Source organism: Pseudoduganella guangdongensis (assembly GCF_009857475.1).
Classification (GTDB): Bacteria; Pseudomonadota; Gammaproteobacteria; order Burkholderiales; family Burkholderiaceae_D; genus Rugamonas; species Rugamonas guangdongensis.
The window spans coordinates 280,751-336,088 of record NZ_WWCJ01000002.1; the positions used below are offsets into that span (position 1 = coordinate 280,751).

At 63.8% G+C, this 55,338-nt stretch carries 57 protein-coding genes and 1 tRNA gene (2 of these 58 only partly in view); 26 read left to right on the forward strand and 32 right to left on the reverse strand.

The window, feature by feature from the left end:
* The 3 genes in view from pabB to GTP41_RS27035 are tightly spaced (each overlapping or abutting the next) and all read right to left on the reverse strand, a layout consistent with a single transcriptional unit that may run on beyond the window.
* Positions 1-1,636, reverse strand: partial view of an aminodeoxychorismate synthase component I gene (gene pabB, locus GTP41_RS03880; RefSeq protein ID WP_161024245.1) — the 5' portion only. It extends 203 nt beyond the left edge of the window; 1,636 of the gene's 1,839 nt are visible here — the first part of the coding sequence; it begins with the start codon at positions 1,634-1,636; its stop codon lies beyond the left edge, outside the window.
* Positions 1,633-2,208, reverse strand: a complete 576-nt coding sequence (slmA, locus tag GTP41_RS03885) for a nucleoid occlusion factor SlmA (protein WP_161024246.1) — start codon at positions 2,206-2,208, stop codon at positions 1,633-1,635. The genes pabB and slmA overlap by 4 nt, the downstream gene beginning before the upstream one ends.
* The gene (locus tag GTP41_RS27035; protein WP_371867266.1) at positions 2,180-2,890 is read right to left on the reverse strand and encodes a pyrimidine 5'-nucleotidase; all 711 of its coding nucleotides are present in this window, start codon (positions 2,888-2,890) and stop codon (positions 2,180-2,182) included. The genes slmA and GTP41_RS27035 overlap by 29 nt, the downstream gene beginning before the upstream one ends.
* Positions 2,891-2,908: 18 nt before the next feature.
* On the opposite strand from GTP41_RS27035, the gene GTP41_RS27040 reads away from it, so the two are divergent.
* Entirely contained in the window at positions 2,909-3,814 is a 906-nt protein-coding gene (locus GTP41_RS27040) for a TraB/GumN family protein (protein WP_202419600.1), read from the forward strand.
* A gap of 6 nt (positions 3,815-3,820) precedes the next feature.
* Here the strand turns inward: GTP41_RS27040 and GTP41_RS03895 are convergent.
* Positions 3,821-3,895 (reverse strand) — tRNA-Thr (locus GTP41_RS03895).
* Positions 3,896-3,935: 40 nt separating this feature from the next.
* Complete coding sequence (gene argB, locus GTP41_RS03900) at positions 3,936-4,829, reverse strand: acetylglutamate kinase (protein WP_161024360.1); 894 nt, start codon at positions 4,827-4,829, stop codon at positions 3,936-3,938.
* A gap of 153 nt (positions 4,830-4,982) precedes the next feature.
* On the opposite strand from argB, the gene GTP41_RS03905 reads away from it, so the two are divergent.
* The gene (locus tag GTP41_RS03905; protein WP_161024248.1) at positions 4,983-5,189 is read left to right on the forward strand and encodes a hypothetical protein; all 207 of its coding nucleotides are present in this window, start codon (positions 4,983-4,985) and stop codon (positions 5,187-5,189) included.
* Here GTP41_RS03905 and GTP41_RS03910 read toward each other — a convergent pair.
* Positions 5,186-6,118: an extracellular catalytic domain type 1 short-chain-length polyhydroxyalkanoate depolymerase gene (locus tag GTP41_RS03910; RefSeq protein ID WP_229502724.1), complete on the reverse strand. Its 933-nt coding sequence runs from the start codon at positions 6,116-6,118 to the stop codon at positions 5,186-5,188. The two genes, GTP41_RS03905 and GTP41_RS03910, sit on opposite strands and share 4 nt — an antisense overlap.
* A 130-nt stretch (positions 6,119-6,248) precedes the next feature.
* Between GTP41_RS03910 and GTP41_RS03915 the strand changes: the two genes are divergently transcribed.
* From GTP41_RS03915 to GTP41_RS03960, 10 genes are all read left to right on the forward strand, one after another.
* Positions 6,249-6,464 carry a DUF1289 domain-containing protein gene (locus GTP41_RS03915; protein ID WP_342115794.1) on the forward strand — a complete coding sequence of 72 codons (216 nt, stop codon included), beginning with the start codon at positions 6,249-6,251 and terminating at the stop codon, positions 6,462-6,464.
* A gap of 4 nt (positions 6,465-6,468) precedes the next feature.
* Positions 6,469-7,377, forward strand: a complete 909-nt coding sequence (locus GTP41_RS03920; RefSeq protein WP_161024251.1) for an MBL fold metallo-hydrolase — start codon at positions 6,469-6,471, stop codon at positions 7,375-7,377.
* A 27-nt stretch (positions 7,378-7,404) separates the two neighbouring features.
* The gene (locus GTP41_RS03925; RefSeq protein WP_161024252.1) at positions 7,405-9,009 is read left to right on the forward strand and encodes a magnesium transporter CorA family protein; all 1,605 of its coding nucleotides are present in this window, start codon (positions 7,405-7,407) and stop codon (positions 9,007-9,009) included.
* A gap of 84 nt (positions 9,010-9,093) precedes the next feature.
* Positions 9,094-10,053 (forward strand): NAD(P)H-dependent flavin oxidoreductase, encoded by a 960-nt coding sequence (locus tag GTP41_RS03930; RefSeq protein WP_161024253.1) that lies wholly within the window; start codon positions 9,094-9,096, stop codon positions 10,051-10,053.
* A 238-nt stretch (positions 10,054-10,291) separates the two neighbouring features.
* A complete protein-coding gene (locus GTP41_RS03935) occupies positions 10,292-11,557 on the forward strand; it encodes an ABC transporter substrate-binding protein (protein ID WP_161024254.1) in 1,266 nt (421 codons plus the stop codon).
* Between the two features lie 97 nt (positions 11,558-11,654).
* Entirely contained in the window at positions 11,655-14,231 is a 2,577-nt protein-coding gene (locus GTP41_RS03940; protein ID WP_229502725.1) for a TonB-dependent receptor, read from the forward strand.
* A 61-nt stretch (positions 14,232-14,292) separates the two neighbouring features.
* Positions 14,293-15,639, forward strand: coding sequence for a sugar MFS transporter (locus GTP41_RS03945; RefSeq protein WP_202419601.1), 1,347 nt, complete (start codon positions 14,293-14,295; stop codon positions 15,637-15,639).
* A gap of 32 nt (positions 15,640-15,671) precedes the next feature.
* Entirely contained in the window at positions 15,672-17,000 is a 1,329-nt protein-coding gene (locus tag GTP41_RS03950) for an ABC transporter substrate-binding protein (RefSeq protein ID WP_371867267.1), read from the forward strand.
* Entirely contained in the window at positions 16,972-17,685 is a 714-nt protein-coding gene (locus tag GTP41_RS03955; RefSeq protein WP_161024256.1) for a response regulator, read from the forward strand. Before GTP41_RS03950 ends, GTP41_RS03955 begins: the two co-directional genes overlap by 29 nt.
* Positions 17,678-19,111 carry an ATP-binding protein gene (locus GTP41_RS03960; protein WP_161024257.1) on the forward strand — a complete coding sequence of 478 codons (1,434 nt, stop codon included), beginning with the start codon at positions 17,678-17,680 and terminating at the stop codon, positions 19,109-19,111. Before GTP41_RS03955 ends, GTP41_RS03960 begins: the two co-directional genes overlap by 8 nt.
* On the opposite strand, the gene GTP41_RS03965 is transcribed toward GTP41_RS03960, so the two are convergent.
* From GTP41_RS03965 to GTP41_RS04005, 9 genes are all read right to left on the reverse strand, one after another.
* Positions 19,108-19,689, reverse strand: a complete 582-nt coding sequence (locus tag GTP41_RS03965) for a hypoxanthine-guanine phosphoribosyltransferase (protein WP_161024258.1) — start codon at positions 19,687-19,689, stop codon at positions 19,108-19,110. The two genes, GTP41_RS03960 and GTP41_RS03965, sit on opposite strands and share 4 nt — an antisense overlap.
* Before the next feature lie 95 nt (positions 19,690-19,784).
* Positions 19,785-21,041, reverse strand: coding sequence for a phenylacetate--CoA ligase family protein (locus GTP41_RS03970; protein ID WP_161024363.1), 1,257 nt, complete (start codon positions 21,039-21,041; stop codon positions 19,785-19,787).
* A complete protein-coding gene (locus GTP41_RS03975) occupies positions 21,041-21,394 on the reverse strand; it encodes an MmcQ/YjbR family DNA-binding protein (RefSeq protein WP_161024259.1) in 354 nt (117 codons plus the stop codon). Before GTP41_RS03975 ends, GTP41_RS03970 begins: the two co-directional genes overlap by 1 nt.
* 3 nt (positions 21,395-21,397) lie before the next feature.
* The gene (locus GTP41_RS03980; RefSeq protein ID WP_161024260.1) at positions 21,398-22,198 is read right to left on the reverse strand and encodes an ABC transporter ATP-binding protein; all 801 of its coding nucleotides are present in this window, start codon (positions 22,196-22,198) and stop codon (positions 21,398-21,400) included.
* Positions 22,199-22,205: 7 nt separating this feature from the next.
* Positions 22,206-23,510, reverse strand: a complete 1,305-nt coding sequence (locus tag GTP41_RS03985) for an ABC transporter substrate-binding protein (RefSeq protein ID WP_161024261.1) — start codon at positions 23,508-23,510, stop codon at positions 22,206-22,208.
* 28 nt (positions 23,511-23,538) lie between these two features.
* Positions 23,539-24,597, reverse strand: a complete 1,059-nt coding sequence (locus GTP41_RS03990) for a branched-chain amino acid ABC transporter permease (protein ID WP_161024262.1) — start codon at positions 24,595-24,597, stop codon at positions 23,539-23,541.
* 3 nt (positions 24,598-24,600) lie between these two features.
* Complete coding sequence (locus GTP41_RS03995) at positions 24,601-25,497, reverse strand: branched-chain amino acid ABC transporter permease (protein WP_202419614.1); 897 nt, start codon at positions 25,495-25,497, stop codon at positions 24,601-24,603.
* A gap of 5 nt (positions 25,498-25,502) precedes the next feature.
* The gene (locus tag GTP41_RS04000) at positions 25,503-26,315 is read right to left on the reverse strand and encodes an ABC transporter ATP-binding protein (protein ID WP_161024264.1); all 813 of its coding nucleotides are present in this window, start codon (positions 26,313-26,315) and stop codon (positions 25,503-25,505) included.
* Positions 26,316-26,329: 14 nt separating this feature from the next.
* Positions 26,330-28,252, reverse strand: a complete 1,923-nt coding sequence (locus tag GTP41_RS04005; RefSeq protein WP_161024265.1) for an AMP-dependent synthetase/ligase — start codon at positions 28,250-28,252, stop codon at positions 26,330-26,332.
* A gap of 135 nt (positions 28,253-28,387) precedes the next feature.
* Between GTP41_RS04005 and GTP41_RS04010 the strand changes: the two genes are divergently transcribed.
* Entirely contained in the window at positions 28,388-29,071 is a 684-nt protein-coding gene (locus tag GTP41_RS04010) for a Crp/Fnr family transcriptional regulator (protein WP_161024266.1), read from the forward strand.
* A 70-nt stretch (positions 29,072-29,141) separates the two neighbouring features.
* Positions 29,142-29,951, forward strand: a complete 810-nt coding sequence (locus tag GTP41_RS27770; protein WP_161024267.1) for a beta/gamma crystallin-related protein — start codon at positions 29,142-29,144, stop codon at positions 29,949-29,951.
* 6 nt (positions 29,952-29,957) lie between these two features.
* Here GTP41_RS27770 and GTP41_RS04020 read toward each other — a convergent pair whose 3' ends face one another.
* Positions 29,958-30,743 carry a nucleotidyltransferase domain-containing protein gene (locus GTP41_RS04020; protein ID WP_371867268.1) on the reverse strand — a complete coding sequence of 262 codons (786 nt, stop codon included), beginning with the start codon at positions 30,741-30,743 and terminating at the stop codon, positions 29,958-29,960.
* A gap of 137 nt (positions 30,744-30,880) precedes the next feature.
* On the opposite strand from GTP41_RS04020, the gene GTP41_RS04025 reads away from it, so the two are divergent.
* The 5 genes from GTP41_RS04025 to GTP41_RS04045 are packed head-to-tail and all read left to right on the forward strand — an operon-like array spanning position 30,881 to position 35,111.
* Positions 30,881-32,671, forward strand: coding sequence for an aminopeptidase P family protein (locus tag GTP41_RS04025; RefSeq protein WP_202419602.1), 1,791 nt, complete (start codon positions 30,881-30,883; stop codon positions 32,669-32,671).
* Positions 32,668-32,931 carry a hypothetical protein gene (locus GTP41_RS04030; RefSeq protein WP_161024270.1) on the forward strand — a complete coding sequence of 88 codons (264 nt, stop codon included), beginning with the start codon at positions 32,668-32,670 and terminating at the stop codon, positions 32,929-32,931. The genes GTP41_RS04025 and GTP41_RS04030 overlap by 4 nt, the downstream gene beginning before the upstream one ends.
* Before the next feature lie 12 nt (positions 32,932-32,943).
* Entirely contained in the window at positions 32,944-33,687 is a 744-nt protein-coding gene (locus GTP41_RS04035; protein WP_161024271.1) for an MgtC/SapB family protein, read from the forward strand.
* A gap of 9 nt (positions 33,688-33,696) precedes the next feature.
* Positions 33,697-34,281 carry a DUF924 family protein gene (locus GTP41_RS04040; RefSeq protein ID WP_202419603.1) on the forward strand — a complete coding sequence of 195 codons (585 nt, stop codon included), beginning with the start codon at positions 33,697-33,699 and terminating at the stop codon, positions 34,279-34,281.
* Positions 34,281-35,111 (forward strand): Rossmann-like and DUF2520 domain-containing protein, encoded by an 831-nt coding sequence (locus GTP41_RS04045; protein WP_161024272.1) that lies wholly within the window; start codon positions 34,281-34,283, stop codon positions 35,109-35,111. Before GTP41_RS04040 ends, GTP41_RS04045 begins: the two co-directional genes overlap by 1 nt.
* Positions 35,112-35,140: 29 nt before the next feature.
* On the opposite strand, the gene GTP41_RS04050 is transcribed toward GTP41_RS04045, so the two are convergent.
* From GTP41_RS04050 to GTP41_RS04060, 3 genes are all read right to left on the reverse strand, one after another.
* On the reverse strand, positions 35,141-35,683 hold the full coding sequence (locus GTP41_RS04050) for a TlpA family protein disulfide reductase (RefSeq protein WP_161024273.1): 543 nt from the start codon (positions 35,681-35,683) through the stop codon (positions 35,141-35,143).
* Positions 35,680-36,207 (reverse strand): carboxymuconolactone decarboxylase family protein, encoded by a 528-nt coding sequence (locus tag GTP41_RS04055; protein WP_161024274.1) that lies wholly within the window; start codon positions 36,205-36,207, stop codon positions 35,680-35,682. The genes GTP41_RS04050 and GTP41_RS04055 overlap by 4 nt, the downstream gene beginning before the upstream one ends.
* Positions 36,208-36,273: 66 nt before the next feature.
* Positions 36,274-36,897 (reverse strand): MarR family winged helix-turn-helix transcriptional regulator, encoded by a 624-nt coding sequence (locus GTP41_RS04060; protein ID WP_161024275.1) that lies wholly within the window; start codon positions 36,895-36,897, stop codon positions 36,274-36,276.
* Between the two features lie 228 nt (positions 36,898-37,125).
* Here GTP41_RS04060 and GTP41_RS04065 point away from each other — a divergent pair, with 228 nt between their 5' ends.
* On the forward strand, positions 37,126-37,488 hold the full coding sequence (locus GTP41_RS04065) for a hypothetical protein (protein WP_161024276.1): 363 nt from the start codon (positions 37,126-37,128) through the stop codon (positions 37,486-37,488).
* Here GTP41_RS04065 and GTP41_RS04070 read toward each other — a convergent pair.
* A complete protein-coding gene (locus GTP41_RS04070) occupies positions 37,479-38,060 on the reverse strand; it encodes a putative pterin-binding protein (protein ID WP_161024277.1) in 582 nt (193 codons plus the stop codon). The genes GTP41_RS04065 and GTP41_RS04070 overlap by 10 nt on opposite strands.
* Positions 38,061-38,078: 18 nt before the next feature.
* On the opposite strand from GTP41_RS04070, the gene GTP41_RS04075 reads away from it, so the two are divergent.
* Both GTP41_RS04075 and GTP41_RS04080 read left to right on the forward strand, forming a co-directional pair.
* The gene (locus GTP41_RS04075) at positions 38,079-38,672 is read left to right on the forward strand and encodes an alpha-ketoglutarate-dependent dioxygenase AlkB family protein (protein ID WP_161024278.1); all 594 of its coding nucleotides are present in this window, start codon (positions 38,079-38,081) and stop codon (positions 38,670-38,672) included.
* Positions 38,673-38,869: 197 nt separating this feature from the next.
* Positions 38,870-39,454, forward strand: a complete 585-nt coding sequence (locus tag GTP41_RS04080) for a porin family protein (protein ID WP_161024279.1) — start codon at positions 38,870-38,872, stop codon at positions 39,452-39,454.
* 101 nt (positions 39,455-39,555) lie between these two features.
* Here the strand turns inward: GTP41_RS04080 and GTP41_RS04085 are convergent, their stop codons facing one another.
* From GTP41_RS04085 to rarD, 5 genes are all read right to left on the reverse strand, one after another.
* Complete coding sequence (locus tag GTP41_RS04085; RefSeq protein WP_161024280.1) at positions 39,556-40,029, reverse strand: DUF6265 family protein; 474 nt, start codon at positions 40,027-40,029, stop codon at positions 39,556-39,558.
* Positions 40,030-40,111: 82 nt separating this feature from the next.
* Positions 40,112-41,779, reverse strand: a complete 1,668-nt coding sequence (ettA, locus tag GTP41_RS04090) for an energy-dependent translational throttle protein EttA (RefSeq protein WP_161024281.1) — start codon at positions 41,777-41,779, stop codon at positions 40,112-40,114.
* 138 nt (positions 41,780-41,917) lie between these two features.
* Positions 41,918-42,712 (reverse strand): PEP-CTERM sorting domain-containing protein, encoded by a 795-nt coding sequence (locus GTP41_RS04095; RefSeq protein WP_161024282.1) that lies wholly within the window; start codon positions 42,710-42,712, stop codon positions 41,918-41,920.
* Between the two features lie 153 nt (positions 42,713-42,865).
* Positions 42,866-43,663 (reverse strand): hypothetical protein, encoded by a 798-nt coding sequence (locus GTP41_RS04100; protein ID WP_161024283.1) that lies wholly within the window; start codon positions 43,661-43,663, stop codon positions 42,866-42,868.
* 146 nt (positions 43,664-43,809) lie between these two features.
* Positions 43,810-44,691 carry an EamA family transporter RarD gene (gene rarD, locus GTP41_RS04105; protein ID WP_161024284.1) on the reverse strand — a complete coding sequence of 294 codons (882 nt, stop codon included), beginning with the start codon at positions 44,689-44,691 and terminating at the stop codon, positions 43,810-43,812.
* 222 nt (positions 44,692-44,913) lie between these two features.
* Between rarD and GTP41_RS04110 the strand changes: the two genes are divergently transcribed.
* Both GTP41_RS04110 and GTP41_RS27320 read left to right on the forward strand, forming a co-directional pair.
* Positions 44,914-46,794, forward strand: a complete 1,881-nt coding sequence (locus GTP41_RS04110; protein ID WP_161024285.1) for a potassium transporter Kup — start codon at positions 44,914-44,916, stop codon at positions 46,792-46,794.
* Positions 46,795-46,889: 95 nt separating this feature from the next.
* Positions 46,890-48,104, forward strand: coding sequence for an FKBP-type peptidyl-prolyl cis-trans isomerase (locus GTP41_RS27320; protein ID WP_161024286.1), 1,215 nt, complete (start codon positions 46,890-46,892; stop codon positions 48,102-48,104).
* 45 nt (positions 48,105-48,149) lie between these two features.
* On the opposite strand, the gene GTP41_RS04120 is transcribed toward GTP41_RS27320, so the two are convergent.
* From GTP41_RS04120 to GTP41_RS04140, 5 genes are all read right to left on the reverse strand, one after another.
* Positions 48,150-48,602 carry a GNAT family N-acetyltransferase gene (locus tag GTP41_RS04120; protein ID WP_161024365.1) on the reverse strand — a complete coding sequence of 151 codons (453 nt, stop codon included), beginning with the start codon at positions 48,600-48,602 and terminating at the stop codon, positions 48,150-48,152.
* A gap of 164 nt (positions 48,603-48,766) precedes the next feature.
* A complete protein-coding gene (locus tag GTP41_RS04125; protein WP_161024287.1) occupies positions 48,767-49,057 on the reverse strand; it encodes a DUF4148 domain-containing protein in 291 nt (96 codons plus the stop codon).
* 52 nt (positions 49,058-49,109) lie between these two features.
* Positions 49,110-49,538: an organic hydroperoxide resistance protein gene (locus GTP41_RS04130; RefSeq protein WP_161024288.1), complete on the reverse strand. Its 429-nt coding sequence runs from the start codon at positions 49,536-49,538 to the stop codon at positions 49,110-49,112.
* Between the two features lie 146 nt (positions 49,539-49,684).
* Positions 49,685-50,200, reverse strand: a complete 516-nt coding sequence (locus tag GTP41_RS04135; protein WP_161024289.1) for a thioredoxin family protein — start codon at positions 50,198-50,200, stop codon at positions 49,685-49,687.
* A 2-nt stretch (positions 50,201-50,202) separates the two neighbouring features.
* Positions 50,203-50,901 (reverse strand): cytochrome c biogenesis CcdA family protein, encoded by a 699-nt coding sequence (locus tag GTP41_RS04140; RefSeq protein WP_161024290.1) that lies wholly within the window; start codon positions 50,899-50,901, stop codon positions 50,203-50,205.
* 153 nt (positions 50,902-51,054) lie between these two features.
* Between GTP41_RS04140 and GTP41_RS04145 the strand changes: the two genes are divergently transcribed.
* Entirely contained in the window at positions 51,055-51,795 is a 741-nt protein-coding gene (locus GTP41_RS04145; RefSeq protein ID WP_161024291.1) for a response regulator, read from the forward strand.
* Positions 51,792-53,099: an ATP-binding protein gene (locus GTP41_RS04150; RefSeq protein WP_161024292.1), complete on the forward strand. Its 1,308-nt coding sequence runs from the start codon at positions 51,792-51,794 to the stop codon at positions 53,097-53,099. Before GTP41_RS04145 ends, GTP41_RS04150 begins: the two co-directional genes overlap by 4 nt.
* Here the strand turns inward: GTP41_RS04150 and GTP41_RS04155 are convergent.
* Both GTP41_RS04155 and gshA read right to left on the reverse strand, forming a co-directional pair.
* Positions 53,096-54,094, reverse strand: a complete 999-nt coding sequence (locus GTP41_RS04155; protein WP_161024293.1) for a histone deacetylase family protein — start codon at positions 54,092-54,094, stop codon at positions 53,096-53,098. The two genes, GTP41_RS04150 and GTP41_RS04155, sit on opposite strands and share 4 nt — an antisense overlap.
* Before the next feature lie 3 nt (positions 54,095-54,097).
* Positions 54,098-55,338, reverse strand: the 3' portion of a protein-coding gene (gshA, locus tag GTP41_RS04160) for a glutamate--cysteine ligase (RefSeq protein ID WP_161024294.1). 352 nt of this gene lie beyond the right edge of the window; only the last 1,241 of its 1,593 coding nucleotides appear in the window; its start codon lies beyond the right edge, outside the window; the stop codon is at positions 54,098-54,100.

Genomic DNA, 55,338 nt, shown 5'->3' on the forward strand with positions numbered 1-55,338 from the left:
TGCTGCGCCCACCCTCCGTCAATTCCCCGCGCTCGTTGAAGAACAACTGGTCGAAGGCGCCCTGGGCGTCGGCCGCCTTCCATGCCGCGTCGTAGCGTTCGCGCAGGGTGGATTTATGGCGCAGGAACAGGTCGCGGCTGTCGGTGGCATCTTCGGCCAGCAGCACACGCACCGGCTCCTGCAGCGGTGCCAGCACGCCGCTTTGCACGGCAAAGGCGCCGGCGCTGTTCATGGCCAGGCGCAGGCGGTGCGGCTGGCCGGGCGGGAGGGCCTGGCAAGCCAGCGTGAGATAGGCGCGGGCCGCCGCCTCGTTCCAGGCGAAACCGAAATAGCGCGCCGAGGCGGCCAGGCGCTGCAAATGGCGTTCAAGGTGGCGCGGGCCGCTTTCGCGCGTGGCATGCATGGTTTCGAACAGTTCGAAATCGTTCGACAGGCCGGTGAGGAAGCGCGCTTTGAGCTGGCATTCGGCGAATTCGTCGTGCGCTTCGCTGTCGTGGACGATACCTGCGCCTACCCCCATCACACCCTGGCGCACGCCGTTATGCGGCGCTTGCAGGGTGAGGGTGCGGATCGGCACGTTCAGGCAGAAATCGCCATCCGGCGCGAACCAGCCGATGGCGCCGGTGTAGATGCCGCGTGCTTCCGGCTCCAGCTCGGCGATGATTTCCATGGTGCGCTTTTTCGGGGCGCCGGTGATCGAACCGCAGGGGTAGAGCGCGTCGAAGATCTCGCGCAACGTGGCGTCCGGGCGCAAGCGCGCCTGCACCGTGGAGGTCATCTGCAGCACGCTGCTGAAGCGCGTGACTTCGAACAGCTTGGGCACTTCGACGCTGCCGGTGGCGGCGATGCGGCCGATGTCGTTGCGCAGCAGGTCGACGATCATCAGGTTCTCGGCGCGGTTTTTCGGATCTGCGGCCAGGGCGGCGGCGCGGCGGGCGTTCTCGCCGTCGTCGGCGGCTGCGGACGCGGTGCCTTTCATCGGGCGCGCGGTGAGCAGTTCGCCTTCCTTGCGCACGAACAGCTCGGGCGACAGCGACAGCACGCCGCGCCCGTCCGCAAAGCCGATCAGGGCGCCGTACGGCACCGGCTGGCGCGCGCGCAGGCGCTGGTAAAGCGCGAACAGCGAGCCGAAAGCGTCGAAATGCAGGCGGTAGGTGTAGTTGACCTGGTAGGTATCGCCGGCGGCGATGTAGGCGCGGATGCGCTGGATCGCGTCCACGAACTGCGCTTCGCTGACGTTGGCGCGTATGTTGGCGACGCCGGCCAGGCTTGCGGCAGCGTCATTGCCGGGCGTGGCGTCGGCGGCGCGCGCGGCCAGCCAGTCGGCCACCTCGGCCTGCGTCAGCTCGTCGCAGCGCCCGAACAGCAGCACCTGCGCCAGCGGCGGGGCGCCGGCGTCGGGCGCGCGCGGCGGCACGCCGACGATATGGTGGCCCAGCTCATAGCTGAGGACCGGCACCGCGTGCAGGCCGCGCGCCAGCGCTGCCTGCATATCGGCCAGCACGCCGGGCCAGCCCGCGAAATCGCGGCAGGCGAGGGTGGCCTGGTGGCCGGTGTAGAGGCGGGAAGGGCGGCCAGCGCCGGTGGCTGGATCGACGCTCGCGTCGTCCAGCAAAGCAAAGGTCAAGCAGTTCAATTCAGCAGCAATGCAATCTGTACGGCGGCGTCTTGCGAGGGATTCGCTTTGAAGCCGCTCTTGGCGTATCGGTGCCAGCGCCCCAGCACGAAGCTGACCAGCAGGCCCGCGCGGGCCGCCACGTCTGCCTCATGGGCCTGGCCTTCGGCCGCTGCGGCACGCAGCGCCTGTTTCAGTGCCAGCTCCACGCGGTCGTAGAACTGGTTCATGCGCTGCTGCAGGCGCTCGTCCTCGTTGACCAGCGCATCGCCGATCAGCACCCGCGTCATGCCCGGGTTGCTGCTGGCGAAATGCAGCAGCATGCCCAGGATATCGCGCGCCTGGGCCATGCCGTCCGCCTGTTTGTCGGCGATCTGGTTGATCAGGCCGAAGACGGTGGATTCGATAAATTCGATCAGGCCCTCGAACATCTGGGCCTTGCTGGCGAAATGGCGGTACAGCGCCGCCTCGGATACATCCAGCTTGCGCGCCAACGCAGCCGTGGTGATCTTTTCCCCTTTTGGATGCTCCAGCATTTCTGCCAGTGCCTGGAGAATTTGCAGCTTACGCTGTCCGGGCGGTGTACTTGCCATAGTTTTTATGTTTTGACAGATGTTTGACAGATTTTACTTTGACATCGAGCCAGGCCGGTCTTTTCCCCGGCTTGAGCAAGTACTGCGTCACCCACACGGTGCACATGCCCAGCGCATGCGCCGAACGCAGGTTATCCAGCGTGTCTTCGACAAGGATACACCGGCGCGGGTCGAGCCGCTCCCGCCGCATCAGCCGCCGCAGCATCAGGCGCGAAGGCTTGGGGCGCAGCTGGCGGTGCACAACCATGGATTCAATCGTGATCTGGTCGCTGAAGGCGCGGCCAATTCCCATATGCCCCACCACTTTGCGCGCGTAGTCGCGCGGCGCGTTGGTCAGCAGGATCTTGCGGCCGGGCAGGCGGCGCAACAGCTGGCCCAGGCCGCGCTCGTGGCGAATCATGGCTTCCAGTCCCGGCAGCTCGTGCGTCTCGCGCAGGAAGTGGGCCGCATCCACGCCATGGTGGCGCACCAGTCCAAGCAGGGTGGCGCCGTAGCGCCGCCAATACAGCTCGCGCGCGGCACTGATTTGCTCCGGGCTGGCCGGGGCCTCACCGTTGGCCAGCACGCGCGCCATGTACGCGTTCATCTTCTCCACCATGGCGGGGAAGATGGCATGCGATGCATTGTGCAGGGTGTTATCCAGGTCGAACAGCCAGACCGGTGCCAAAGGTTTAATATTCACGTTCAACGAGGAGGAACTATGCGACGCATGATTATAGTGATGTTTTGCCTGCTGCTTGGAATAGGCACTGGCGCCAGCGCGGCGGAAGCGGCGGCGCCGGCGCGCGGCGCCCTGTACAAGCTGGAATACGCGGGCAACACGTCCTGGCTGTTCGGCACCATCCACGTCGGCAAGAAGGACTTCTATCCGCTTGAACCGCGCGTGACGCAGGCCCTGGAGCGCGCCACGGCGGTGGCGCTGGAGATCGACCCCACGGCCGACCCGGCCCGCTCCATGGGCGTCATGCGCGAGTTCGGCCTGTATGCGCCGGGCAGCGGCAGCGCCATGGGCGATATCCGCGCCGAATACCGTCCGCGCCTGGAACGCATGCTGAAAAAACACGGGCTGACGCCGGAGGCGGTCGCGCCGATGAAACCCTGGCTGGTGGTGATGATGCTGACCATCGGCGAATACCGCAGCCTGGGCTACGGCCCGGAGCAGGGCGTCGACCTGCAGCTGGCGCGCCTGGCGCACGGCCAGAAAAAGCGCGTGGTGGAACTGGAATCGATCGGCGGCCAGGCCGCGCTCTTCGGCCGCCTGACGGCGCAGGAGCAGGCGCGCTTCCTGGAAGACAGCCTGGACACGCTGGAAAACCCGAAACAGGGCGTGCAGCCGCGCGACCTGCTGGATGCCTGGGCGTCGGCCGATGCTGCCAGGTTCGACGCGCTGGCGCGCGAAGTGGAAGGCGACCAGACCTTTTCCGGCAAATTCATGCAGCGCGTGCTGCTGAACGAGCGCAATCCCGTGCTGGCCGACGGCATCGTGGCAATGATGAAACAGGAACAGCACAGCTTTGCCGCTATCGGCACACTGCATTTGGTCGGATCGGGGAATGTTGCGGAACTGCTGCGCCAGCGTGGCGTGAAAGTAGAGCGAATCTACTAAGGAGAATGGTGCCCTTGACGTGGATTGAACACGTGGCCTCTCCCTTACCAAGGGAGTGCTCTACCACTGAGCTACAAGGGCATCTACATATTCTTGGCGGCGTTTAAACACCGCCAAAAAATCAGTGAGACCGGATCATAGTGCCAAAAGCCTGTTCCGTCAAGACTTCCAGCAGCAAACTGTGTTCGATACGGCCATCGATGATGTGAACGGTGTTCACGCCCGACTTGGCGGCGTCCAGCGCGGACGAGATTTTTGGCAGCATACCGCCGGAAATCGTACCGTCTGCGAACATTTCGTCGATTTCGCGCGCCGACAGGTCGGTCACCAGCTTGCCGTTCTTGTCCTGCACGCCGGCGATATTGGTCATCATGATCAGCTTCTCAGCTTTCAGGATTTCCGCGATCTTGCCCGCCACGACGTCGGCGTTGATGTTGTACGCCTGGCCATCTTTGCCGAAGCCGATCGGCGAAATGATCGGGATAAAGGCGTCGTCCTGCAGCGCCTTCACCACCGCCGGATTGATCGCCTCGATCTCGCCGACAAAGCCGATGTCCAGGAACTCGCCTGGTTTTTCCTTGTCCGGCATGGCCATCTTACGGGCGCGGATCAGGCCACCGTCCTTGCCGGTCAGGCCCACGGCCTGGCCGCCGTAATGGTTAATCAGCATCACGATATCCTGCTGCACTTCGCCGCCCAGCACCCACTCCACCACTTCCATGGTTTCTTCGTCGGTGATGCGCATGCCCTGCACGAAGGTACCCTGCTTGCCGATTTTCTTGAGCGCGTTGTCAATCTGCGGACCGCCGCCGTGCACCACGACCGGGTTCATGCCCACCAGTTTCAACAGGATCAGGTCGCGCGCGAAGCCGTGCTTCAGGCGCTCTTCGGTCATGGCGTTGCCGCCATATTTGATGACAATGGTTTTGCCGTGGTAATTACGGATGTACGGCAGCGCCTCGGCCAGGATCTGTGCTTTGACTTGGGGCGTAACGCCGCTCAGGTCAGTGGACATATCCGGGTCGGAAGCTGGCAGGTTGGTCATGGCGGGGTCCCACAAAAATTTAGTTTAAGGTCGATGGTGCGCATTATAGGGCCAATCGAGTTGTAATTTCCTGTTTGATCCGTTAGGCTGGACTTGATCCTTACGCATGATTGCAATGATGATATGAGCACCTGTGAGCGTTGCGGCGCGCAATTCCACTGCGCCATGGCCGATGCGGCACCGGGCCAGGAACCGACCGGTGCCCCTGGCGAAACACCGTGCTGGTGCACCTTCCTGCCGCCGGCCGTGCCGGTGCCGGGCCAGGACGCCGTCGGCTGCTGGTGCCCGGACTGCCTGCGCGGCCATATCGCCGCCCTGAACACCCCTTAAACACTGCGCGCCGCGCTGAAGAAACGCATCATTTCGCGGCTGGCGTCCGGCCCGCGCGGGTCGGTATAGCTGCCTGCCGCGCTGCCGCCGGACCAGGCATGGCCGGCGCCATGGATCACCCAGTGCTCGCCCAACGGCGAGCCGTCGTCCAGCCAATGCGCCTTCAAGGTGAAGGCATGGCCGTCCGGCACCCGCCCCGCCAGGGTGGCTGGATTGGCGCGCTCCCCCTGCGGATGGCTGCGCAGGCCCTGCGCCAGGATTTCCTCGCCATTGGCCGGGTGCACGGTGTTGTCCCTATCGCCATGGAACACGATGATCGGCTGGCCCGCCGTTTGCGCCGCCCGCGCGCGGGCCGCGCCCAGGCGCATGGCATACAGGGCCGAGGGCAGGTCGCGCGCCGCCGCGAAAGGCAGGCCGGAGTGCACGCCGACCGCCGCAAACAGGTCGGGATACAGTGTGCCCGCGATGACCGCCATGGCGCCGCCGGCCGACAGTCCCGCGATATAGACCTGGCTTTGCCGCACCGGGAAATGGGCCATGATGTCGCGCGTCATGGCGGCGATGATGGCTGGCTCGCCCTGGCCGCGCTCCTGGTCCAGGGCGCTGAACCAGTTCCAACAGCGGGATGGGTTGGCCTCGGGCGACTGGGCCGGATAGAGCACCAGGCAGCCGCGCTCCTCCGCCACCGCATTCATTTGCGTGCCGGCGGCGAAATCGTCGGGGTCCTGGGTGCAGCCGTGCAGCATGACCAGCAAGGGCATGGGCTGGCCCGCATAGCCGGAAGGAACGTACAGCTTATAGGCGCGGCTGCCGGCGCCGCAATGAAAGACACCACTGCTGAATTGCGGCAGGCCGGCGCCGGGCCGGCGCAAGCGCTGGCGCGCCAGCAAGCCCAGGGCGCGGGAAAACCAATGGCGATCGAGCTTCATAAAGCACCTCGGCGGCTGGTTGGTCGGGTGTCTCCTCGCCTTCTTGTTGTGGCGCTGCCCCGTCAGTATAACAAGGTTGCCGAATTTGCCATTCAGCGGGCTTTTGCCGCACTGCGGTAGAATGGCGGCCATGAGTACTGAACTGCCGCCAGGCGCGCCGGAACTGGCGACGCCCGTGCCATCCCCCTGTGTAAGCCTGTGCAAAATGAACCGCGACACCGGCTTTTGCGAAGGCTGCATGCGCACCATCGACGAAATCGTCGCCTGGTCGCGCGCCGACGACGCTTACAAACGCGCCGTGTGGGCCGAGCTGCGCCGCCGCGAGCAACTGATCGACTTTGACTGACGCAATGAAGCTACACCCCTCCATCCACGTTTTCGAACGCGGCTGGCTCTCATCCAATAACGTGCTGCTGTTGGGCCGCCACGACGCGGCCATGATCGACAGCGGCTACGTCACGCACAAGCAGCAGACGCTGGAGCTGGTGCGCCACGCCCTGCGCGGGCGCCACCTGGACCGCCTGTACAACACGCACCTGCACTCCGACCACTGCGGCGGCAATGCCGCGCTGCAGGCGCATTTCGGCTGCGACACCTTCATCCCCGAAGCGGAAGCCGACAAGGTGCGGCGCTGGGACGAGGACGCGCTCAGCTTCAAGGCCACCGGCCAGCAATGTGAACGCTTCACCGTGGACGGCGTGGTCACGCCGGGTGAAACGCTGCTGCTGGGCGAGCTGGAATGGCAGGCGCTGGGCGCGCCCGGCCACCACGCGCACTCCGTGATCTATTACTGCCCGTCCGAAAAGGTGCTGATTTCCGCCGACGCCCTGTGGCAGAACGGCTTCGGCGTCATCTTCCCCGAGCTGGAAGACGACGGCGGCTTCGAGGAAGCCGGCGCTACGCTCGACCTGATCGCCAGCCTTGACGTAAAAGTCGTCATCCCCGGCCATGGCGCCGTGTTCGACGACGTGGAAGCGGCCCTGGCGCGCGCCCGGCGCCGCCTCGACTTCCTGTCGGCCGACCCCAAGCGCAACGCCGAATACGCGGTCAAGGTACTGCTCAAATTCCTCCTGCTCGAACGCCAGAGCATGCCCCTGGCCGCCACCGGCCCCCTGTTCGAAGCCATCCCCCTGATGGTCGAAATGGGCCGGCGCCACTTCGGCATGAGCGCCACCGAGCTCGCCGCCTGGGCCGTCAAGCAACTGGTCCGCGCCTGCAGCGCCCGCATCGAAAACGACATCCTGCTGAACGACGGCTGAGTTTCTGAGCTCGGCTATACTGCGGGCATGAGCGCCCAATCCCCGCATGTGAAGCATGTCCGGCAAGTCCTGCTATGGCCGTTGCGGCTGATGCCGCCGGAGGGGGCTGAGCGGGCCCATCCCCGGCCTTGGGAATTGTTGGCGGCGGATTCGCCCTGGCGCGAGGTGACGTCGGCGCAGGATGCCAGTGCGGCTTTCCAGGAGCGCTATTACACGGAATTCGTCAGCTTCCTGCCCTACGTGCAGCGCTTCCTGTTCGGGGCCGGCCAGCGGCGCATTTTCCGCCGCAAGGATATCGCCCAGGTGCGCGTGACCACCCAGCCGGGCGCGCCGCCCTGCGTGCTGGAGGTGCATAACCTCTGCCTGCATTTCTTCTTCGATGTCGATATCGTGCTGCTGGTGCTGGAAGTCGGGACCGGCGACCTGCCGTTCGATGCGGCCCAGGATCTGCTCTACCGCTTTGGCCGCGCCTACCCCGCCGGTTGGGATGACGAGGGCAACGCGCTGCATTGCATGCACGGCGTCGAGTGGCTGGATGTGGAAGGCCGCACGCTGGCGCGCTCGGACGCGCAGGAGCGCCAGGCTTTCATCGACCAGGTGGTGCGCCACCAGACGCCGCGTATCGCTTCCCATTGGCGCTACCTGCTGGAGCCGATGGCGCCCGATGCGCCAGGGGCGGCGGCGGCCCTGCGCTACCGCCAGGTGGAGTACTACCGCATGCCGATGATGGCTTACCTGGCCGTCGAGCGGCCGGGCGAGCTGCAAGCGCAGCACTTTGCTGCGCTGGGCACCATGGCCGGCACCTTGGCGGCGCCGGCCGCAGCTTCCGCCGCCAGCGCGGGCGAGCCGGCGCGCATGCAGGCGGATGGCGTCGACCGTCGCTTCTTCTACGACCGATTCTGGTGCAACGCCGGCGCGGCGCCTTATACGCGCTATATCTGCAGCGGCTATGCGCTGGTGGTGGTGGGCGATGCGGATTCGCAGTTCTTCTGCTGCAAGGAGCGCGGCGTGCTGTCGCAGTTCCGCCACCAGCACTTCCTGCTGTTCATGATCGCGCACCTGCAAAAAGCCTCGCTGCTGATGTTTTCCGACCGCCTGGCCGAGGCCTTGACCCAGCTGCAGGTGGCGGATGCGGACAGCGTGCGCGCCTTCAAGCGCCGTATCCGCTATGCGTTCGAAGCCTTCCTGCGCTTCACCCACCGCTATTGGTTCACCGAAGTGTCGGACCAGCAGCAGATCCGCGCCCTGTTCCGCATGTGCGGCCAGCACCTGGACCTGGAACGCGCTTACGCCGAGGTGAAGACGCGCGTGGCCGATATGAACGGCTACCTGGAGGCCGACAGCCTGCGGCGCCAGGCCAATACCGTGGTGCGGCTGACCGTGGTCACCATCTTCGGCATGATCGGCACCATCACCACCGGCTTCCTCGGCATGAACCTGCTGGGCGAGGCGGATGCGCCGATGTCGCGCCGCCTGTGGCTGTTCATCGTGGTGTTCGGCGTGACCACGACGCTCACCGTGTACACCATGGCCAAGTCCAAACGCCTGTCCGATTTCCTGGATGCGCTGTCGGACGAACGCCTGTCCGTCTGGACTAAGATCAAGTCGCTGGCGGCGGTCTGGAAGCCCTGAACCGGTTTAGAGCGCCGCCTCGGCATATGCGCGCCGGGGCTGGCCTATAATCGTTTGACCATCTCCTCATGCGAAGGCCGTGTCATGACCCTGCCAGCCGTATTGCAAAACCTGTCCCTCCCCGTTATCGCTTCCCCCATGTTCATCGCCAGCGGCCCCGCGCTGGTGGCGGCGCAGTGCAAAGCCGGCATTGTCGGCTCCTTCCCGGCGCTGAATGCGCGGCCCAAGGAGCTGCTCGATACCTGGCTGACCGATTTGCAGAACGAGCTGGCCGACTACCAGGCCGCCAACCCCGGTGCGCGCGTTGGCCCGATCGCGGTGAACCAGATCGTGCACCACTCGAATGAGCGGCTGGAGCATGACGTGGACGTGTGCGTGCGCCACAAAGTCCCGATCATCATTTCTTCGCTGCGCGCGCCGCCTGTGGAAATGTTGGATGCTATCCACAGCTACGGCGGCATCGTACTGCATGATGTGGTCAATATCCGCCATGCGCAGAAGGCGCTGGAGGCGGGCGTCGATGGCCTGATCCTGGTGGCCAGCGGCGCTGGCGGCCATGCCGGCACCTTGTCGCCATTCGCGCTGGTGGGCGAGGTGCGGCGCTTCTTCGACGGCCCGGTGGCGCTGTCCGGCTCCATCGCCACTGGCGATGCGGTCCTGGCGGCGCAGGCCATGGGGGCGGACTTTGCCTACATCGGCTCGCGCTTCCTGGCGGTGAAGGAATCCAATGTCACCGACGAGTACCGCGACGCCATCGTGGAATCTTCGGCCGCCGACGTGGTCTATACCAACCTGTTCACGGGCGTGCATGGCAATTACCTGAAGAAGTCCATCGTTTCCGCCGGCCTCGATCCGGATAACTTGCCCGAATCGGACAAGTCGAAGATGAGTTTCAACAGCGGCACGGCCAAGGCTTGGCGCGATATCTGGGGCGCGGGTCAGGGTGTCGGTTTGATGCACGACGTGCCGACCACCGCCGACATGGTGGCGCGTTTGAAGTCAGAATACAACGCTGCACGCGCGCGCCTGGGCCTTCCTGCGTAATAAATGCGCGCGTTTCGTAATGTTTTGTAAGCGCGCCTTGCGCGGCGCGCAACGCGATTCCGGGCCTTTGCCGCCGCTCTGTAAAGTTTTGTAAGCGCGGCGCCCTCCTTCATAAAAAATCCTCATAAGAATCAACGATTTGCGCTGCACCCTGTCCCGCAGGGCGCGCGCTGGCGTCACAATTTTCACGGTGCTAGCATCAATTTACTGATCGACAACACACCGTGGAGGCGTCATCGTGCCAACCCGCCGTTTCTTGCATGCCGCATTGTTCCTGGCTCTGTCCTGCGCCGGCATCGCGCGTGCCGGCACGCTGGTGCTGGAAAGCTGGCGGGTGGACGACAAGGCGCTGTGGGAAACCGTGCTGCTGCCGGCGTTCGAGCGCAAGCACCCCGGCATCACGGTGAAGTTTTCGCCCACCGCGCCCACGGAATACGACACCAGCCTGGCCGCGCGCCTGGGCAGCGGCACCGCCGGCGACGTGCTGGCCTGCCGCCCCTTTGATACCTCGCTGCTGCTGTACCGCCGGGGCTACCTGGAAAAACTGAACGGCAAAGCCGGCATGGAGAACTTCGCGCCCGGCTCCCTGGTGGCCTGGCAGACCGACGACGGCAAGGACATCTTCTGCATGCCGGTGGCCTCGGTGATCCACGGCTTCCTCTACAACAAGAAGATCTTCCGCAAACTGAACCTGCAGCCGCCTGCGACCGAGGCCGAGTTCTTCGCCGCGCTCGATACGGTGCGCAAGAGCCAGTACGCGCCGCTGGCGCTGGGCACGGCCGACGAATGGCTGTCGCACCAGACCGTGTTCACCAATATCGGTCCCAATTACTGGGGCGGCGAAAACGGACGGCGCGCGCTGATCGCGGGCAAAGCCAAATTCACCGATGCGCCCTTCGTGGCGGCCTTTGAATTCCAGGCGCGGCTGGCGGCCTACCTGCCCAAGGCGGCACCGCAGCAGACCTACCGCGATGCGCAGCAGCAGTTTGCGCAGGGCGGCACCGCGATCTACCCGGCTGGTTCCTGGGACATCTCGTATTTCAACCAGTTCCCTGAGCTGGAGCTGGGCGTCTTTGCGCCGCCGCTGCAGCATGCGGGCGACCGCTGCCAGATTTCCGACCACATGGACATTGGCATCGGCATCAACCGAAAGTCGCGCAACAAAGCCGACGCCTACAAGTTCCTGGCCTGGCTCGGCTCGCAGGAATTCGCCGACCTGTACACCAACCGCGTGACCGGCTTTTTCACCCTGTCGAACCACCTGATCGCGGTGCGCGATCCGCTGGCCAAGCAAATGGCCGCCTGGCGCAACAGCTGCGATTCGAACTTCCGCCTCAATGCGCTGATCATGAACCGCGGCTTGCCGAATATGGAAAGCGAGCTGTGGTCGGTGAACGCGCAAGTCCTGAACGGCAAACTGGGCGCGCGCGAGGCGGCGGCGCGCATCCAGAACGGTTTCTCGAAATGGTATCTGCCGCAGCAGGAAAGATCACACTCCCCCTAAAAGTGTGTTGGCCCCGGCATGGGGAGTACGCCGGGGATTTTTTTTGCATCGCTTTGAAAAAGATAAGGAAAAAGAAATGAGTGGAGCACGGCTTGGAATGAAGAGACTACCGCAGCTGATCGCGCTGATGTTCGGCACGCTGGTACTGCCGCATGGTCAGGCGGCGGATGACAATGATGCGCTGCAGACGGTGGAAGTGCGCGGCATCCGCGAGACGCTGAAGCGCAACCTGGCTGAAAAGCGCGATTCGCTGAACGTGGTGGACTCTGTCAGCGCGGAAGACCTGGGCAAGTTCCCGGACAAGAACGTGGCTGATTCCTTGCAGCGTGTGCCGGGCATTTCGGTGGACCGTACCTGGGGCGAGGGCCGCGATATTTTCGTGCGCGGCACCGACAAGAACCTGAATATGACGCAGTTGAACGGCCAGTCGGTGGCTTCCGCCTATTGGTGGAAGAACGATGCGCAGAGCCGTGGCTTTAACTACGATATCCTGCCGTCTGAATTGGTGGGCAGCCTGGATGTCTTCAAGAGCCCTTCGGCCGACCTGGACGAGGGCAGCATCGGCGGCCTGGTGATCGTGCGCACCCGCAAGCCGCTGCAGTTCAAAAAGCCCTTCACCGCGCAGGTTTCGGCGGAGGCGACTTATAGCGACCTGCCGAAGAAGACCGACCCGCAGTTCTCCGGCCTGGCGAACTGGATCAACGAGGCGAAAACCTTCGGCGTGCTGGTGGCCCTGAGCCGCCAGGAGCGCACCATGCGCCGCGACGGCCTGGAGAACTTCACCGACGCCACCAAGTACAACATCGTCGACCAGAACGGCGTGGTCACGCCGAATGTGTACGCCTCCTGGGGCGGCGGCACGCCGATCTTCCGCCAGGACCGCGAGCGCACCACCGGCAATGTCACGCTGCAGCTGCGCCCGACCCCGCAATCCGACATATCGCTGAATTACATGAATTCCGATATGAGCATGGACAACAGCAACCAGAACTACCTGTGGCAGATCGGCGGCCTGGCCGATGCCAAGAACAATATCCGCATCGACAACCCGCGCTTCATCTCCAACTCGGACGGCGGCAAGTCGGTGGTGGGCGGCACGGTGGGGCCTGTGACCGGCGTTTCCTTCGAGCCGATCTACCGCGAAGCCTATGTGAAGTCCAAGGTGCTGGACCTGGAAGGCAGCTATGACGGCGACAACTGGCGCCTGCACGCGCAGGCCGGCACCACGTCCGGCGCCGGCGGCAGCGAGCATGACCGAAACTTCTGGTTCACCGGGGATACCCGCGCCACCATCAATATCGCGCCGGATACCTACGAGGTGAAGTACCTCGATATGAGCCCGCTGGACGCCAGCAAACTGACCCTGCAAGGCGCGCGCGACTGGATCCGCCGCATGGAGAGCAAGGAGAAGTACGCCCAGGCCGACCTGACGCTGGACCTGGACAACTCCTTCATCAAGTCGGTTAAAACCGGCCTGAAATTCCGCGACAACAAGGTGCAGAACCGCCGCACCATCGGCACCGTGGGCCCGGGCAGCCCGGGCTGGATTTCCTACACCCTGGCCGACCTGTCCACCGGCCCGTCGCCCCACATCAGCCAGGAAGCCGCCACCGCCGGCTCGCTGACCCAGTTCGCGTGGGTCAACGATGCGCTGGCGTCGAGCAAAGGCTTCGCCATGTACGACAAGGGCATGGTCTACAAGGAAGCCAAGGGCGAGTACTACCGCATCAAAGAGAAGATCTCGGCCGCTTATGTGCGTGCCGACTTCGCCAGCGGCCAGTGGCGCGGCGACTTCGGCGCGCGCCTGGTGCGCACGCAGCAGACTTCCGAGGCCTACCAGGACCTGGACGGCAAGGGCAACTACGTGCTGGGCAGCGTGAAGCGCAGCTACTCCGACGTGCTGCCGAACGTAAACGTGGTGTACGACTTCCGCAAGGATCTGCTGCTGCGTGCCGCTGCCGCGCGCGTCATGGCGCGCAATACCTTCAGCGACCTGAGTGCCAGCACGGAGGTGAGCGGCACCACCAATGCTGCCAGCGCCGGCAATCCGCTGCTCAATCCTTACCACGCCAACCAGGTTGAAATCGGCGCGGAATGGTACTTTGCCGACGCCTCGCTGCTGTCGGCGACGGCTTTCGCGAAAAAGCTCGACACCTTCATCTACACCTCGACGGCGATGGAGAATGTGGCAGGCGTGCAGCGCCCGGTGACCCGTCCGCACAATGCCGACAACGGCGCCAAGGTGAACGGCATCGAGCTGCAATGGCAGCAAGCCTTCGGCAGCAGCGGCTTTGGCACGGTGGTCAACTTCACCTACACGGATGCCAAGGCCGGCACGCTGGCCGGCGGCCGCCGCCTGAACGTGGTGGGCAACTCGAAGAACCAGCTGAATGCCAGCGTGTTCTACGAGAAGGGCGGCTACAGCGCGCGCCTGTCGTACAACTACCGCTCGAAATCCTACGGTGGCCTGAACCAGGGCGGGCAGGACGTGAACAGCGCCTACGGCCAGTGGGACGCCACCGCCAACTGGGATATCACGCCGCAGTACAGCATCTATGCCAGCGCCGTGAACCTGAACAATGAGCTGATCCGCACCAACACCACGGACGGCTTGCCGGTCGGGGTGTACGAGAACGGCGCGCGTTACAGCGTCGGCCTGCGCGGCAAGTTCTGACCTGCCGCAACGCCTCCCTCCAGCCGGAGGGAGGCTTTCCTTTCTTAGCTCCTGGATTCACATGCAAAAAGAACAGACCTACGAGATGGACGGCATGGCCGCAGCGCCGGCCGTCGCGGGCGGCAGCGTAGTAGTTGCCATGACTTTCATCGGCCTGATGTTTTTCATCCTCGGCTGCGCCACGTGGCTGAACGGATCGCTGATCCCCTTCCTCAAGATCGCCTGTGAGCTCAACAACTTCCAGTCACTCTGGGTGACTTTTGCTTTCTACATCGCCTACACCTTGATGGCGCTGCCCTCCGCCGCCGTGCTGCGCCGCACCGGCTACCGCGCCGGCATGTCGATCGGCCTGGCTGTGATGGCGCTGGGCGCGCTGCTGTTCATTCCTGCCGCGCGCGCCACCTCCTACGCTATGTTCCTGTTCGCGCTATTCACCCTGGCCAGCGGCATGACCCTGATGCAGACGGCGATCAATCCCTACATCGTGTGCATCGGCGCGCGTGAAAGCGCGGCCATGCGCATCAGCATCATGGGCCTGTTCAACAAGACGGCGGGCGTGCTGGTGCCGCTGGCCTTTAGCGGCATGATGCTGAAGGACTTCGGCAGCTATTCCGACACCGCACTGGCGGCCATGAGCGCGGCGGACGGCGCGCTGCTGCGCAGCCAGCTGGCGCAGCGCTTGGTGCTGCCCTACGCCCTGATGGCTGCCGGCCTGCTGGCCATGGCCGCCATCGTGCGCTTCTCGCCCTTGCGTGAGATCCCCGAGCAGCAGGCCGTCGAAGAACCAGGCACGTCGCGCTGGGGTGTGCTGCAGTTCCCGCAGCTGGTGCTGGGCGCGCTGGCGCTGTTCGTCTATGTCGGCGTGGAAGTGATCGCGGGCGACACCATCGGCCTGTACGGGCATAACCTGCACGTCGAGAATTTCGGCGTTCTCACTTCGTACACCATGGGCTTCATGGTGGCGGGCTATGTGGTGGGCATTGTCGCCATCCCGCGCTGGCTGTCGCAGAAGCAGGCCCTGTTGCTGTCCGCCGTTTGCGGAATGATCTTTTCGCTCGGTGTGATCCAGGGTTCGGCGACCGCCCACGGTTTGTCGCAGGTCATGCTGGGTTGGGCCGGCGTGCCGGCGGTGCCGGACACCGTGATGTACCTTGCCATGCTGGGCTTTGCCAATGCGCTGGTGTGGCCCGCGATCTGGCCGCTGGCGCTGGAAGGGCTGGGGCGCTACACCGCCAGCGGCTCGGCGCTGCTGATCATGGGCATTGCCGGCGGCGCGCTGCTGCCCATGCTGTACGGTCACTTTTCCGACAGCGTTGGTTCGCAGGCGGCGTACTGGCTGCTGCTGCCTTGCTATGCCGTGATCCTGTTCTATGCCGTAAAAGGACACAAAATGACGTCATGGAGATAGAATTGCCAGATCGTTATCTGCTGGAGTAGTAGGTGCCAACGTTCCACCGGCGTTCGCAGCTTGCACGCCTGGCGTGCCTGCTGACACTTCCCTTGCTGTTGCTCCCCCTGCCGGGCCGCGCGTCCGGCACGCCGTCCTTGCAGGTGCTGCACTGGTGGACTTCTGCCGGCGAACGCCATGCCGCCAAAGTGCTGGCGGCGCGGCTGGGCGATGAGGGCATCACCTGGCAGGACGCCGCCATCCCCGGCGGCGCCGGCCTGGGCGCGGGCAAGGTGCTGCGCAGCCGGGTGCTGGCGGGCGACGCGCCGGACGCCACGCAGATCATCGGCGTCTCCATCGGCGAGTGGGCGGAACTGGGGCTGCTGCTGGAGCTGGATGGCGTGGCCAACGCCGGCAACTGGAACAAGGCGCTATTTCCCACCGTGCGCGAGCTGGTGCGCCATCGCGGCCACGTGGTCGCCGCGCCGCTCGGTATCCACCGCATCAATACCCTGTTTTACAACCGCAAAGTGTTTGCGCGCCTGAACCTGGCGCCGCCATCGACCTGGACCGAGTTCGAGCAGGCGGCAAGGAAGCTGCGCGCGGCGGGCGTGGCGCCCCTGGTGCAGAGCAGCGAGCCGTGGCAGGTCGCCACGCTGTTCGAGAACCTGCTGCTGGCGACCGGCGGCCCGGAGTACTACCGCGAGCTGTTCGTGCGCCAAAGCCCGCAAGCGGCCGCCGACACGCGCCTGGCGCAGGCCTTGCAGCGCCTGCGCGGCCTGAAAGCATGGATGCTGAACCCGGCCGAGGAGCAGCCCTGGACCGAAGCGGTGAAGCGCTTCGGGCGCGGCGAGGCGGCCATGTTCGTGATGGGCGACTGGGCCAAGGCGGAACTGGGCGAGCTGGGATACGCCATCGACAGCGATTTCTCCTGCGTGGCGCTGCCCGGCACCGACAACTACCATTTGTACAGCGTGGACACGCTGGCCATGTTCGTTAACGACTACTCGCGCCAGGGTGCGCAGGAAAAGCTGGCCAAGGCCGTGATGTCGCCGTTGGCGCAGCAGCAGTACAGCGCCGCCAAGGGTTCGGTGCCGGTGCGGCGCGACGCCAGCCAGGCCACGATGGACAGCTGCGCGCGCTCCTCCTGGCGTGGCTTCGCGCGCGGCGCCGCGTCGCAGGCGCCCAGCCTGGTGCACCGCATGGCCGCCGACGAGGAAAGCCGCGACGCCATCATCGCCGAAATCCACCGCTTCTACCTGGACGACAGCATGGCGCCGGCGGAAACGCAGCGCCGCCTGGCGGGCCTGCTGCGTACCCTGAATTTCAGATCACACAAACAAGGAAGCCACCATGGCGCGCAAGATCCTGATCGTCGATGATGACCAGAAAACCCGGCTGCTGTTGAAGGCCTACCTGGAAAAGAACCAGTACGAGGTGATCCTTTCGCACAATGGCGAGAGCTTCCTGGCCGAACTGCAGGCGCACGCCGAGCAGCTGTCGCTGGTGATCCTGGATGTGATGCTGCCCGATACCGACGGCTTTGCGCTGTGCCGCATTGTGCGCAAGCGCTCCAACCTGCCCATCATCATGCTGACCGCCAGTTCCGACGAAACCGACCGCGTGGTGGGGCTGGAGCTGGGCGCCGACGACTACATCGCCAAGCCGTACAGCCCGCGCGAGCTGCTGGCGCGCATCAAGGCCATCCTGCGCCGCGCCGGGGCGGAGGCCGCGCCGGCAATCCGCTCCTACCACTTCAACGGCTTCACCCTGGACCTGGCGGAACGCACCGTGGTCGATAGCGCCGGGGCGCCGCTGGCCCTGACCGGGCTCGATTTCCAGCTGCTGAAATACTTCGTCGAGCATCCCGGCATTGTGCTGGACCGCAGCCTGCTATGCGAAGAAACGCGCGGCCGCGATGCCGGCCCGCTGGACCGCTCGCTCGATGTGCAGATCAGCCGCCTGCGCCTGCGCCTGAACGACGACGGCAAACAGCCCATGCTGATCAAGACGGTGCGCGGCGCCGGCTACGTCTTCTCTGCCACGGTGTCGGTGACGCATGCGTAGCTTCTGGCCGCAGTCGCTGTTGGCGCGGCTGTCGCTGGTGATGGTGGCGGGCCTGCTGCTGACGCAGGTGGCTGGCAGCGTGCTGTGGACCATGCAGTTGCGCGACAAGACCGAGGCCGACGTGCAGTCGGCGGCGCAGTACCTGGGGCAGGGCGCCGCCAGTTCGATCCGCTTTTTCCGCAGCCTGCCGCCCAGCTACCGCAGCCTGCTGATCCAGCAGTTCCGCGAAATGGGTGGCACCCGCTTTTATGTCGCGCTCAATCGCGGCGAGGTGGCGCTGCAGCAGATCGCGCCGCAGCCGCTGGCGCAAACGGCACTCGGCGCGCTGGAAGCCACGCTGCGCAACGACCTGGCGGGCGAAAGCCGCCTGCGCCTGGCGTTCGCCTGGCCGGAGCAGCTGGCGGTGTCGCCGGACGGTATCCGCGTCGGCGACCTGCCGGAAGCCTGGGTGCGCCACATCCTGCTGTTGAAACCCGATCCGGCGCCGATCCTGGTGATCCAGACCGAACTCGAACCGGGCAACTGGCTCTATCTCGCCACCCTGATGCCGAACCCGTACTTCCTGAACAGTAACGACCCCTTGTCGCGCGACAAGCTGGTGGTGCAGGGCGTCTCGCTGGCGGTCCTGCTGCTGCTGTCCTTCCTGATGGTGCGCTCGATCACGCGCCCGCTGGCGGCGCTGTCCGATGCGGCGGAAGCCTTCGGTAAGGACGACCACGCGCCGGCGCTGCCAGCCTCCGGCAGCCGCGAGATCGTCAGCACGGCGCGCGCTTTCGGCGCCATGCGCGAGCGCATCGCCAAATACATCAAGGACCGTGAGCGCCTGTTCATCTCCATCTCGCACGACCTGCGCACGCCGATCACGCGCCTGAAACTGCGCGCCGAGCTGCTGGACGACGACGCGCTGCGCGAGGAGTTCGAGGAAGACCTGGACGAGCTGGACATGATGGTGAAGGGAGCGCTGCAATGCGTGAAGGACAGCGATATCCACGAGAACCCGACCGAAGTGAAGCTGGACCCACTGATCCGGCGCATGGTGCGCAGCGCGCAGCTGGCGGGCCACAACGTGGCATATGCGGATAGCGGCGTCGCCGTGCGCGCCAAGCCGCTGGCCTTGAAGCGCGCCATCGGCAACCTGCTGGACAACGCCTTGTACTACGGCGAGCGCGCCGAGATCAGCGTACGGGCTTTGCCGGCCTGGATCGAGATCGCAGTGCGCGACCACGGCCCCGGCGTGCCGGAGGAGGCGATTGCCAGCTTGCTGGAGCCATATGTGCGCCTGTCCCACGGTCGTGCGCACAACGACGCGGGTCTGGGCTTGGGACTGGGCATTGCCAACGGCATTGTGGAAGGGCATGGCGGCCAGCTGCTGCTGGCCAACCATCCCGATGGCGGCTTGAACGCGGTGATCCGCTTGCCGGCCTAGCGCGTGCTCAGGTCGTCCGGATTGATGGCCCACAGGCCCGGCAGGTTGCGCCAGTAGCCGTAAGCGTCCATGCCGAAGCCGACCACGAAGCGGTTCGGGATCGTAATGCCCACCAGGTCGGCCTTCACCGGCTTCACCTTGCCGATATCCTTATCGCAGAAGACGGCGATGATGACTTCCTTGGCGCCCATCTCCAGCAGGCGTTCCTTGACGTGGGCCAGGGTCTCGCCTTCGTCGAGGATGTCGTCCAGCACGATCACGGTGCGGCCCGAGACGGTCGGTCGCGGCACCACCTTCCACACCACTTTGCCGCCCTGGTCGTCATCGCCATAACGGCTGACGTGGATGTAGTCGAATTCGAGTGGGAAAGTCAGCTGCGGCAGGATGTTGCCGGTGAAGACCACGGCGCCGCCCATCACGCCCAGCACCAGCGGGAATTCCTGCCGCGATGCATCGCCGTAGCGGTCGTTCAGCGCGCCGGCCATGCGGCGCACAGCTGCCTGCACCGTTTCCTGGTCGTAGAGTTCTTCCGCATTGGCGAGCAGGGAGCGCGCGCGGTTGTGGTGAAAATCTTGCATGATGTTTCTGCGGCAGGTCAAGAATGGCTCAATTATCCCGCCATTCCGCCGCCTGCCCTAGAAACAGTTGGATTTACGCCACACGCGTCCTGATCTCAACTGTAATCGCGCACATCGTCGATGATCTTGCCGTCATTTGGCAAACTGCCGCGCGGCGCGAATTTCACCTCACCACGCAATTTGGTGATGTCGCGGATGGTGGCGATGATGTCGGCGGCCTGCGATTCGATGGCGGGATCGTCGGTTTCGCAGTGCAGTGTCATGACCTCGTCGGCGATTTTTCCCGACACCACCAGGCGCGCCTTGCCCAGGCCCGGGTGGCGGCGCGTGATTTCGTGCACCTGCGAAGGGTGGACGAACATGGCGCGTACCTTGGTGGTTTGGTCGGCGCGCCCCAGCCAGCCCTTGATGCGGGTGTTGGTGCGGCCGCAGGGCGAGGGTCCGCTGTCGGGCAGCACGGCCGACAAGTCGCCGGTGGCAAAGCGGATCAGCGGGTAATCGGCATTGAACAGGGTCACCACGACTTCGCCCACCTCGCCCGGCGCCACCGGCACGCCGGAGCCGGGGCGCACGATCTCCAGCAGCACGTCTTCGTCCAGCACCATGCCGGGATTGAGCTTGCCGTTGCTGCGCGTTTCGTAAGCCATGCTGCCCACATCGGCGGAGGCGTAGGTTTGCAGCACCTCGGGCACGCCGTGCGCGGCGAACCATTGGCGCAGCGATTCGGGCAGGGCTTCCGCGCCTATCAGCGCGCGCTTCACGCTGCTGATATCGGCGCCCATTTCGGCGGCTTTTTCGATAATCAGCTTGAGGAAGGAGGGCGTGCCGATATACGTATCCGGCTTCAGCTCGGCCATGGCCTGCACCTGCAGTTCGGTCTGGCCGGCGCCGGCCGGGATCACGGTGCAGCCGATGCGTTCGGCGCCGCCCTCCACCATGAAGGCGGCGGGCGTGAAGTGGTAGGAGAAGCAGTTCTGCACCAGGCCGCCGGGGCGCACGCCGGCGGCATACATGGGACGCGAGAAGCGCCACCAGTCGGTGCCGCTGCCTTCGGGATCGAAAATCGGGCCGGGCGACATGAAGATGCGCCCCAGCTTGCGGGCCGGGGTGCTGTTCAGGCCGCCGAACGGACGCTCCTGCGCTTGCAGCGCCTTCAGGTCGGACTTGCGCGTGACGGGCAGCTGCGCCAGCGCGGCGCGGCTGTTGATGCTGGCCGCGTCGACGCCGGCCAGGATGCGCGCCCAGCCGGGCGCCGCCTGCGCCTGCGCCACCAGCAGCGGCAGGCGCTCCATCAAATCGCGTTCGCGCTCGGCGTGCGGGCGCGTTTCCAGGCTGTCGAGGGTTTCGGCCATCATGCCGCTCCTTCAATCTCTCGTTGCAGTTTTTTGGTCAGTTTGGCGAAGATCAGTTCGTGCGAGCGCTTGACCATGGCCTTGGCCTCGGCTTCCGGCAGCTTGGCCAGGTCCTCCACCAGCACCCACTTCATGCGCGCGAGGTAGGGGGCGGGAATGATGCCGGGGCGGTCGGTCAGCTCCAGGAAACGGTCGTCGTCTACTTTGAGGGCGATTGCTTTTGCCTTGTCGTTGTCATCCATCACAGCGAACATCTTCTCGCCGACGGAGAACACCAGGTTGTCGCCCCATTTGATATCTTCGGTAACGCCCGGCAGGCTGCGGCAGAAGTCTTTTGCTTTGTTCAGATTCATAGATCAGGCCAACCAACGTTTGCGGCGGCGATAAAATTTCATGTCGCGGAAGCTTTTACGCCCCGCGCCCGACATGCCAAGATAGAACTCCTTGACGTCCTCGTTGTTGGCCAGCTCGCTGGCCGCGCCCTCCATCACCACCCGGCCGTTCTCCAGGATGTAGCCGAAATCCGCATAGCGCAGGGCCACATTGGTGTTCTGCTCGGCCAGCAGGAAGGACACGTTCTCTTTCGCGTTCAGGTCTTTGACGATGCCGAAAATCTCCTCCACGATCTGCGGCGCGATGCCCATGGAAGGCTCGTCCAGCAGAATCATGGAAGGCTTGGCCATCAAAGCGCGGCCGATGGCGCACATCTGCTGCTCGCCGCCGGAGGTGTAGCCGGCCTGGCTGTTGCGGCGTTCGCGCAGGCGGGGAAAGTAGTGGTACACCTTGTCCAGCGCATCTTTCAGTTCGCTGCGCGCCAGGCTGCGCGTATAAGCGCCTGTCAGCAAATTCTCCTCGATCGTCAGGTGGCCGAAGCAATGGCGTCCCTCCATCACTTGCGACAGCCCGCGCTTGACCAGCTCATTGGGCGTGAGCTGGTCGATGCGTTCGCCCTTGAATTGCACCTCGCCCTTGGTCACGTCGCCGCGCTCACCGCGCAGCAGGGTCGAGATGGTCTTCAATGTGGTGGACTTGCCGGCGCCGTTGGCGCCCAGCAGGGCGACGATCTTGCCCTGCGGGACTTGCAGCGACACGCCTTTCAGCACCAGGATCACGTGGTCGTAAATGACCTCGATGTTATTCACCGACAGGTAGCTCATTGGCTTCTCACTTCAGGCAGGCCGGGGTGATTTTTTTCTCGGCGGCGTATTTGCCGGACGATTCATCCACCAGTTTGCGCAGCAGGACCTTATCGCCCACCACCCAGTTCGGGGTAATGGCCTTCCATGCCTTGCCGTCCCACTGCTGCACTTTGACCGCGCCCGAACCTTCATGGTCCTCGCAGGAGGTCTTCACGGTCGGGAACATATTGTGCACGCCCAGCACCTTCTGGCGCGCTTCGTCGATGTTCAGGTTTTCCAGGCCCCAGCGCAGCTGCTCGCCGCTGACCGGCTTGCCCTTGCCGAACTTGTCCTGCGCGGTGCGCATGGCTTCCACGTACATCACGCCGGCGGTCAGGCCGCGCATGTGGTACACGGAACCGATACGGGTTTGGTCGGCCAGGTTGCCTTTGCCGCCGGCATACACTTTCTTGCGCAGTTCATCCAGCAGCGGGTAGTTGCCTGGGGTGTTGAAGGTCATCGAGGTGTAGCCTTTGGCGGCGTCGCCCGACGGTACGGTGTCCTCCTCGGAGCCGGCCCACCATACGCCCAGCATCTTGTCGCGCGGGAAGCCGTTGCGCTGCGCGGTCTTGATGGCGACCGAGTTCATGACGCCCCAACCCCACAGGATCACGTAGTCAGGCTTGGCCTGGCGGATCTGCAGCCATTGCGACTGCTGCTCGCTGCCTGGCGGCGCGACCGGGATCTTGACCAGTTCAAAGCCGTATTGGCTGGACATGGCTTCCAGCACCGGCAGCGGCTCCTTGCCGAAAGCGGAATCGTGGTACAGGTGCACGATCTTTTTGCCTTTCAGCTTGTCCATGCCGCCGCTCTTGTCGCCCAGGTACTTGATCATGCCGGCGGCCTGGCTCCAGTAGTTGGAGATCAGCGGGAAGACGTAGGGGAAGACTTTGCCGTTGGCGGCGTCGGAACGGCCGTAGCCCAGGGTCGTCATCGGGATCTTGTCCTGCGGGATGCGGTCCAGGATGCCGTAGGCGATGCCGGTGGACAGCGGTTCCACCACGGTGGCGCCGCCGTTCTTGGTTTTCAGGCGCTCATAGCATTCGACCCCGCGCGAAGGGTTGTACTCGGTTTCGCATTCTTCCCAGCTGATTTTCACGCCGTTCACGCCGCCGTTGGCGTTGACCAGGTTGAAGTAGTCGATGATGCCGCCATAGAAGCCGGAGCCGCCTGCCGCATAAGGGCCGACGCGATAGGAGGGCAGGGCGACGAACTGGTCGCCTGGCTGCGCCCATGCGCTGCTGGCGGCGATGCTGCTTGCTACGGCAAGTCCAAGTACGAGCGATTTCATGTGATGTCTCCAGGTTTATAGTTGCCGCTCAGTGCGGGAAGGGCCACAGGCGGAGTTTCTCTTTACCGATTTGCCACAAACGCGCCAGACCGTGGGGTTCCACGATCAGGAAGAAGATGATCAGGGCGCCGAACACCATCAGCTCCAGGTTGGAGGCGACCGTGGTGGGCAGGGCCAGGCCGTGCGCCAGAATGTTCAGGAACACCGGCAGCAGCACGATGAAGGCCGCGCCGAGGAAGGAGCCCAGGATCGAGCCGACGCCGCCGATGATGATCATGAACAGGATGCGGAAGGACAGGTCCAGGTTATAGGCTTCCGGCTCCACGGTGCCGAGGTAGGCGTAGGCGTACAGCGCGCCGGCCACGCCGCAGTAGAAGGAGCTCACCGCAAACGCCAGCAGCTTGGTGCGCATCAGGCGGATGCCAATTACTTCCGCCGCCACGTCCATGTCGCGCACCGCCATCCAGGAGCGGCCCACATTGGAGCGGATCATGTTCTTGGCCAGCAGGGCCATGAGCGCCACCACGGCCAGCACCAGCAGGTATTTACGGGCCGGGGTATCGAAGGCATAGCCCAGGATCTCCATCTTCTGCGCGGTGATCACGCCGGAAGAGCTGTAATTCGTGAGCCAGCCGATCTTGGTCAGGCACCACACCACAAAGAACTGGGTCGCCAGGGTGGAGGCGGCCAGGTAGAAGCCGCGAATGCGCAGGGATGGCAGGCCAAACGCCATGCCGACCATGGCCGCGCACAGGCCGCCCAGCACAAAGGCCAGCAGCAGCGGGAGGCCGGGAATGCGCAGCACGAAGTTATACGAGGCGAAAGCGCCCACCGCCATGAAGGCGGCGGTGCCGAGCGAGAGCTGGCCCGCATAGCCGGTCAGGATGTTCAGGCCCAGCGCCGCCAGCGAGAAAATCAGGAAGGGAATGAAGATGGCCGACAACATGTAGGGCGAGGCCACCATGGGCAGCACCAGCAGCGCGATCGCCAGCGTGGTGAGCAAGGCGATGCGGTCCTGGCGGATCGGCAGGATCTGGCCGTCCGCCTCGTAGCTGGTTTTGAATTGTCCTGCTTCGCGGTAGAACATCGCTCAGATCCTCCGGATGATTTTTTCGCCGAACAGCCCTTCCGGGCGCACCAGCAGGAACAGCAGGGCCAGAACATAAGGGAACCAGCCCTCGATGCCGCCGCCCACGAGGGGGCCGATATAGACTTCGGCCAGCTTTTCCGAGGCGCCGATAATCAGCCCGCCCACGATGGCGCCAGGCACGGAAGTGAAGCCGCCCAGGATCAGCACCGGCAGCGCCTTCAGCGCGATGAAGGTCAGCGCGAACTGCACGCCATTGCGGGCGCCCCACAGCAGTCCGGCCACCAGGGCCACCATGCCCGCCACCGCCCACAGGATGCCCCAGATGCGCTGCAGCGGAATACCGACCGCCTGCGCAGCCTGGTGGTCGTCCGCCACCGCGCGCAGGGCGCGGCCAACCTTGGTCTTGGCGAACATCAGTGCCAGCGCCGCCACCATCACGCCGCAGATCGCTGCGGCAGTCAGGTCGAACTTGGAGATGACGATGTTGAACTTCTCCATCAGGTACTCGCTCGGCACATCCTCAATCGGGATATCCAGCTTGTGCACCTGAGAACCCCAGATCAGCTGCGCCAGCCCTTCGATGAAGAAGGCCAGGCCGATGGTGGCCATGAACAGGGTAATCTCAGGCTGGTTCACCAGCGGCCGCAGCACCACGCGCTCGATGGCCAGCCCGAGGATGATCATGGCCAGGACGGTGGCGGGGATGGCCAGCCAGAGCGAGAGCCCGAACTTGTCCATGAAGCCGACCGTGGTCAGGGCGGCGAAGAACACCATGGCGCCCTGGGCGAAGTTGAACACGCCGGACGCCTTGTAGATCAGCACAAAGCCGATTGCCACCAGCGCATACATCACACCGGACAACAGGCCGCCAATCAGCACTTCGGCGAAGAATGTCATATCCATTAGTGGGCCACTCCGAGATAAGCGTCGATCACATCCTGGTTGGTGCGGACCTCGTCCGGCGTGCCGTCGCCGATCTTCTTGCCGTAGTCCAGAACCACCACGCGGTCCGAGATATCCATCACCACGCCCATATCGTGCTCGATCAGCACGATGGTGGTGCCGAATTGCTCGTTCACGTCGAGGATGAAGCGGCACATGTCCTGCTTCTCTTCCACGTTCATGCCCGCCATCGGCTCGTCCAGCAGCAGGATCTGCGGTTCGGCGGCCAGCGCCCGGCCCAGCTCCACGCGCTTTTGCAGGCCGTAGGGCAGGCGGCCCACGGGCGTCTTGCGGATATGCTGGATCTCCAGGAAATCGATCACCTCCTCGCATTTGCGGCGGTGCGCGATCTCCTCGCGCCGCGCCGGCCCCCAGTACAGGGCCTGCAGCAGGAAGTTCGACTGCATCTTCAGGTTGCGGCCGGTCATGATGTTGTCCAGCACCGTCATGCCCTTGAACAGCGCGATATTCTGGAAGGTGCGCGCAATGCCGGATTTGGCGGCCGCGTAGCAATCCATATTCTTGCGGTGCTGGCCGCGATAGATGATCTCGCCCTGCTGCGGGCGGTACACGCCGTTGATCACGTTCAGCATCGAGCTTTTGCCCGCGCCGTTCGGGCCGATGATGGCGCGGATCTCATGCTCGCGCACATCGAAGGAAATGTTGGTCAGCGCCTTCACCCCGCCGAAAGACAGCGAGATATTGCGCAGGTCCAGGATCACGTCGCCGACCTTGCGGCCGGCGCTGATCGCGCTCGGTTCGTTCATTTGCATGGTGCGCACTCCGCTCAGGCTGCCTTGAGGTCCATGATCCGCAGGTCCGCCGCCACCATGCCGGTGCGGCCATCCTCGAATTTGACCTGGGTTTCGATGTATTGCGACGCTTTACCGCCGTACAGCGCCTCGATCAGCACCGCGTACTTCTCGGCGATGAATTTGCGCCGCACCTTGCGGGTGCGGGTCAGCTCGTCGTCGTCGGGGTCGAGCTCCTTGTGCAGCACCAGGAAACGGTGCACCTGCGTATCCGCCATCAGCGCTTCCTGCGCCAGGTCGGCGTTGACCTTTTCCACGCATTCCTTCACCAGCGCGTAGGTTTGCTCATGCGCGGCCAGGTCGGTGTAGCCCGAGTAGGAGATGCCGCGCCGTTCGGCCCAGTTGCCCACCGCCTCCATATCGATGTTGATGAAGGCGGTCACCTTGTCGCGCTCATGGCCAAAGGCCACAGCCTCCTTGATGAAGGGGAAGAACTTCAGCTTGTTCTCAATGTAGTTGGGCGCGAAGATGGCGCCGTTGTTCATCTTGCCCACGTCCGCCGCGCGGTCGATGATGCGCAGGTGGCCGTCGTTGTCGAAGATGCCGGCATCGCCGGTGTGGAAGTAGCCTTCGCTGTCGATCGCTTCCGCCGTGGCATCGGCGCGCTTGTAGTAGCACTGCATCAGGGTGGGCGACTTGACCAGCACCTCGCCGTTCGGCGCCAGCTTCACTTCCACGCCCGGCGCCGGCTTGCCGACCGAATCGAACTTGATTTCGCCATCCGGCTGCAGGCAAATGTAGGCGCAGGTTTCGGTGGAACCGTAGAACTGCTTCAGGTTCACGCCGATGGAGCGGTAGAAGCGGAACAGGTCCGGCCCGATGGCGGCGCCCGCCGTGTAAGCCACGCGGATGCGCGACATGCCCAGCACATTGCGCAGCGGCCCATAGACCAGCACATTGCCGATGGCGTAGCTGAGGCGCGCGCCGAAGGGCACCGGCTTGCCGTCCAGGATATCGGAGCCGACGCGGCGCGCCACGTTCATGAAGTGGTGGAACATCTTGCGCTTGATGGTGCCCGCGTCTTCCATGCGGATCATCACTTGCGTCAGCATGTTCTCGAAGATGCGCGGCGGCGCGAAGTAGTAGGACGGGCCGATCTCGCGCAAATCCGTGGTGACGGTATCGGACGACTCCGGGCAGTTCACGGTAAAGCCGGCGGTCACCGCCTGCGCGAACGAGAACAGGCAATCGCCGACCCAGGCCATGGGCAGGTAGGACAGCACGTTTTCCGCGTCGGTCAGCTTGTCGAAGCTGATGCCGCCGGTGGCCGCCGACAGCAGCGCCTTATGGGTCTGGCACACGCCTTTCGGTTTGCCGGTGGTGCCGGAGGTGTACAGGATGATGGCGCTGTCGCTCTCCTTGCCCTCCGCAATCGCCGCCTCGTAGAAGCCGGGATGCGCCTTGTCATACGCGCGCCCCAGCTTCTGCAGGCGGGCATAGGACATCAGCTGCCCATGTGTGTAATTGCGCATGCCCCGCTCGTCTTCATAGGCGATGTGCTTGATGTTCGGGCATTGCTCGCACAGGTCGAGCAGCTTATCGACCTGCTCCTGGTCCTCCACGATGGCGTAGGCGATTTCCGCATTCTCCAGCACGAAGGCCATGTCGGCCGCCGGCGCGTCCTGGTACATCGGCACCGGCACACCGCCCAGGCATTGCGCCGCCAGCATCGACCAGTACAAGCGCGGACGGTTGTCGCCGATAATGGCCAGGTTCATGCCGCGCTGGAAGCCGATCGATGCCAGGCCGCAGGCCAGCGCCCGCACCTCGGCATTCACCTGCTGCCAGTCCCAGGTCTGCCAGATGCCCAGGTCCTTTTCGCGGAACGCAGGCTTGTGCGGCCGCTCCTTGCCATGCTGAAGCAGCCTGCGAGGGAAGGTCGTGAGATTATCCTGCACGGTGTCTCCTTGGATTTTTAGGTGCGCCTTTTCGTTGGGATGCGCTTTTTGTGTGATGATATTAGCGTGAGCTAGTTCGCAAGGTTGTCATTTCAGAGACAATTCGGCGACTTTTGATGGTGCGACGCAACAACAATGAAAAACGAACCGAGCCTGATTCAAGCCATACGCAATTCCACCTGGGCTCCCGCGCTCACAGCGGAGCAACTGGCGCGGGTGGAGGCCACCTGTTACGAGGAATTTATCCCCAAAGGCGGTTTTGTTTGCCGCAAAGGCGAGGTGGTCGATAATTGGATCGGCATTATTTCGGGCATGGTGAAAATGAATAATTTTTCGCCTAACGGGAAAAGCGTCACATTTACCGGCGTCCCGCCCGGCGGCTGGTTTGGCGAAGGCTCTTTATTGAAAGACGAGCACCGCAAATACGACGCCATGACCCTGCGCGACAGCCGCATTGCACGCATGCCCGCCGTCACCTTCCACTACCTGCTCGAGAATAGCCTACCCTTCACCAGGTTCTTATTGATGCAGCTCAATGAACGTTTAGGTCAGTTCATCGGCATGGTGGAAAACGAACGCTTGCTGGATCCCGATACCCGGGTCGCAAGGTGCCTTGCATCACTATTTAATTCCCATCTGTATCCCGGCAGCGAACGGCTGGTGCAGATATCCCAGGAAGAGGTCGGCCTGCTGTCGGGTTCCTCGCGCCAGCGCGCCAACCAGGCGCTGCAAGTGCTGGAGAAGGAGGGCCTGTTGCGCGTTGACTACGGCGGCATCCGCATCCTCGACCTCGACGGCCTGCGCCGCTTCGAAGCCTGAACGAGTGTTCCTTAACAGACCAGCTTGCACGAAGGGAGCAAGCTGAACCTATCTGTTATGGGAGGACATCATGCATACGTCAATCAAACTTGCCGCCGCCGCCGCTGCCGCACTGCTATGCAGCCAGGCCTGGGCACAAATCACGCTTTATCCACAGGAAGGCTGGCGCGGCCGGCCAGTAAACGTCAGCAACTCCATCCGCGACCTGCGCACCGCAGGCATCGACGACCGCGCCTCGTCGGTCGTGGTGGAACGCGGCCGTTGGGAAGTGTGCGAGCACCCCAACTTCCGCGGCGACTGCCGCATCCTGCGCCGTGGCAGCTACGAGTCGCTGCGCGGCATGGGCCTGAACAACAGCATTTCTTCCATCCGCGCGGTGCCGCGCAACCGTCGGGTTGACGCGATGGCGTATGCGCCGGCACCGGCGCCGCAACCAGCCTACGAATACCGCATGCGCCCCAGCGAACGCACCTATGAAGCACCAATCACGTCGGCCCGTGCCGTCGTCGGCCCGCCGGAGCAACGCTGCTGGGTGGAGCGGCAGCAGGTCAATGAGATGTCCGGCGGTAGCGGCACGGCGGGCGCCATCGCCGGCGCCCTGATCGGCGGCGTGCTGGGCCACCAGGTCGGCGGCGGCTCCGGGCGTGATTTCGCCACCGTCGGCGGCGCCATCGCCGGCGCCGCAGTCGGCTCCAACGTCGCCCGCAATCGCGGCAACGAATACGCCCAGAACGTGCAGCGCTGCGAAGCCATCCCCAGTCGCACACCGCAATACTGGGATGTGACTTACGAGTTCCGCGGCACCCAGCACCGCGCCCAACTGGCCTCCGAGCCGGGCCGCTATATCACCGTGAACCGGGACGGCGTGCCGCGCATGTAGAGCGCCTCAGTGCTGCTCGGCCAAAACGGCATGGAACAGCTGGTTCAGGCCAGTAGAAACGTCGCCGCGTTGAAAGCGGGAGACCTCTGGCCGCTCCAGTCTTTCCAGCTCCGATTCGATGAATCGGTTCAGGCAGGGCACAGGCTCGGATAAGCCCATTTCCGGCGCAGCCTTTTTCTTTTCAAGTAGAGCCGCAATTGCGTCCAGCAACTCCGTTTCGCCTTCCAGCAAGTGTAAAAGCTTGTCGAATTCGATAGGAGCGGCAGTACCGTAGCGCTCAAGCCAGCGTACAGCGAGCAGTGGACGAAGCACGTAGAAGTACTTCTTCAATGGCACCATATCTGCACGCAAATAGCCGCGATAGTTTGTTTTAGCCATGCTGCGGTAGTGATAGACGCCATTCTCGCAGGAGTAGATCTGTGGCAGCAATTGACGCGTGCCGTCAGCAAAACCGCCATGAGAGCGATACAAGATGGGCGACTGAATCCATTCCACAAAAGCGGGATTGGATTTATGGAATAAGCGCAGGGCTTTGCGAACGTCCCAGCCGTTCAGGTCAATGTCATCGACAATCTCATATTCGATGACATCGCGCTTTTCTTCGAGATCCACCGCAAGATACCAATTGCTTGGGTGGGCGTAGATAAAACGAACATCATAGTCGCTATTTGGAGAGGCAAACCCCCATGCCCTGCTACCGGATTCAACCGCCAGCAAGATTCGCACATTGTGTTCAGCTTCTGCTGCCGCCAGGCGGCGCATGATTTCTTCCCTTACGTCCTCGGGTATCAATTTCTCTCCACGTTCAGTTTGAGTTGCATCATTTTAGATGGTGCGTTCAGTTAGCGGAAAAAGCAACGTGCCGCCATGTGCCATCGAATGAATCGTTCGGGCTAAGCAGGATGGCGCAATCGGGGTATGATTGCGCTATGAAAGAATCAATCCGCACTAGACTCGAATCCATGCGCGCGGCGATGCGGCGGCACGAGGTTGCCGCCTGCATGGTCCCTTCCTCCGACCCCCACTTGTCCGAATACCTGCCGCCGCGCTGGCAGGGGCGTGAATGGCTGTCGGATTTCACCGGCTCGGTCGGCACCTTCATCATCACCCCCGATTTCGCGGGCGTCTGGACCGATGGCCGCTACTGGACCCAGGCGGAAACCGAACTGGCCGGCAGCGGCGTGCAGCTGATGAAGATCTCGTCAGGCGCCAGTACGCAGTATGTGGACTGGCTGGCGGAAACGCTGCAACCGGGCCAGGTGCTGGCGGTGGACGGGGCGGTGCTGGGCCTGTCGACCGCGCGCCTGCTGCAGGCGCGCGGCATCACGCTGCGCACCGACCTGGACTTGCTGGACGAGGTGTGGAGCGACCGGCCCGGCCTGCCGCAGGCTCCCGTCTATGAACATGAGCGCCCCTACGCCGACAAGACGCGCGCCGCAAAACTGGCCGTGCTGCGGGCGGAAATGGCGCGCCAGGGCGCCAGCCACCACGTGATTTCGACCCTGGACGATATCGCCTACCTGTTCAACCTGCGCGGTTCGGACGTCAACTACAACCCGATTTTCCTGGCACATGCCCTGGTGGAGCGCGAGCGTGCCATGCTGTTTGTGGCGGCCGGCAAGATCGAGCCGGGCCTGGCCGGCCTGCTGGCGGCGGATAACGTGTTCGTCGAGCCTTACGAGGAGGCGGCCGATGCGCTGGCCGCCATCCCGTCCGGCAGCACGCTGCTGCTCGATCCGCGCCGCATCACGTTCGGCACGCGCCAGGCGGTGCCGGAAAGCGTGGCGGTAATCGAGGCGATCAACCCGACCACCTTCGCCAAGTCGCGCAAGACCGCGCACGAGGCGGACTATGTGCGCGCCACCATGGTGCAGGACGGCGCCGCGCTGTGCGAATTCTTCTCCTGGCTGGAACAGACCCTGGCCGACCCGCAGCGCGCGCCGCTGGACGAATACGCCATCGGCCAGCATTTGCTGCAGGCGCGCCGCCGTCGTCCGGGCTTTGTCAGCCCGAGCTTCGGCACCATTGCCGGCTTCCGCGCCAACGGCGCCATCATGCACTACCGCGCCCCGGCGCAGGGCAGCGCCGTGATCGAAGGCGACGGCCTGCTGCTGATCGACTCCGGCGGCCAGTACACCGGCGGCACCACCGACATCACGCGCGTGGTGCCGGTCGGCGCCATCTCGCAGGAACACAAGCGCGACTTCACCCTGGTCCTGAAAGCGATGATGGCCTTGTCCGTGGCCCAGTTCCCGCGCGGCGTGAAGTCGCCCATGCTGGATGCGATCGCGCGCGCGCCGCTGTGGGCGGCCGGCATCGACTTCGGCCACGGCACCGGCCATGGCGTGGGCTTCTTCCTGAATGTGCACGAAGGGCCGCAGTCGATTTCCCCATCCACTCCGCCGGAGCCGCATACGGCGATGGAGCCGGGCATGATCACTTCCAACGAGCCGGGCATCTACCGCCCCGGCAAATGGGGCATCCGCATCGAGAACCTGGTGCTCAACGTGCCGGCTGCCGATTCGGAGTTCGGCGAGTTCCTGCGCTTCGAGACCCTGACCTTGTGCCCGATCGATACGCGCTGTGTGGACCAGTCCCTGCTGCGCGAGGATGAGGTGCGCTGGCTGAACGATTACCACGCTACGGTGCGCCAGCGCCTGCGCCCGCATGTCAGCGGCGCCGCCTTGCGCTGGCTGGAGCAAAGGACGGAGGCGCTATGAGCCGCTCGACTAAAGCATCCGGCGCGCTGGCGCGGCTGAAAGAGCGCTCAGGCAACCAGGCGTACTCCATGACCATTACCGGCAGCGGTCACTTCTTCCTGACCGAAGGGCCGGGCCAGCCGCCGCTTTGCGCACCGTTGGAGCTGGACGATTTTGTCGCCTTCGTCAATGCGCAGGGCCCGCAAAAGGTGAAACGGGTCAGCAAGCTCGATGTAGCATTTGAAAAGCAGCTCGCAGCCAAGAAAGCAACAAAACCATAAAGTGAGGCAGCCATGCCCAGCATAGAATTCCTGCGTGCGTACTGGTCGACCGGCGAACTGGCGACCAATTTTGTCATTCTGATGAACCTTGTCGGGGCGCTGTTGCTTGGCCTGCTGGTCGGCTACGAGCGCTCCTACCATGGCCGGGCGGCGGGCATGCGCACTTACGGCCTGGTGTGCATGGCGTCGGCGGCCTTGACCGTGGTGTGCGGCTACCCGTCGCTGTGGTTCGGCGGGCATATGTCGGAGCTGATCAGCACCGACCCGACCCGCGTCATCCAGGGCATCGTCACCGGCATCGGCTTTCTCGGCGCGGGCGTGATCATGCGCGAGGGCTTCAATATTTCCGGGCTGACCACGGCGGCCTCGATCTGGGCCTCGTCCTGCATCGGCGTGGCGGTCGGCCTGGGCTTCTACCTGGGCGCCATGGGGCTGGCCTTCCTGTGCGCCATGTCGATGATCTTCCTGTCCAAGGTGGAGGCCTGGCTGCCGTCGCGCCATGCGATTGCGATCAGCATGCGCTTCAAGCCCGGCTTTGAGCCGAAGGAGGACCAGCTGCGCGCCATGGCGCTGGAGCGGGGCTATCAAATCGCCGGCGGTTCGCTCACCATCGGTATGGACCAGGGCAAGCAGGAGTGGCGCTTCGTCGCGCTGGCCCTCAGCAAGCGTAGCGGTTCGCCGCTGTCGCGCATCGCGGAGGAGATGGTGCATTTCGAAGGCATCGACAGCTTCCAGGTCACCCATGCACGCAATTAGGAGGCAGGTTTGCTGATCCATTCGCAAGATGTACTTGATTTCTGGTTCCTGCCGATCGGCGCCAAGGGACACAATATGCAGCGCCCGGAGTGGTGGCGCAAGGACGACGCTTTCGACCGCGCGATCTTCCAGCAGTTCGGCGATGTGATCGAGCAGGCGCTGGCGGGCGGCCTGCGGCAGTGGGACGACGAGGGCACGCAGGGCACCCTGGCGCGCATCATCGTGCTGGACCAGTTCACGCGCAACGTGTATCGCGGCACGCCGAAGGCCTTTGCCGGCGATGAGCTGGCGCTGGAGGCGGCGCGCGCGCTGGATGATTCCGGCGCCAACCAGACCTTGCCGGTGGCGCAACGGGCGTTTTCCTATATGCCGCTGGAGCATGCGGAAAACCTGTCGATGCAGCTGCGCTGCGTGGACCTGTTCGCGATGCTGGCGGCGGATGCGCCGGCCTATGCGGGCATGCTCGACTTCGCCAAGAAGCACTATGAGGTGATCCGCCGCTTTGGCCGTTTCCCGCACCGCAACGCCATCCTGGGGCGCGAATCGACGCCGGAGGAAATCGAGTTCCTCAAACAGCCGGGGTCGAGCTTTTGATGCGTCGCTTGACTGTGATCGGCGGCGGCCAGGTGGGGCGGGTGCTGGGGCGGCTATTCGCAGGCGCCGCGGTGTTTTCCGTGCAGGATGTCGTGGCCCGCTCGGCTGACAAGGCGGCGCAGGCGGCGGCGTTCATCGGCAGCGGTACCCCTGCCGTGGCCGGCGGCGCGCTGCGTGCCGCCGATGTTTTCATGCTGTCGGTGTCGGATGACCAGATCGGGCCTGCCTGCGAGGCGCTGGCTGCGGCAGTGCCGCTGCAGGGCGCGGTGGTGTTCCATTGCAGCGGGGCGCTGGCGTCCGAGCAGCTGGCGGCGGCGCACGCGGCGGGGGCGCATGTGGCCAGTGTGCATCCGATCCGCAGTTTTGCCGATGTGGATGCGGTGGCGGCCGCTTTTGCCGGCACCTTTTGCGGCGTCGAGGGCGATCAGCAGGCCTTGGATGTGCTGCTGCCGGCGCTGGCGGCGATCGGCGCGCGCGCCGTGCGGATCGACCCGGCCGCCAAGACGGTGTACCACGCGGCGGCGGTGTTCGCGAGCAATTACCTGGTCACGGTGATCGATGCGGCTTTGCGCGCCTACCAGGCGGCGGGTGTTCCCGAGGCGGTGGCGCGCGAGCTGGCCAGGCCGCTGGCGCTGGAATCCATGGAGAATGCCTTCCGCCTCGGCGCGGCGCCGGCGCTGACCGGCCCCGTCGCGCGCGGTGATATGGCGACGGTGATGCGCCAGCAGGACGCGGTGATGGCGTGGGATGCCGCCACCGGCCAGCTGTATCGCGCGCTGGTGCCGCCCACTGTCGAACTGGCTGAGCGCAAACGCGCGGGCAAGCCCTAACCCTCGTCCACGCGGTCCCCACGGCTCGGCTAGCGCGGCACGGTGCAGCCCTCTGCGTCGCAGTCCGCGTCGCCGCTGGCCGGCGCGCTGCCGGGCGGGCGGGGCGCGGCGCCATGCACCGGGGCGGTGGCTGCGGCGGGCTGCTCGGCCAGCAGGCGACCGATCACGCCGCCCAGCACCAGGTCATCAATCCCGCCGAAGTGGTTCAGCCGCAGCTGCCCCGCGCGGTCGAACAGCAACAGGCTGGGCGTGCCGCGCAGTTCATAGTGCCGCATGGTAGCCGGTACCGGCGAACCGGGCAGCGCCCGATCCACCGCCACCGGAAACGGCAGCCGATACTCGTGGATGAACGCCTCCAGCGCGCGCGGCGTCATCACGTCATGGTGCTCAAACACGCTATGCAGGCCGATCACCACCAATTCGGGAAAGGCCTGCTGCAGCTTGACCGCCTGCGGGATGCCGTGCGCCACGCAACCGGGGCACAGCATCTGGAAGGCATGCACCGCCACCACCTTGCCATCGGTGGCAGGCGCGGCCCCGTTGAGCCACGCCGAGGCATCGAGCCGTATCATTTTGCGCGCAGCTTCACGCCAGGGAAATCGACCGGCACCTTGAACGCCACGTTCACATAGTTGGTGAACAGGTTCAACGCCACATGCGCCATGATTTCCACGATTTCGCCATCGCTGAAGCCGACCGTGCGCAGCTCTTGCACCTGCTCGTCATCGATCTTGGCGCGATTGGCCACCACGGCCACCGCAAAGCGCAGCGCGGCAGCGGTTTTCGGATCGCTCGACTGGCCCGCCTGCGCCGCGCTCATTTCATCGGCCGAGGCACCGGCTTTGCGGCCCAGGGCGGTATGCGCCGCCAGGCAGTATTCGCAATCATTGCGGTCGGCGATGGCGACAGCAATCTGTTCGCCCAGTTTGGCGCCCAGCGTGCCGCCGCCCAGGGCGCCAAAGCTGCCCCACATGCTCTGCAGCGCCGCCGGGGAATTCGACACGGCCTTGAACATATTCGGGGTGGCGCCGAAAGCCTGGTGGATCTGGGCCAACAGGCCGGTGCTGTCATTGGTGTTCAGTGGAATGCGCGACATGGTAATGCTCCTTTTCAAGATTAAAAATAGGACTCCTAACTATTTGGGTCCAAAAAAAGGCCGGCCTCAAACCAGGGCCTGCCAATTCTTTACCTGCTGCACCGGATCGGCCGGTTCATGTTCCGGACAATCCAAACGCAACATCGCCACCGGCAACGGTGCGCCCATCAGCCCGCAATGATGGGGCGCGGCGGCATCCGCATGCCGGTTCGGCTGGAAATACTTACACGACAAACATGCGCGCAGCTCCGGAAAGCGCTCCGTCTTCTGCAACTGCCCAATCACCTGCAGCAAGCCGCCCAGCAACTGCTGCTGCGCCTGCGGCGACAGCGTCGCCACCGCCTCATCCGCAAAGCCGGTGGCGCCCGCGATGCGCTCGGCCACCAGCCGTCCCTCATCGCTCAGGTGCAGGTCGGTGGCGCGGCCATCGTCCAGCGCGCGCACTTTGCGCACCAGGCCTTTCGCCACCAGGGCCGCCACCGAATCGCTGGCGCTGGCCGCCGAAATCGACAGCTGACGCGCCACCCACGACAAGCGTACGCCTTGCGGCGCGCGGTTATGCAACAGTTGCAGGATCTCAGCTTGGGCCGGATTGAGGTTCTCGCGGGTTGCAAACTCCCACATACCCGAACGCAGTACGCTGCCGATACGGGATATTGCGGAAATAATGCGGGTGGAAGTCGTGTCCATGTGCCAAGTATAAGGCCGAAATCCGAAATGTCAAGGACTCCTAACTAATTACGAAAGCCTTGCAATTCGGCAGGGCAAAAAATATAGTTGAAGAGCAGTTAAAAGCTTTTTGCCGGACTTTTTTTGTTGGAATGGAGCAAAAAGTTAGCCCCGACGGGTGACAAAATTGGCCGTTAGCAATAAGCTAGCTCACTTGGGAAAAGCCACACACAGTTCTAGGGGAACGCTATGTTATTTTTGAAATCCACGTCTGTCACCAAGGCGCCTGGCATCTACGAAGTTGATATCGCTGCCAAACCGCCTGGCAAGACGTTCGGCGTATACATGGCAACCGACCCGGATAATCCGCCGACCGCCGTGCTGGAAGCACTGGCCGCTGGCGGCTTCAAGCAGGTGCACAGCTCCGGCTATACCCACAAGGACCGCGGCAAGGTGCTCGACCTGCACTTCCAGAAAGATGGCACCGACCTGTTCAACGGCTGGAAAGTTGACGAGGCCGAAGCGAACATGGCGATCATCAACAAAATCTTCGGCGACATCGGCGTCGCCATTACCCCGCGCGTGATGTCGCTGGCCGAAGCCTACGCCTGAACGTCGATGTGATACAGGGCCCAGGGGCAGGTGCTGAAGCGCTCGCCCACCGGCCGGCTGGCCATTTCCGGTACCCGATCCGCATCGTAAATCGCCCATAACGGGCCCAGTCCACCCAGCGCCATGGGCGCGCCGTCCAGGTGCGTCGCCACGATGTAGCGCTGCGCGCTGGCGCGTGCCAGCGTGACCGCCACCGCATAGCCATCCACCGCGCGCAGCACGATATTGCTGCCTTCGCCCAACTGCGCCCCCGCCGCTTTCAGCACGTCCACCAGCAAGGGGCCGGCCAGGGTATGCGGCCGCGCGTCGTATTCCAGCGTCGGTTTGATGGTCACGGCCGGCAGCGCCGCCAGGGCCGCGAAATCGAACACGAAGGCCTTCTCAAAGCTCAGGCGCTGGCGGTGCATCATCTGGTCGGCGACGCGGTCGAAACGGCCGCGGTTGGGGCGCGCGATGGCGCCGGTGACGGTTAGCAGGGTGGGGCCGCGTTCGGCCGGTTTGGGGGCCGCGGCGCCCAGGGCGGGAATGGCGCCAGCCGCTGCCACGGCGCCGAGGAATTGACGTTTCTTCATCCGGGTATGATAACGCCTATGGACCTGTTTACTGCCGAGCCCGAACTCTTGCCCATCCCGATCGAGGATGGCGAGCTGTATTTCATGCAGCAGCTGCCGCTGCCTGTGGACAATGCCGAAGTTATGCAGCGGCTGCTGGACGAAACGGCGTGGAAGGCGGAAACCATCTTCCTGTTCGGGCGCGAAGTCGCCCAGCCGCGCCTCAGCGCCTGGTACGGCGCGGCGCGCTACACCTATTCCGGCCGCACCTTTGAACCCTTGCCGTTCACGCCCCTGCAGCTGGAAATCAAACGCGCGGTGGAGGCGGCCAGCGGGCGCCGCTTCAACAGCCTGCTGCTCAACTATTACCGGAACGAGCAGGACAGCATGGGCTTCCACAGCGACGACGAGCCGGAACTCGGGCCGCAGCCAGCGATCGCCTCGGTCAGCTTCGGCGATACCCGCACCTTCATCCTGAAGCACAAAAAGCAGGCAAAAACCGTCAAACTGGATCTAACTGACGGCAGCTTCCTGCTCATGGCCGGCATGCTGCAGCACTGCTGGCGGCATGGCATCAATAAGGAGCGCAAGCCGCGCGGCGCCCGCATCAATCTGACCTTCCGCTTGATTTGAACGGCAGAATTGACGTCAAGTTCGGCTATTTTGGGGTGAACTATGGCAATTCAAGGCGACTTACAAACGCATACAATTCTTACCAGTTCGTCTCCCCCTTGATCTTTTTGCAGTGTTATCGTGCTTTCCATCGCACTTCCAAAGACGAAGCGCGATCCCAAGCAATATCACCTTAACTTTGCTGAAAGATCACGAAAATGAAGAAAATTGCATTCGCCCTCATCACTTCCGCCCTGGCCCTGGGCGCCGCTTCGGTCCAGGCGCAAGAACTGAAACCTTACGTCGGCGTCGGCGTGGTGTCCAGCCAGCATAAATACAACGCAGCCAACGACACCACCAACGGCGACCGCAAGTCGAACGAATGGGGTGGCAAGATTTACGGCGGCGTACAGCTCGACAAGACCTGGGGCGTGGAAGCCGGCTACACCGACTTCGGCAAATCCGATTACAGCTACACCGTAGGCGGCGCCAACGGCCGCATCGAAAGCGATGCCAAGTCCTTCTACCTGGCGGGCAAGGGCAGCTTCCCGATTAACCAGCAACTGTCCATGACCGGCAAGCTGGGCGTGGCGCACAATAAGAATGATGTGAACGCCACCGGCCTGGCCGTAGCATACCGTGGCGATAGCAGCCGTAACGCGCTGTTCGCAGCAGTTGGCGCCGAGTATGCATTCACCGACAAACTGTCGGGCGTGGTGGAGTACGAACACTACGGCAAGAACGACAACGAGCAGGGCCGTCGCAAAGGCGCCGTCAACCTGGGCGTGAAAGCCAGCTTCTGAACCGAGGGGGAGGGCGGCTTGGCCACCTCCCCCCGCAAAGTGCCGATCGAGGCCGGGTGCGACCGCGGCAGCTTAGCGCTGCCAAGGTCCTTGTGCCCGCCTCACCTTCCTGCCGGACATTGCGTCCGCGTCATCGGGTAATCGAAAGCCTTCTCCTTGCCTTTCGAGACGCCTTCAATCCGGGCCTTCAGGCCGTCGGTTCCATTCCGTTGGTAAATGATCCGCTGCGGGAAATCGTGCTGCGGGTTTTCGAACACGACTGCGCTGTCGCTCAATGATTTGATCGGGAACGTGGCTTCCGGCTGGCGGCTGGGCTTGGCCACGTAGGACCATTTGCCCGGCTCCGTTTCGCGGATCATGGTGTGTTCCCACTCGACGGTTTTGCCGTTCTTGATGGTGCGGGCAATGCCGAGCATGGTGCCGCCGGCCGGCAGGGACCACATTTCCATGGAGCCCGGCTCGGCGCCCGTGTGGGACCAGCAGCCGGCAAGCCAGCTGAGTTTGTTGACGGGAGCTTCCTGGGCAATCACGCCGGCGCTGGCGAGCAGCAGGGCGCAGAAAAATTGTTTGCGCATTTTTTACCCCTGAATGATCTTGCAGCCAGTGGCTTCGGCAGACCGGGGTCTGACCCTTGGGTCAGACCCCGGTCTGCCGTGTTTAGCCGTGCAGCGGCTTATACCGAATACGCTTCGGCTTGGCACCTTCCTCGCCCAAACGCTTCTTCTTGTCCGCTTCATATTCCTGGTAGTTACCAGCAAAGAAGGACACCTGCGAATCGCCCTCAAAGGCCAGGATATGGGTTGCGATACGGTCCAGGAACCAGCGATCGTGCGAAATCACCATGCACGAACCGGCGAATTCCAGCAGCGCATCTTCCAGCGCGCGCAGGGTTTCCACGTCCAGGTCATTGGACGGTTCGTCCAGCAGCAGCACGTTGCCGCCCATCAGCAGGGTCTTGGCCAGGTGCAGACGGCCACGCTCACCACCGGACAGGTTGCCCACGATCTTCTGCTGGTCCGCGCCCTTGAAGTTGAAGCGGCCGCAATACGCACGCGACGGCATTTCGAAACGGCCCACGCTCAGGATGTCGGCGCCGCCGGACACTGCCTCGAACACGGTCTTATCGTTGTCCAGCTTATCGCGGCTCTGGTCCACCAGCGAAATCTTGGCGGTCTTACCGATCACCACTTCACCGCTATCCGGCTGCTCCAGGCCGGCGATCATCTTGAACAGGGTCGACTTACCGGCGCCGTTCGGGCCGATGATGCCAACGATTGCGCCCGGCGGGATGATGAAGGACAGGTTGTCGATCAGCAGGCGGTCGCCAAACGACTTGGTAACGTTCTTGAATTCGATCACATCGTTACCCAGGCGCTCCGCCACAGGGATGAAGATTTCCTGGGTCTCGTTGCGCTTCTGGTATTCGTATTCGCTCAGCTCATTGAAGCGCGCCATACGGGCCTTGGACTTGGCCTGGCGTGCCTTCGGATTCTGGCGCGACCATTCCAATTCCTTCTGCAGCGCTTTCTGACGCGCCGACTCGGTGGCCTCTTCCTGCTTCAGGCGTTCCTGCTTCTGGTCCAGCCACGAAGAATAGTTGCCCTTCCACGGGATGCCATGGCCACGGTCCAGTTCCAGGATCCACTCGGCAGCGTTGTCGAGGAAGTAGCGATCGTGGGTAATGCCGACCACGGTGCCCGGGAAGCGCACCAGGAACTGCTCCAGCCATTCCACCGATTCCGCGTCCAGGTGGTTGGTCGGTTCGTCGAGCAGCAGCATGTCCGGCTTGGACAGCAGCAGTTTGCACAGCGCCACGCGGCGCTTCTCACCACCGGACAGCACGCCGATCTTCTGCTCCCACGGCGGCAGGCGCAGCGCGTCGGCGGCCATTTCCAGTTGCAGGTTCAGGTTGCCGCCGTCGGCGGCGGCGATGATCGATTCCAGGCGCTCCTGCTCTTTCGCCAGCGCGTCGAAGTCCGCGTCTTCTTCCGCATAGGCGGCGTACACGGCTTCCAGCAGCGCTTGTGCGTTGAAGGCTTCGCCCAGGCCGGACTCGACTTCTTCGCGCACGGTTTTTTCAGGATCCAGCTGCGGTTCCTGCGGCAGGTAGCCGATGTTCAGGCCCGGCATCGGGCGCGCTTCGCCCTGGATATCGGTGTCGATGCCCGCCATGATCTTCAGCAGGGTGGATTTGCCGGAGCCGTTCAGGCCCAGCACGCCGATCTTCGCGCCCGGGAAGAAGGACAGCGAGATGTCTTTAAGGATCTGGCGTTTCGGTGGGACGATCTTGCCCACGCGGTTCATGGTATAGACGTAATTGGCCACGGTATGTGTTCTTGTCGATTCGTTTGGAAGGGCGACAGCATACGTTAAAAGCCGTCGTCGCGGTAGTTTAGCGCATTGCGCGCGGCGATAAAAAAACCCGGCGCCGGGCCGGGTTCCGTGTGCTTGCCTTGCGGGCGCTCAAGCCTTGCGGCGGCGGCGCATGGTGGCGAGTGCCGCCAGGCCCAGGCCCGTCAGCAGCAGGCTGGTCGGCACTGGCACTGGCGTCTCGGCCGGCGCCAGCGGGGTCGCTTGCGCGGTCAACTTGAGGCCGTAGCTTTTCACGTCGAACTGGCCCCAGCCGCCATACACGAAGAAGCTGAGGATGCCGTCCTTGCTCAGGTCGGCCAGCGCCGTGGCATCCAGGTCCAGGGTCACGCTCAGGTTGCCGCTATAGGACGAGACCGAGGTGCGGATGCTGTTGAACTGCTTGTACCAGCCCTGGCGGTCATTGCCGGACTTGTACCAAGGCTGGTCCGCCGTCACGTAGCCGGACAGCGAGGTTTGCTGATCGGTCACGTCGTAGGCCCAGGTGCTGCCAGCCAGCACCCACATGGTGTCGGCGATTTCATCCTGGTAGTACTCGGTGTACTTGTAGGTCGTGGTCACATCGACTGGTGCGCAGTTGACATTGTTGCAGTTGCCTGGCTTGGGACGGGTTTCCGAGGTCGTGCTGTGACCGTCGTAGGTGTAGTGGTCATACGCCAGCGCAGCCTGCGAATAGGCCGACACGGTCAGTTGGGCGGAGGTGACATCCTTGCTACCCAGGCCTTGGCCCAGCAGCAGGCTGTTCACGTTGATGTTGAAGCTATTCCACTGGCCATATGCCATGTGGGTGCTGCTCGCCGTATTGGCGCTCAGCGAAACCGGTGCCGCCTGGGCGCAGGCGGCGAAAACCAGGGCGGCGATACCAACCAGAAACTTGTTGCTTGTCATTATTTTTCTCCCGAGATGAAGCCCAAAAGAATGCAAGGATCATGCCCATAGGCAAGCGTTGTTGCCTAGGTCCTTGATTCTAGGGAGAAAAAACTATTTACATTATGCAATTGATATTTTCAATGTGACAAGCACTGTAAAATTTTTCGACAGTCATGCGCCGGATCGGCGGCGCGCGCCGCCCAGCGCCGCCAGGCCCAGGCCGGCCAACAGCAGGCTGCCCGGCAGCGGAATCTCATTGGCCGCGCCGCCCGACTTCTCCACCGTAAAGTCGAGGCGCACGCTGCTCAAGTCAAAGTGGCCCAGGCTGGACCAGATATTCAGGCCCAGCAGGCCATCGCTGCTCAGGTCCCCGAGGGCCAGGCTATCCAGGGCCAGGCTAATGCTGAGCTCCCCGCTGTAACCGCTGTTGCGGTCGCGGCTGCGGTGTCGGTACACGTTGTAGCCGGTCAAGCTGGTGCCAAGGGTCATGTCCTGTTGCGGATTGCCGAAGTCAGCATAGCTGTCGTGCCAATCCGCGCTATCGGAAGCCACGCTGTTGCCCGCGCGCACGCGCATGGTGTCGGCAATGGCGTCCAGATAGTTGTGGGTGACATCGGCCGTGTTAACGGTATCGGTCACGCTGCGATTGCTGCACCCCAGAAAAGGGAAGCAAACGCGCACATTGCGCTGGCTGCTGCCGGTCTGCTGGTAGCCGCTGGAGTTAAAGCCGGCATAGCCGAACACGCCGGACGAATCGCCGCGCACAGTCAAGGTACCCGACGTAATGGCGGCGCTGCCAACGCCCAGCCCCGCCAGCAGGCTGTTGACGTTCAGTTGCACGGCTTTGTTCTGTCCCAGGTGCAGGCGGTCGCTGAGCGCGAGGGTGGCCGACAAACTGACGGGAGCCGCCTGTGCGGCGGCGGCACAGGCCAGGATTGCGATGCCCGCGAAGATCTTATTCAGCGCCATGATTACCCTTAGTCAATATAGTGTAAATGGCGACAACAAAAGCAAGTCACGTGCCTGAACCGTAGGACCTTGATTCTACAAAAGAATTTCCGTTGTAGACGGGAAGATAATATGTTTCATTTAGCAAGTTGTAAAAGTTCCCGACTTTAAGTGCTGGAAGATTTACGGCTGCTGAGCCACCCTTCCAGCATATAAATAGCTAGCGCGCCCCAAATGAACAGGAAGCCCACCAGGCGGTTGGCGGAAAAGGCCTCGTGGAAGACCCACACGCCCAACAGCATCTGCAGCGAAGGCGACATGTACTGCAGCATGCCCAGCACCGACATGGGAATGCGGCGCGCGCCCGCCGCGAACAGCAGCAGGGGAATCGCCGTGGTCGGGCCCGCCGCCACCAGCAGCCAGCGCGTGCTATCCGCCTCGGCGTTGATAAACACGCTTTGGCCATGGAACACCAGCCAGCCCAGGTAAGCCACCGCCAAAGGGAACAGGATCAGGGTTTCGAAGGACAAGCCTTCCAGCGCCGCCAGCGCCGCCGTCTTGCGCAGCAGGCCGTAAGCGCCAAAGCTGAGCGCCAGCACCAGCGCAATATACGGCACCTGGCCCCCTTGCCAGGTCAGCCAGGCCACGCCCGTGGCCGCCACCGCGATGGCCAGCCACTGCCCGCGGCGCAGCTTTTCCTTCAGTACCAGCATGCCGAGCAAGACATTGACCAGGGGATTGATGAAGTAACCCAGGCTGGCATCCACCACATGGCCATTGTTGACCGCCCAGATATAGACAAACCAGTTCGCGCTCAGCAGGAAAGCGCTGGCGACGAAGCTGATCACCACTTTCGGCTGGCGCAGCACTTGCGGCAGCCACTTCCACTGGCGTCGTACCAGCAGTACCAGCATCAGGAACACCAGCGACCAGGCCATGCGGTGCGCCAGGATCTCGGAAGCTGGCACATCCTTAATAGCGTGGAAGTACAGCGGGAACAGGCCCCAGGCGAGGAAGGCCCCGGCGGCGTACAGCATGCCGGTCTTCACGCCGGCACCATAGTCAGGGGAGGGAGGGCAGGAACGGCGGCCTGGCTGGCCGCGCAGCGCTGTGGCGCGTTGGCGCTACTAGCTTTACTGATTTGCATGATTTTCTTTCCGTAAAGGAGGAAAATAGCACATTCGCGGTAATTGCACCGACCACCAAAAAACTTGCAATTGGCCAAAGCTTGGCCTATTGTGCGATGCACCAAAACCTCTTTGGGTGAAATCTTGTCAGAACAACATAAGAAAAGCAGCGTCGCGGCACTGACGCTCGCCGCCATTGGCATTGTCTACGGCGATATCGGCACCAGCCCGTTATATACCCTCAAAACCGTCTTCGACCCCTCCCACGGCTTGGCGCTCAACCAGGCCAATCTGCTGGGCATTATCTCGCTGATCTTCTGGAGCCTGACTCTGATCGTCTCGCTCAAGTACGTCAGCCTGGTGCTGCGCGCCGATAACCGCGGCGAAGGCGGCATCATGGCCCTGATGGCGCTGGCGCTCAACTCGGTGCACAAAGCCGCGCCCAATTGGCACTTCCCGCTGCTGCTGATCGGCACCTTCGGCGCCACCATGTTCTACGGCGACTCCGTGATCACGCCCGCCATTTCCGTGCTGGGCGCAATCGAGGGCCTGGAAGTGGCCGCCCCCGCGCTGGAAAAATACGTGGTGCCGCTGACCATTGTCGTACTGCTCACCCTGTACTCGGTGCAGCGCCACGGCACCGCTGGCATTGGCCGCTTCTTCGGCCCGATCATGACGCTCTGGTTCGCCGCCCTCGCCATCATGGGCGTGATCAATATTGTTGAAACCCCGGCCATCCTGGAAGCGCTCAACCCCTACCACGCCGCCGTCTTCATGCGCGAAAACGGCTTCATCGCCTTCGTCGCCCTGGGCGCCGTGGTGCTGGCCATTACCGGCGCCGAAGCGCTGTACGCCGACATGGGCCACTTCGGCAAACGCCCGATCCGCCTGGCCTGGTTCTGGATCGCCTTCCCGGCGCTGGTACTGAACTACCTGGGGCAGGGCGCGCTGCTGATCCGCAACCCGGAAGCGATTGCCAACCCCTTCTACAACCAGCTTGGCGCCTGGAGCGTCTACCCGCTGGTGATCCTGTCCACCGCCGCCGCCGTGATTGCTTCGCAAGCCACCATTTCCGGCACCTTCTCGATGACCAAGCAAGCCATCGCGCTCGGCATGCTGCCGCGCATGCGCGTGCAGCACACCTCGGAAAGCGAGATGGGCCAGATCTACATCCCGGTGGTCAACTGGCTGCAGCTGATTGTGGTGCTGATCGCCGTGATCGGCTTCCAGAACTCGGACGACCTGGCCGGCGCCTACGGCATCGCGGTGACCGCCACCATGCTGGCCACCACCATCCTCACCTTCTTCGTCATCCGCTACCGCTGGCACCTGCCGCTGGTCGTGTGTTTCGGCGCCACCGGTTTCTTCATCCTGATGGACATCATGCTGTTCTCGTCCTCCGCGCTGAAGCTGTTCCACGGCGGCTGGTTCCCGCTGCTGCTCGGCACCGCCCTGTTCACTACCATGCTCACCTGGCGCACCGGCCGCGAGCTGGTGTTCAAGAACCTGGAAAAGCACGCCATCCCGCTGGAAGAGTTCCTGCGCTCCCTGTTCATGGCCCCGCCCACCCGCGTGCCCGGCACCGCCGTCTTCCTGCGCGGCGAAAGCGACGGCGTACCGCACGCCCTGCTGCACAACCTGTCGCACAACAAAGTGCTGCACGAACGCGTGGTCTTTTTCACCGTGCACATCGTGGAAGAACCCTACGTCGCCCCGGAAGAGCAGGTGCGCGTGACCCCGCTTGGCCACGAGTGCTACCAGCTGAATATCAACTACGGCTTCAAGGACGAACCGGACGTGCCCGCCATCATGGCCCTGTGCGAAGAAAAAGGCCTCAAGTTCGAGATGATGGAAACCTCCTTCTTCATCGCCCGCCAGACCGTGATTTCCGCGCCCGGCGCCGGCATGGCCCCATGGCGCGAGCACCTGTTCGTCGCCATGTCGCGCAACGCCCGCGCCGCAGCCGACTACTACCAGATCCCGCCCAACCGCGTCATCGAACTGGGCACGCAGGTGGAAATTTAATGTAACCGAGTATGTCAGCTGTGGGGGAGGGGTGTCGGTCTGATAAACTTCCGAACCGTTACTCCCGACTCACCTGACAAATAGGCAAGACCGAGATGAAGAATTCGATGTACAAAGTAATGGCCGCGATGGCCTGTGCAGCAATCCTCGCTGCCTGCGGCGGTGGTTCCAGCGATTCCAGCACCACCACGCCGCCGCCGCCGCAGCCGGCCTACGCACAGACCGATATCGAAGAAGGCAACGGCACCAGGGTTGCATCCGTTGGCGACGTGGTCACGGTGGAATACACCGGCTGGCTGTACGACGCCGCCGCCCAAGATAAAAAATCTGCGAAATCCTTCGAAACCAACAAAGGCGGCACGCCGGCGGCCATGTCGCTCGGCTTTGGCACGACGCGCCTGGTAGGCTGGGACAAAGGCCTGCTCGGCATGAAGGTGGGCGGCGAGCGCACCCTGATCCTGCCTGCCAGCATGGCATTTGGCGAAGCTGGATTTGTGAAGGACGGCGCCACCCTGGTCCCGGCCAACACGGCCGTGGTGTACGAGATGAAGCTGCTCTCCATCAACGCGCTGATCCCGCCGCAGCCAGTCTTCACCAAGACTGACACCGTGGTCGGCACCGGCACGGAAGCCGCCGCCAACCACCTGGTCGGCATCCATTACACCGGCTACCTGTACGACGACACCAAGTCCGACAAGAAAGGCGCCCAGTTTGAAACCTCGCGCAACGGTTCCCCGTTCGCCTTCCTGCTGGATGTGAACAGCCGTATCGTGGGCTGGGACAAAGGCATTCTCGGCATGAAGCTTGGCGGCAAGCGCACGCTGCTGATTCCGGCCAGCATGGCCTACACCTTCCGCGGTCACAATGACGCCCAAGGTAACGTCCTGGTTCCGCCGCACACCGCCGTCGTATATGAGATGGAATTGACCAGCCTGGTGACCACGCCAGCTGCCCAGACGGTGCAGCCAGCATTCACCAAGATCGACACCTCGACCGGCAGCGGCACCGTCGCAGTACAAGCCAAAGACAAGGTGACCGTGCACTACAACGGCTACCTGTACAACGACGGCGTGACCGACAAGCGCGGCGCCAAGTTTGACAGCTCGATCGACAAAGGCACCCCATTCACCTTCGAAGTTGGCACGGGCGTGATTGAAGGCTGGAGCCAAGGCGTGGTTGGCATGAAGGTTGGCAGCAAGCGCACGCTGATCATCCCCGCCAATCTGGCATACGGCTCGGCTGTCCAAGGCAGCATTCCAGCGAACTCGCCACTGATCTTCGATATCGAAGTACTGTCCATTACCCGCTAAGCGGGCCTGGCAAGGAAAAAGCGGCCATCACAGGCCGCTTTTTTTTTACCGCAGCATTTCCAGATGCGGAATGCCATCCTCATCGTAGGGCTCGCCCACCGCCTGGAAGCCAAAGCTGCCATAGAAATTTTCCAGGTGGGCCTGCGCCCCGATGCGGATGCGGTGGCCCGGATGCAAGGCTTCCGCACACCGGATCCCCTCCGCAACCAACTGCCGCCCCAAGCCGCCACCGCGCGCCGCCGGCGACGTCACCACCCGCCCCAATGACATTTCAGGATACTTCACGCCCGGCGCGATACAGCGCAGGTAGGCCGCCAAGGTACGCCGCCCCTCGACCTGCAGCCAGCCCAGCAGATGGAACGCCCCCTGGTCAAAGCCATCCATATCCGAATAAAAGCACTGCTGCTCAATGACAAAGACCTCCTGCCGCAAGCGCAGCACCTCATACAGATCCGCACCCGGCATACTCCCGAAATCCAGCCACTGCCACTCAACCATATTCACCTCAAAATTCGGGGTCAGGTCTGACAATCGGACAGCCAGACCTATTCCTTGATATTCCTCAATACGCAGATTCTACCGATTTTGCGTATTGAGAAATATCAAACAAGTGGTCTGGCTGTCCGATTGTCAGACTTGACCCCGAATCTGGCCCTGAGGTTTTATTGCTCGTGGCGGATTTCGCCATTGCGCAGGGCGGCGGCGAGTTCGGCTTTGACCTCGGCGCGGGTTTTGCCGATGGCGGGGAGGGTGACGCTGCGCGGGTACTCTTCGCCGTGCAGGATCTCGCCGCGCTTCACGGCGGCAAGGGTCTCGGCTTTCACCTCGGCGCGGGTCTTGGTGGAGACGAAACCGGTGTCGCCTTGGTAGCCTTCGCCGCTGTTCGGTGCGGCTTGGGCGGCGCTGGAAAGGGCCAGGGTGGCGATGGCGATAATAAGTGCAATGGCTTTCATGATCTTTCTCCTTGGGGGGCCCGGCGCCGTCGGCGGCCGGGCCCTTGTCTGTTTATACGATGGTCAGGGTGACGTCGATGTTGCCGCGGGTCGCGTTCGAGTACGGGCAGACCAGGTGGGCGGCGTTCACCAGTTTTTCCGCGGTGGCACGGTCCAGCCCCGGCAGGGAGATCTTCAGCTCGACTTCGATGCCGAAGCCGCCTTCGATCTGGCCAATGCCTACGGTGGCGTTGATCGACACATCAGCCGGTACGGCAATCTTGTCGCGGCCGCCCACAAATTTCATGGCGCCGATGAAGCAGGCCGAGTAGCCGGCTGCGAACAGTTGCTCCGGGTTGGTGCCGAAGGCGCCATTGCCGCCCAATTCTTTCGGGGTGGTCAGCTTGACGTCCAGGGCGCCGTCGCTGGAGACGGATTTGCCTTCGCGGCCGCCGGTGGAGGTTGCGTTAGCGCGGTACAGGACGGTGGAGATCTTTGCCATGATGTGTTTCCTTTATAGTGAGCGATTAAGTAGTGTGCTATCTGTATCTGGTTTCCGGGGCCATTTGTGCTGCCCATGTGCACACTATAGATAGTGTGCGATTCAATTGCAAGCGATTTTTAAAAATATTTTCGCTCATCGTGCACTCACTGGTTTTCCGCCAGTAGTTGCTGGATCTTGGCTTCGGTCTGTTCGTACTGCCCTTCGCCGAAGTGGGTGTAGACCACTTGGCCTTTTTTGTTGATTAAATAAAAAGCCGGCCAGTAGCGGTTGCCGTAGGCGTTCCAGGTTTCATAGCCATTGTCCTGGGCCACGGCAAAGCGGATGTTGAAGCGCTTCAGGGCAGCGCGCACATTGTCAGTCTTGCGCTCGAAGGCGTACTCGGGCGTGTGAACGCCGACCACGACCAGCCCTTTGTCCTTGTATTTGTCGTGCCATTTCACGACGTGGGGCAGGGTGTTGATGCAGTTGATGCAGTCGTAGGTCCAGAAATCGACCAGTACGACTTTGCCGCGCAGCTGCTGCATGGTCAGCGGTTCGCTGTTGAGCCACCGCTTGATGCCGGCGAATTCGGGCGCCGTGGCGGGTGCGGCCGATGCGCCGCCAGCGCAGGCGCCGGCCAGCAGCGTGGCGGCGGTCAGGAGTTTCAGGTAGCGCTTCATGGTTACAGTCCTTTCAGGTTGGGGAGGTGTTGGGCGGCCCAGGCGAAGGCCAGGGTGTCGTACTGCAGGTAAATCGCGGCGGCGGTCAGCACCACCAGTACGCCGAAGGCTTGCTGCAGGCGCTGGGCGTGGCGGGCCACGGCGCGCAGGCGCTGGGTGGCGTACTGGCCGCCGTAAATAATCCCCAGCATGGGCACGGCGGCGCCCAGGGCGTACAGCGTGAGCAGCAGGGCGGACCAGGCCGGGTCCTGCGCCTTCACCACCAGCACCAGGATGGAGGCCAGCACCGGGCCGGCGCAGGGCGTCCATACGGCGCCCAGCGAGACGCCGAGCAGGAAGGCGGCGCCATGGCTGCCGTCGTCGGCGCGCGCGGCGCTGGCTGTGCGTTCCGGCAGGCGTGCGACCAGCCAGGCATAAGGCGCGGGCCAGGCACGCAGTAGGCCGGAGAGTGCCAGCAGGGCGAGGGCGGCGTTGCGCAGGACTTCCTGCGCGGCTTCGACGGCGGAGGAAACCACCCCCAGCAGCATGGCGAAGCTGGCAAAGCTCAATACAAAGCCGGCGATGATGAGGAGCGGGCGGCGGTGGTCGCGCTGGTTAACGCCGCTGCCCAGCAGGACGGGCAGCACCGGCAGCACGCAGGGCGAGGCGATGGTCAGCAGTCCGGCGAGGAAGGCGAGCGGTGTGTCGAGCGGGTTGATCATGGCAGGCTCCGTGAAAAGGCATGACGCTATTGGACCGCCCGCAGGTATCCGGCATATGTCGCGCCAGGGGGCTTTATGCAATGTTTTGTGTCGCCGTCCGGGCTGTACACACTGGGATACAAATCGCTGCCCGGCATTGGGTATCATGGGTTCATGGAAAACCCTGACCACATCCTGATCGTTGACGATGACCGCGATATCCGCGAGTTGATCGGCGCCTACCTGCAGAAGAATGGCTTGCGCACCTCGCTGGCGGCGAATGGGCGCCAGATGCGCGGCATCGTGGAGGACGATACGCCCGACCTGATCGTGCTGGACCTGATGCTGCCGGGCGAGGACGGCCTGACCCTGTGCCGCGACCTGCGCGCCGGCAAGCACAAGGCGATCCCGGTGCTGATGCTCACTGCGCGCAGCGAGGAAACCGACCGCATCATCGGCCTGGAAATGGGCGCGGACGATTACCTGCCCAAGCCTTTCGCCGTGCGCGAGCTGCTGGCGCGTATCAATGCGGTGCTGCGCCGCACGCGCATGCTGCCGCCGAATATGCAGGTGAATGAGTCGGTGCCGATGCTGGCTTTCGGCGACTGGCGCCTGGACACGGTGGCGCGCCACCTGCTCGACGCGGACGGCACGCAAGTGGCCTTGAGCGGCGCCGAGTACCGCCTGCTGCGCGTCTTCCTCGACCATCCGCAGCGCGTGCTGACGCGCGACCAGCTGCTGAACCTGACCCAGGGCCGCAACGCCGACCAGTTCGACCGCTCGATCGACCTGCTGGTGAGCCGTGTGCGCCAGCGCCTGCGCGATACGGCGCGCGAGCCGCGCTATATCAAGACCCTGCGCAGCGAAGGCTATGTGTTCTCGGCTGCCGTCACGTTGGCGGCGGGCGCGCCATGATGCGCCTGCGCTGGCCGCGCAGCCTGTTCGCGCGCCTCGCCTTGCTGCTGTGCCTTGGCGTGGCGGTGGCGCAGGGCCTGTCGTTCTGGCTCACCATGCGTGAGCGCAACGAGGCCACCACCAATATGATGATGGGCTATATCGAACGCGAGGTCGCCACCTCGGTGGCGCTGCTCGATGCCTTGCCGGCGGCGCAGCGGGCGGCGTGGTTGCCCCGCCTGCAGCGCCGCAGTTACGAGTTCCGCCTGGAAGCTTGCGATGAATCGCTGCCGCACCTGGATCAGCTGCAAGCCAACGCGGTGCGTTCGTTTGAGGAGGGCATCGGCAAGCAGTACCAGCTGACGGTGCATGCGATCCCGGGCGCGCTGGAGCGCTACCAGGTGCACCTTGCGCTGGGCGATGGCACGCCGCTGACGATCGATTTCCGACCCATGCGCAGCGTACCGATGTCGCCCTGGTTCGGCGCGCTGATGGCGGCGCAGCTGGCGGTGTTCGCGCTGTGCTGCTGGCTGGCGGTGCGCCTGGCAACTCGCCCGTTGCAGCAGCTGGCGCTGGCGGCCGATGCGTTGGGGCCTGATATGCAGGGCGCGCACCTGCCGGAAAGCGGGCCTTCGGAAGTGGCGCGCGCGGCGCGGGCCTTCAACGCCATGCAGCAGCGCATTGCGGGCTATATGGCGGAGCGCATCCAGATCCTGGCGTCGATCTCGCACGATTTGCAAACGCCGATCACGCGCATGCGTTTGCGCGTCGATATGATGGATGACGAGCCGCAGCAGGCGCGCTTGCGGCAGGACTTGCAGGCGATGGAGCAGCTGGTGAAGGAGGGCGTGGCCTATGCGCGCACCCTGCACGGCACCAGCGAGGCGCCGACGCGCATCGATCCGGATGCGCTGCTGGAGAGCATGGTGCATGACTACACGGACGCGGGCCAGGAGGTCAGCCTGCACGGTGCGGTCGGCCGCGCCATGGAATTGCGTCCGCAGGCGCTGCGCCGGGTGCTGGGTAACCTGATCGACAATGCGTTGAAATTCGGCGGCAGCGCGGAGGTGCACGTCGCAGCGGCGGGCGGCGCGCCTGGTATTGCGATCAGCGTGCTCGATCGCGGGCCGGGTATCCCGCCGGAATCGCTGCAGGCCGTGTTCGAACCTTTCGTGCGGCTGGAGTCGTCGCGCAGCCGCGAGACCGGCGGCACCGGCCTGGGGCTGGCCATTGCGCGCCAGCTGGCCACTGCCATGGGCGGCACGCTGACCTTGCACCCGCGCGAGGGCGGCGGCCTGGAGGCGCGCTTAGCGCTGCCCGGCTAGGCGGTGGCGCAGTCGAAGCCTTCCAGCACGTTGACGATATTGGTGCCCAACTGGCGTAGCGGCGTTCCGCCCTCCAGCTGGAAGGTGGTGGGAACGCCCAGCCAGGCCAGGCGCTCGCCCAGGCGCAGGAAGTCGGCCGGCGCCAGTCCGAAGCCGCCGTGCTCTTCGCCCTGGAAGATATTCCCGCCCAGCGCCACCACCAGCGCGTCCGGCCGGTAGATGGATAGCCGCAGGCAGGCTGTTTCCAGCGCGGCGAACCAGGCTTGCGTATCGGCGCCGCGCGCCAGCGGTAGGTTGACGTTATAGCCTTGCCCCGCTCCGGCCCCGGTTTCGTCGGCATGTCCGCAGTAATAGGGGAAGGACTGGCGCGGGTCGGCGTGGATCGACAGGCAGAGCACGTCGGCGCGCTCGTAGAAGATGCCCTGCGCGCCGTTGCCGTGCTGGTAGTCGAGGTCGAGGATGGCGACCTTGTGCAAGCCGTCGTCCAGCAAATGCTGGGCGGCCAGGGCGGCATTATTCAGGTAGCAGTAGCCGCCGCAAAAATCCGCCCCGGCGTGATGCCCTTGCGGCTGGGTCAGCACGAAGCTGGCGCGCTCGCCGAGGCGCAGGGCGTGCGCCGCATTGACCGCGCAGTCGGCGCCGCCTTTGGCCGCGCTCCAGGTGCTGGCGCTGATCCCCGTGAAGGTATCCATTGAGTACAGGCCAAGCCGGGCGAAAAAGTCGTCCGGCTCGATATCGCTGCGCATGGTGCGCACGGCAAGCTGGTTGGGTGTGACGACCTGGCGCGCAGGCGCTGCCGCCTGCGCTTCGCTCCACGCGTTGCGCAGGAAGGCCAGGTAGTGCGGGCTGTGGGTGCGTTCCAGCGCCGTCAGCGGCACGCTTTGCGGTGTCACGATCTGTCCCAGGCCGCGCCGCTCCAGCTCGGCCTGCACCGCGCTGACGCGATGCTGCAGGCCGAATTCCTTGGTGTGCTGTTCGTTAAAGAAAGTGAGCAAGGGTCAGGTGCATTGGTTCGGGCACAGGTTGCTGGCGCGGTAGGCGGCAACGTAGTCGTCGAAGCTGCCGGTTTGCGTGCGTTCCAGTTCTTCCTGCTGCGCGATCGATACGCGCGCCATTTCGTCGAAGCGCGCCGTGTCTTGCGCGCTGGCCGGATGGCTGCGGAAGTACGCTGCGTGCTTCTCGCTCTGGTGCAGGCCGAAGGCGGTGAAGGACTTGCCGTTGTCGCGCAGCGCCTGCAGCACGCGCGCCGACGGCGTGCTGTCCGGATCGTGCAGCTTGGCCAGCTGCGCCTCCAGCGCCGCCATGTGTTCGCGGCCGCCGTGTTCGCGGTCCAGCAGTTCGGCTACCGGCTTGAAGCGCTCCAGCAGGTCCAGGCCCCACTGCTTCAGCGTGACTTCCTGGCCGTCGCGGGTCAGGGTCAGGCCCGGGCGGCGGCCTTCTTTCACGGTGCGCGCGAAATTACGCGCCAGCAGTTCGCCATGCTCCGGCGTGATCAACGGGCTTTCTTCCAGCGCGCTAAAGAGCAGGAACACGTCGAGGAAGCGGCCCGCCTGCACATTGATGCCGACCGGCTCGAACGGGTCCACGTCCATGCAGCGTACTTCGATGTACTGCACGCCGCGGTTGCACAGCGCCTGGATCGGGCGCTCGCCGGTATTGATCACGCGCTTCGGACGGATGGTCGAGTAGTACTCGTTCTCGATCTGGATCACATTGGTGGACAGCTGCACCCATTCGCCATCGACCTTGGTGCCGACCTTGGCGTACGGCTCGTACGGCTGGTTGACCGCCTTGGTCAAGGTGGCCACATAGGAATCCAGGCTGTTCTCGTGCGGATGCAGGCCGGATTGCGCCTCGTTCTGGTAACCCAGGTCGCTCATGCGCAGGCTGGTGGCATACGGCAGGTAGAGCGTATCGCCGGACAGCTTTTCCAGCTTGTGCGGGCGGCCGCGCAGGAAGCCTTCCGCCAGCGCCGGCGAAGCGCCGAACAAGTACATCAGCAACCAGCTGTAGCGGCGGAAGTTGCGGATGGTGGCCAGGTAGGCTTCCGACTGGTAGGCCTTGGGCGCGATGTGGGTGGCGCCCTCGTTTTCGGCCAGGATGCGCCACAGGCGCTCGTCCAGCGAATAGTTGTAGTGGATGCCGGCGATGCACTGCATCGCTTTGCCATAGCGCAGGGCCAGGCCGCGCCGGTAGACGTGCTTCAGCATGCCCAGGTTGGACTTGCCGTACCAGGCGA

What these genes read in the sequence shown, in the direction of transcription:
- slmA (WP_161024246.1), bottom strand. Translation starts at nt 2,208, where the DNA reads ATGGCAAGTACACCGCCCGGACAGCGTAAGCTGCAAATTCTCCAGGCA.
- GTP41_RS27040 (WP_202419600.1), top strand. Translation starts at nt 2,909, where the DNA reads ATGCGACGCATGATTATAGTGATGTTTTGCCTGCTGCTTGGAATAGGC.
- argB (WP_161024360.1), bottom strand. Translation starts at nt 4,829, where the DNA reads ATGTCCACTGACCTGAGCGGCGTTACGCCCCAAGTCAAAGCACAGATC.
- GTP41_RS03905 (WP_161024248.1), top strand. Translation starts at nt 4,983, where the DNA reads ATGAGCACCTGTGAGCGTTGCGGCGCGCAATTCCACTGCGCCATGGCC.
- GTP41_RS03910 (WP_229502724.1), bottom strand. Translation starts at nt 6,118, where the DNA reads ATGAAGCTCGATCGCCATTGGTTTTCCCGCGCCCTGGGCTTGCTGGCG.
- GTP41_RS03915 (WP_342115794.1), top strand. Translation starts at nt 6,249, where the DNA reads ATGAGTACTGAACTGCCGCCAGGCGCGCCGGAACTGGCGACGCCCGTG.
- GTP41_RS03920 (WP_161024251.1), top strand. Translation starts at nt 6,469, where the DNA reads ATGAAGCTACACCCCTCCATCCACGTTTTCGAACGCGGCTGGCTCTCA.
- GTP41_RS03925 (WP_161024252.1), top strand. Translation starts at nt 7,405, where the DNA reads ATGAGCGCCCAATCCCCGCATGTGAAGCATGTCCGGCAAGTCCTGCTA.
- GTP41_RS03930 (WP_161024253.1), top strand. Translation starts at nt 9,094, where the DNA reads ATGACCCTGCCAGCCGTATTGCAAAACCTGTCCCTCCCCGTTATCGCT.
- GTP41_RS03940 (WP_229502725.1), top strand. Translation starts at nt 11,655, where the DNA reads ATGAAGAGACTACCGCAGCTGATCGCGCTGATGTTCGGCACGCTGGTA.
- GTP41_RS03945 (WP_202419601.1), top strand. Translation starts at nt 14,293, where the DNA reads ATGCAAAAAGAACAGACCTACGAGATGGACGGCATGGCCGCAGCGCCG.
- GTP41_RS03955 (WP_161024256.1), top strand. Translation starts at nt 16,972, where the DNA reads ATGGCGCGCAAGATCCTGATCGTCGATGATGACCAGAAAACCCGGCTG.
- GTP41_RS03960 (WP_161024257.1), top strand. Translation starts at nt 17,678, where the DNA reads ATGCGTAGCTTCTGGCCGCAGTCGCTGTTGGCGCGGCTGTCGCTGGTG.
- GTP41_RS03965 (WP_161024258.1), bottom strand. Translation starts at nt 19,689, where the DNA reads ATGCAAGATTTTCACCACAACCGCGCGCGCTCCCTGCTCGCCAATGCG.
- GTP41_RS03970 (WP_161024363.1), bottom strand. Translation starts at nt 21,041, where the DNA reads ATGGCCGAAACCCTCGACAGCCTGGAAACGCGCCCGCACGCCGAGCGC.
- GTP41_RS03975 (WP_161024259.1), bottom strand. Translation starts at nt 21,394, where the DNA reads ATGAATCTGAACAAAGCAAAAGACTTCTGCCGCAGCCTGCCGGGCGTT.
- GTP41_RS03980 (WP_161024260.1), bottom strand. Translation starts at nt 22,198, where the DNA reads ATGAGCTACCTGTCGGTGAATAACATCGAGGTCATTTACGACCACGTG.
- GTP41_RS03985 (WP_161024261.1), bottom strand. Translation starts at nt 23,510, where the DNA reads ATGAAATCGCTCGTACTTGGACTTGCCGTAGCAAGCAGCATCGCCGCC.
- GTP41_RS03990 (WP_161024262.1), bottom strand. Translation starts at nt 24,597, where the DNA reads ATGTTCTACCGCGAAGCAGGACAATTCAAAACCAGCTACGAGGCGGAC.
- GTP41_RS03995 (WP_202419614.1), bottom strand. Translation starts at nt 25,497, where the DNA reads ATGACATTCTTCGCCGAAGTGCTGATTGGCGGCCTGTTGTCCGGTGTG.
- GTP41_RS04000 (WP_161024264.1), bottom strand. Translation starts at nt 26,315, where the DNA reads ATGCAAATGAACGAACCGAGCGCGATCAGCGCCGGCCGCAAGGTCGGC.
- GTP41_RS04010 (WP_161024266.1), top strand. Translation starts at nt 28,388, where the DNA reads ATGAAAAACGAACCGAGCCTGATTCAAGCCATACGCAATTCCACCTGG.
- GTP41_RS27770 (WP_161024267.1), top strand. Translation starts at nt 29,142, where the DNA reads ATGCATACGTCAATCAAACTTGCCGCCGCCGCCGCTGCCGCACTGCTA.
- GTP41_RS04025 (WP_202419602.1), top strand. Translation starts at nt 30,881, where the DNA reads ATGAAAGAATCAATCCGCACTAGACTCGAATCCATGCGCGCGGCGATG.
- GTP41_RS04030 (WP_161024270.1), top strand. Translation starts at nt 32,668, where the DNA reads ATGAGCCGCTCGACTAAAGCATCCGGCGCGCTGGCGCGGCTGAAAGAG.
- GTP41_RS04035 (WP_161024271.1), top strand. Translation starts at nt 32,944, where the DNA reads ATGCCCAGCATAGAATTCCTGCGTGCGTACTGGTCGACCGGCGAACTG.
- GTP41_RS04045 (WP_161024272.1), top strand. Translation starts at nt 34,281, where the DNA reads ATGCGTCGCTTGACTGTGATCGGCGGCGGCCAGGTGGGGCGGGTGCTG.
- GTP41_RS04050 (WP_161024273.1), bottom strand. Translation starts at nt 35,683, where the DNA reads ATGATACGGCTCGATGCCTCGGCGTGGCTCAACGGGGCCGCGCCTGCC.
- GTP41_RS04055 (WP_161024274.1), bottom strand. Translation starts at nt 36,207, where the DNA reads ATGTCGCGCATTCCACTGAACACCAATGACAGCACCGGCCTGTTGGCC.
- GTP41_RS04060 (WP_161024275.1), bottom strand. Translation starts at nt 36,897, where the DNA reads ATGGACACGACTTCCACCCGCATTATTTCCGCAATATCCCGTATCGGC.
- GTP41_RS04065 (WP_161024276.1), top strand. Translation starts at nt 37,126, where the DNA reads ATGTTATTTTTGAAATCCACGTCTGTCACCAAGGCGCCTGGCATCTAC.
- GTP41_RS04070 (WP_161024277.1), bottom strand. Translation starts at nt 38,060, where the DNA reads ATGAAGAAACGTCAATTCCTCGGCGCCGTGGCAGCGGCTGGCGCCATT.
- GTP41_RS04075 (WP_161024278.1), top strand. Translation starts at nt 38,079, where the DNA reads ATGGACCTGTTTACTGCCGAGCCCGAACTCTTGCCCATCCCGATCGAG.
- GTP41_RS04080 (WP_161024279.1), top strand. Translation starts at nt 38,870, where the DNA reads ATGAAGAAAATTGCATTCGCCCTCATCACTTCCGCCCTGGCCCTGGGC.
- GTP41_RS04085 (WP_161024280.1), bottom strand. Translation starts at nt 40,029, where the DNA reads ATGCGCAAACAATTTTTCTGCGCCCTGCTGCTCGCCAGCGCCGGCGTG.
- GTP41_RS04095 (WP_161024282.1), bottom strand. Translation starts at nt 42,712, where the DNA reads ATGACAAGCAACAAGTTTCTGGTTGGTATCGCCGCCCTGGTTTTCGCC.
- GTP41_RS04100 (WP_161024283.1), bottom strand. Translation starts at nt 43,663, where the DNA reads ATGGCGCTGAATAAGATCTTCGCGGGCATCGCAATCCTGGCCTGTGCC.
- GTP41_RS27320 (WP_161024286.1), top strand. Translation starts at nt 46,890, where the DNA reads ATGAAGAATTCGATGTACAAAGTAATGGCCGCGATGGCCTGTGCAGCA.
- GTP41_RS04120 (WP_161024365.1), bottom strand. Translation starts at nt 48,602, where the DNA reads ATGGTTGAGTGGCAGTGGCTGGATTTCGGGAGTATGCCGGGTGCGGAT.
- GTP41_RS04125 (WP_161024287.1), bottom strand. Translation starts at nt 49,057, where the DNA reads ATGAAAGCCATTGCACTTATTATCGCCATCGCCACCCTGGCCCTTTCC.
- GTP41_RS04130 (WP_161024288.1), bottom strand. Translation starts at nt 49,538, where the DNA reads ATGGCAAAGATCTCCACCGTCCTGTACCGCGCTAACGCAACCTCCACC.
- GTP41_RS04135 (WP_161024289.1), bottom strand. Translation starts at nt 50,200, where the DNA reads ATGAAGCGCTACCTGAAACTCCTGACCGCCGCCACGCTGCTGGCCGGC.
- GTP41_RS04140 (WP_161024290.1), bottom strand. Translation starts at nt 50,901, where the DNA reads ATGATCAACCCGCTCGACACACCGCTCGCCTTCCTCGCCGGACTGCTG.
- GTP41_RS04145 (WP_161024291.1), top strand. Translation starts at nt 51,055, where the DNA reads ATGGAAAACCCTGACCACATCCTGATCGTTGACGATGACCGCGATATC.
- GTP41_RS04150 (WP_161024292.1), top strand. Translation starts at nt 51,792, where the DNA reads ATGATGCGCCTGCGCTGGCCGCGCAGCCTGTTCGCGCGCCTCGCCTTG.